54 protein-coding genes, 1 pseudogene and 1 riboswitch (1 of these 56 running past the window's edge) are annotated in these 55,814 nt (G+C 61.9%); of the genes and pseudogenes, 17 read left to right on the forward strand and 38 right to left on the reverse strand.

The genetic code is table 11. From position 1 onward, the window contains the following. Positions 1–415: 415 nt before the first annotated feature. From lysS to pth, 12 genes are all read right to left on the reverse strand, one after another. Entirely contained in the window at positions 416–1,903 is a 1,488-nt protein-coding gene (gene lysS / locus ACYVRZ_RS08755; RefSeq protein WP_461226240.1) for a lysine--tRNA ligase, read from the reverse strand. A 53-nt stretch (positions 1,904–1,956) separates the two neighbouring features. Further along, positions 1,957–2,961: a tRNA dihydrouridine synthase DusB gene (gene dusB, locus ACYVRZ_RS08760; RefSeq protein ID WP_461226241.1), complete on the reverse strand. Its 1,005-nt coding sequence runs from the start codon at positions 2,959–2,961 to the stop codon at positions 1,957–1,959. Further along, entirely contained in the window at positions 2,954–3,847 is an 894-nt protein-coding gene (gene hslO / locus ACYVRZ_RS08765; protein ID WP_461226242.1) for an Hsp33 family molecular chaperone HslO, read from the reverse strand. The genes dusB and hslO overlap by 8 nt, the downstream gene beginning before the upstream one ends. A 289-nt stretch (positions 3,848–4,136) precedes the next feature. Next, positions 4,137–6,272 carry an ATP-dependent zinc metalloprotease FtsH gene (ftsH, locus tag ACYVRZ_RS08770; protein WP_461226243.1) on the reverse strand — a complete coding sequence of 712 codons (2,136 nt, stop codon included), beginning with the start codon at positions 6,270–6,272 and terminating at the stop codon, positions 4,137–4,139. 90 nt (positions 6,273–6,362) lie between these two features. Continuing rightward, a complete protein-coding gene (gene hpt, locus ACYVRZ_RS08775; RefSeq protein ID WP_461226244.1) occupies positions 6,363–6,905 on the reverse strand; it encodes a hypoxanthine phosphoribosyltransferase in 543 nt (180 codons plus the stop codon). Then, entirely contained in the window at positions 6,898–8,226 is a 1,329-nt protein-coding gene (gene tilS, locus ACYVRZ_RS08780) for a tRNA lysidine(34) synthetase TilS (RefSeq protein WP_461226245.1), read from the reverse strand. Before tilS ends, hpt begins: the two co-directional genes overlap by 8 nt. 269 nt (positions 8,227–8,495) lie before the next feature. Continuing rightward, positions 8,496–9,017 carry a S1 domain-containing RNA-binding protein gene (locus ACYVRZ_RS08785; RefSeq protein ID WP_461226246.1) on the reverse strand — a complete coding sequence of 174 codons (522 nt, stop codon included), beginning with the start codon at positions 9,015–9,017 and terminating at the stop codon, positions 8,496–8,498. Between the two features lie 94 nt (positions 9,018–9,111). Further along, positions 9,112–9,453 carry an FtsB family cell division protein gene (locus tag ACYVRZ_RS08790; RefSeq protein ID WP_461226247.1) on the reverse strand — a complete coding sequence of 114 codons (342 nt, stop codon included), beginning with the start codon at positions 9,451–9,453 and terminating at the stop codon, positions 9,112–9,114. Between the two features lie 70 nt (positions 9,454–9,523). Then, positions 9,524–9,784, reverse strand: coding sequence for an RNA-binding S4 domain-containing protein (locus ACYVRZ_RS08795; RefSeq protein WP_461226248.1), 261 nt, complete (start codon positions 9,782–9,784; stop codon positions 9,524–9,526). A gap of 1 nt (position 9,785) precedes the next feature. Continuing rightward, entirely contained in the window at positions 9,786–11,366 is a 1,581-nt protein-coding gene (locus ACYVRZ_RS08800) for a putative polysaccharide biosynthesis protein (protein WP_461226249.1), read from the reverse strand. Between the two features lie 190 nt (positions 11,367–11,556). Continuing rightward, positions 11,557–15,039: a transcription-repair coupling factor gene (gene mfd / locus ACYVRZ_RS08805; RefSeq protein ID WP_461226250.1), complete on the reverse strand. Its 3,483-nt coding sequence runs from the start codon at positions 15,037–15,039 to the stop codon at positions 11,557–11,559. A 47-nt stretch (positions 15,040–15,086) separates the two neighbouring features. Then, entirely contained in the window at positions 15,087–15,644 is a 558-nt protein-coding gene (gene pth / locus ACYVRZ_RS08810) for an aminoacyl-tRNA hydrolase (RefSeq protein WP_461226251.1), read from the reverse strand. Between the two features lie 410 nt (positions 15,645–16,054). Between pth and ACYVRZ_RS08815 the strand changes: the two genes are divergently transcribed. Beyond that, the gene (locus ACYVRZ_RS08815; protein WP_262316696.1) at positions 16,055–17,032 is read left to right on the forward strand and encodes an L-lactate dehydrogenase; all 978 of its coding nucleotides are present in this window, start codon (positions 16,055–16,057) and stop codon (positions 17,030–17,032) included. A 417-nt stretch (positions 17,033–17,449) separates the two neighbouring features. Then, complete coding sequence (gene cbpA / locus ACYVRZ_RS08820) at positions 17,450–18,118, forward strand: cyclic di-AMP binding protein CbpA (protein WP_262316697.1); 669 nt, start codon at positions 17,450–17,452, stop codon at positions 18,116–18,118. Between the two features lie 68 nt (positions 18,119–18,186). Here cbpA and ACYVRZ_RS08825 read toward each other — a convergent pair whose 3' ends face one another. After that, entirely contained in the window at positions 18,187–18,699 is a 513-nt protein-coding gene (locus tag ACYVRZ_RS08825; protein WP_461226252.1) for a QueT transporter family protein, read from the reverse strand. Between the two features lie 6 nt (positions 18,700–18,705). After that, positions 18,706–18,751: riboswitch (PreQ1 riboswitch) on the reverse strand. Between the two features lie 117 nt (positions 18,752–18,868). Here ACYVRZ_RS08825 and ACYVRZ_RS08830 point away from each other — a divergent pair. Beyond that, positions 18,869–21,352 (forward strand): helix-turn-helix domain-containing protein, encoded by a 2,484-nt coding sequence (locus ACYVRZ_RS08830; protein ID WP_461226253.1) that lies wholly within the window; start codon positions 18,869–18,871, stop codon positions 21,350–21,352. A 740-nt stretch (positions 21,353–22,092) separates the two neighbouring features. Here the strand turns inward: ACYVRZ_RS08830 and ACYVRZ_RS08835 are convergent. The 6 genes from ACYVRZ_RS08835 to ACYVRZ_RS08860 form a co-directional block, all read right to left on the reverse strand. Further along, a complete protein-coding gene (locus ACYVRZ_RS08835) occupies positions 22,093–22,449 on the reverse strand; it encodes a type II toxin-antitoxin system PemK/MazF family toxin (RefSeq protein ID WP_262316700.1) in 357 nt (118 codons plus the stop codon). A gap of 17 nt (positions 22,450–22,466) precedes the next feature. Next, entirely contained in the window at positions 22,467–22,709 is a 243-nt protein-coding gene (locus ACYVRZ_RS08840; RefSeq protein WP_338085562.1) for an antitoxin, read from the reverse strand. Positions 22,710–22,781: 72 nt separating this feature from the next. Then, entirely contained in the window at positions 22,782–23,909 is a 1,128-nt protein-coding gene (gene alr, locus ACYVRZ_RS08845) for an alanine racemase (protein ID WP_461226345.1), read from the reverse strand. A gap of 2 nt (positions 23,910–23,911) precedes the next feature. Continuing rightward, positions 23,912–24,268, reverse strand: coding sequence for a holo-ACP synthase (gene acpS, locus ACYVRZ_RS08850; protein ID WP_461226254.1), 357 nt, complete (start codon positions 24,266–24,268; stop codon positions 23,912–23,914). 226 nt (positions 24,269–24,494) lie between these two features. After that, on the reverse strand, positions 24,495–26,432 hold the full coding sequence (locus ACYVRZ_RS08855; RefSeq protein WP_461226255.1) for a GTP-binding protein: 1,938 nt from the start codon (positions 26,430–26,432) through the stop codon (positions 24,495–24,497). A 273-nt stretch (positions 26,433–26,705) separates the two neighbouring features. Further along, complete coding sequence (locus tag ACYVRZ_RS08860; protein ID WP_461226256.1) at positions 26,706–27,236, reverse strand: hypothetical protein; 531 nt, start codon at positions 27,234–27,236, stop codon at positions 26,706–26,708. Positions 27,237–27,380: 144 nt separating this feature from the next. Here ACYVRZ_RS08860 and ACYVRZ_RS08865 point away from each other — a divergent pair, with 144 nt between their 5' ends. After that, positions 27,381–28,514: a hypothetical protein gene (locus ACYVRZ_RS08865; protein ID WP_461226257.1), complete on the forward strand. Its 1,134-nt coding sequence runs from the start codon at positions 27,381–27,383 to the stop codon at positions 28,512–28,514. A gap of 86 nt (positions 28,515–28,600) precedes the next feature. Here the strand turns inward: ACYVRZ_RS08865 and ACYVRZ_RS08870 are convergent, their stop codons facing one another. Genes ACYVRZ_RS08870 through ACYVRZ_RS08885 form a run of 4 tightly spaced genes read right to left on the reverse strand, consistent with a single transcriptional unit; the run spans position 28,601 to position 30,812 of the window. Next, positions 28,601–29,038, reverse strand: coding sequence for a GNAT family N-acetyltransferase (locus ACYVRZ_RS08870; protein WP_461226258.1), 438 nt, complete (start codon positions 29,036–29,038; stop codon positions 28,601–28,603). Then, entirely contained in the window at positions 29,031–29,594 is a 564-nt protein-coding gene (locus ACYVRZ_RS08875; RefSeq protein ID WP_461226259.1) for a phosphotransferase-like protein, read from the reverse strand. Before ACYVRZ_RS08875 ends, ACYVRZ_RS08870 begins: the two co-directional genes overlap by 8 nt. After that, complete coding sequence (locus ACYVRZ_RS08880) at positions 29,591–30,529, reverse strand: GNAT family N-acetyltransferase (protein WP_461226260.1); 939 nt, start codon at positions 30,527–30,529, stop codon at positions 29,591–29,593. The genes ACYVRZ_RS08875 and ACYVRZ_RS08880 overlap by 4 nt, the downstream gene beginning before the upstream one ends. After that, the gene (locus ACYVRZ_RS08885; protein ID WP_461226261.1) at positions 30,516–30,812 is read right to left on the reverse strand and encodes a hypothetical protein; all 297 of its coding nucleotides are present in this window, start codon (positions 30,810–30,812) and stop codon (positions 30,516–30,518) included. Before ACYVRZ_RS08885 ends, ACYVRZ_RS08880 begins: the two co-directional genes overlap by 14 nt. Before the next feature lie 131 nt (positions 30,813–30,943). Between ACYVRZ_RS08885 and ACYVRZ_RS08890 the strand changes: the two genes are divergently transcribed. Together ACYVRZ_RS08890 and ACYVRZ_RS08895 are read left to right on the forward strand one after the other, a co-directional pair. Next, positions 30,944–31,348, forward strand: a complete 405-nt coding sequence (locus ACYVRZ_RS08890) for a glycerophosphoryl diester phosphodiesterase membrane domain-containing protein (RefSeq protein ID WP_461226262.1) — start codon at positions 30,944–30,946, stop codon at positions 31,346–31,348. Then, entirely contained in the window at positions 31,264–32,724 is a 1,461-nt protein-coding gene (locus tag ACYVRZ_RS08895; RefSeq protein WP_461226263.1) for a glycerophosphoryl diester phosphodiesterase membrane domain-containing protein, read from the forward strand. The genes ACYVRZ_RS08890 and ACYVRZ_RS08895 overlap by 85 nt, the downstream gene beginning before the upstream one ends. A gap of 192 nt (positions 32,725–32,916) precedes the next feature. Here the strand turns inward: ACYVRZ_RS08895 and ACYVRZ_RS08900 are convergent, their stop codons facing one another. Then, complete coding sequence (locus ACYVRZ_RS08900) at positions 32,917–33,309, reverse strand: cytidine deaminase family protein (protein WP_461226264.1); 393 nt, start codon at positions 33,307–33,309, stop codon at positions 32,917–32,919. Positions 33,310–33,752: 443 nt separating this feature from the next. Between ACYVRZ_RS08900 and glpK the strand changes: the two genes are divergently transcribed. The 3 genes from glpK to ACYVRZ_RS08915 all read left to right on the forward strand — a co-directional run bounded on the left by glpK (position 33,753) and on the right by ACYVRZ_RS08915 (position 37,953). Continuing rightward, positions 33,753–35,255: a glycerol kinase GlpK gene (gene glpK, locus ACYVRZ_RS08905; protein WP_461226265.1), complete on the forward strand. Its 1,503-nt coding sequence runs from the start codon at positions 33,753–33,755 to the stop codon at positions 35,253–35,255. A 114-nt stretch (positions 35,256–35,369) separates the two neighbouring features. Continuing rightward, positions 35,370–37,196 carry a type 1 glycerol-3-phosphate oxidase gene (gene glpO / locus ACYVRZ_RS08910; RefSeq protein WP_461226266.1) on the forward strand — a complete coding sequence of 609 codons (1,827 nt, stop codon included), beginning with the start codon at positions 35,370–35,372 and terminating at the stop codon, positions 37,194–37,196. A gap of 52 nt (positions 37,197–37,248) precedes the next feature. Next, positions 37,249–37,953, forward strand: a complete 705-nt coding sequence (locus tag ACYVRZ_RS08915) for an MIP/aquaporin family protein (RefSeq protein ID WP_461226346.1) — start codon at positions 37,249–37,251, stop codon at positions 37,951–37,953. On the opposite strand, the gene ACYVRZ_RS08920 is transcribed toward ACYVRZ_RS08915, so the two are convergent. From ACYVRZ_RS08920 to ACYVRZ_RS08935, 4 genes are all read right to left on the reverse strand, one after another. Next, positions 37,910–38,878 (reverse strand): glycosyltransferase family 8 protein, encoded by a 969-nt coding sequence (locus ACYVRZ_RS08920; protein ID WP_461226267.1) that lies wholly within the window; start codon positions 38,876–38,878, stop codon positions 37,910–37,912. The two genes, ACYVRZ_RS08915 and ACYVRZ_RS08920, sit on opposite strands and share 44 nt — an antisense overlap. A 48-nt stretch (positions 38,879–38,926) precedes the next feature. Beyond that, positions 38,927–39,325, reverse strand: coding sequence for a type II toxin-antitoxin system death-on-curing family toxin (locus tag ACYVRZ_RS08925; RefSeq protein WP_461226268.1), 399 nt, complete (start codon positions 39,323–39,325; stop codon positions 38,927–38,929). Continuing rightward, entirely contained in the window at positions 39,325–39,585 is a 261-nt protein-coding gene (locus tag ACYVRZ_RS08930) for an AbrB/MazE/SpoVT family DNA-binding domain-containing protein (protein ID WP_461226269.1), read from the reverse strand. Before ACYVRZ_RS08930 ends, ACYVRZ_RS08925 begins: the two co-directional genes overlap by 1 nt. 84 nt (positions 39,586–39,669) lie before the next feature. Then, positions 39,670–40,014 carry a type 2 periplasmic-binding domain-containing protein gene (locus tag ACYVRZ_RS08935; RefSeq protein WP_461226270.1) on the reverse strand — a complete coding sequence of 115 codons (345 nt, stop codon included), beginning with the start codon at positions 40,012–40,014 and terminating at the stop codon, positions 39,670–39,672. A gap of 1 nt (position 40,015) precedes the next feature. Here ACYVRZ_RS08935 and ACYVRZ_RS08940 point away from each other — a divergent pair, with 1 nt between their 5' ends. Then, entirely contained in the window at positions 40,016–40,171 is a 156-nt protein-coding gene (locus ACYVRZ_RS08940) for a hypothetical protein (protein ID WP_461226271.1), read from the forward strand. Positions 40,172–40,249: 78 nt separating this feature from the next. On the opposite strand, the gene ACYVRZ_RS08945 is transcribed toward ACYVRZ_RS08940, so the two are convergent. Beyond that, a complete protein-coding gene (locus ACYVRZ_RS08945; RefSeq protein WP_461226272.1) occupies positions 40,250–41,194 on the reverse strand; it encodes a Dyp-type peroxidase in 945 nt (314 codons plus the stop codon). A gap of 185 nt (positions 41,195–41,379) precedes the next feature. On the opposite strand from ACYVRZ_RS08945, the gene ACYVRZ_RS08950 reads away from it, so the two are divergent. Then, positions 41,380–42,255 carry a 5-bromo-4-chloroindolyl phosphate hydrolysis family protein gene (locus ACYVRZ_RS08950; RefSeq protein ID WP_461226273.1) on the forward strand — a complete coding sequence of 292 codons (876 nt, stop codon included), beginning with the start codon at positions 41,380–41,382 and terminating at the stop codon, positions 42,253–42,255. Beyond that, positions 42,248–43,072, forward strand: a complete 825-nt coding sequence (locus tag ACYVRZ_RS08955) for a hypothetical protein (RefSeq protein ID WP_461226274.1) — start codon at positions 42,248–42,250, stop codon at positions 43,070–43,072. Before ACYVRZ_RS08950 ends, ACYVRZ_RS08955 begins: the two co-directional genes overlap by 8 nt. Before the next feature lie 249 nt (positions 43,073–43,321). Here the strand turns inward: ACYVRZ_RS08955 and ACYVRZ_RS08960 are convergent, their stop codons facing one another. Next, positions 43,322–43,813: a GNAT family N-acetyltransferase gene (locus ACYVRZ_RS08960; RefSeq protein WP_461226275.1), complete on the reverse strand. Its 492-nt coding sequence runs from the start codon at positions 43,811–43,813 to the stop codon at positions 43,322–43,324. Positions 43,814–43,889: 76 nt separating this feature from the next. After that, the gene (locus ACYVRZ_RS08965) at positions 43,890–44,351 is read right to left on the reverse strand and encodes a GNAT family N-acetyltransferase (RefSeq protein ID WP_461226276.1); all 462 of its coding nucleotides are present in this window, start codon (positions 44,349–44,351) and stop codon (positions 43,890–43,892) included. A gap of 296 nt (positions 44,352–44,647) precedes the next feature. On the opposite strand from ACYVRZ_RS08965, the gene ACYVRZ_RS08970 reads away from it, so the two are divergent. Further along, positions 44,648–44,740 (forward strand): putative holin-like toxin, encoded by a 93-nt coding sequence (locus ACYVRZ_RS08970; RefSeq protein WP_461226347.1) that lies wholly within the window; start codon positions 44,648–44,650, stop codon positions 44,738–44,740. A gap of 218 nt (positions 44,741–44,958) precedes the next feature. Here the strand turns inward: ACYVRZ_RS08970 and ACYVRZ_RS08975 are convergent, their stop codons facing one another. Next, the gene (locus ACYVRZ_RS08975) at positions 44,959–46,428 is read right to left on the reverse strand and encodes an ATP-binding protein (RefSeq protein ID WP_461226277.1); all 1,470 of its coding nucleotides are present in this window, start codon (positions 46,426–46,428) and stop codon (positions 44,959–44,961) included. 271 nt (positions 46,429–46,699) lie between these two features. Between ACYVRZ_RS08975 and ACYVRZ_RS08980 the strand changes: the two genes are divergently transcribed. Continuing rightward, a complete protein-coding gene (locus tag ACYVRZ_RS08980) occupies positions 46,700–46,894 on the forward strand; it encodes a hypothetical protein (RefSeq protein WP_461226278.1) in 195 nt (64 codons plus the stop codon). Here the strand turns inward: ACYVRZ_RS08980 and ACYVRZ_RS08985 are convergent. Next, positions 46,864–47,289, reverse strand: a pseudogene (locus ACYVRZ_RS08985) (MFS transporter); the annotation flags it as partial. The gene ACYVRZ_RS08980 and the pseudogene ACYVRZ_RS08985 sit on opposite strands and share 31 nt — an antisense overlap. 711 nt (positions 47,290–48,000) lie before the next feature. Further along, complete coding sequence (locus ACYVRZ_RS08990) at positions 48,001–48,687, reverse strand: transmembrane-type terpene cyclase (RefSeq protein WP_461226279.1); 687 nt, start codon at positions 48,685–48,687, stop codon at positions 48,001–48,003. A 32-nt stretch (positions 48,688–48,719) separates the two neighbouring features. On the opposite strand from ACYVRZ_RS08990, the gene ACYVRZ_RS08995 reads away from it, so the two are divergent. Next, on the forward strand, positions 48,720–49,217 hold the full coding sequence (locus ACYVRZ_RS08995; RefSeq protein ID WP_461226280.1) for a TetR/AcrR family transcriptional regulator: 498 nt from the start codon (positions 48,720–48,722) through the stop codon (positions 49,215–49,217). Here ACYVRZ_RS08995 and ACYVRZ_RS09000 read toward each other — a convergent pair. The 3 genes from ACYVRZ_RS09000 to nagA all read right to left on the reverse strand — a co-directional run bounded on the left by ACYVRZ_RS09000 (position 49,192) and on the right by nagA (position 52,108). Next, entirely contained in the window at positions 49,192–50,169 is a 978-nt protein-coding gene (locus tag ACYVRZ_RS09000; RefSeq protein WP_461226281.1) for an alpha/beta hydrolase, read from the reverse strand. The two genes, ACYVRZ_RS08995 and ACYVRZ_RS09000, sit on opposite strands and share 26 nt — an antisense overlap. A gap of 220 nt (positions 50,170–50,389) precedes the next feature. Further along, complete coding sequence (gene rlmH, locus ACYVRZ_RS09005) at positions 50,390–50,869, reverse strand: 23S rRNA (pseudouridine(1915)-N(3))-methyltransferase RlmH (RefSeq protein WP_461226282.1); 480 nt, start codon at positions 50,867–50,869, stop codon at positions 50,390–50,392. A gap of 81 nt (positions 50,870–50,950) precedes the next feature. Beyond that, positions 50,951–52,108 (reverse strand): N-acetylglucosamine-6-phosphate deacetylase, encoded by a 1,158-nt coding sequence (gene nagA, locus ACYVRZ_RS09010; RefSeq protein WP_461226283.1) that lies wholly within the window; start codon positions 52,106–52,108, stop codon positions 50,951–50,953. A gap of 760 nt (positions 52,109–52,868) precedes the next feature. Between nagA and ACYVRZ_RS09015 the strand changes: the two genes are divergently transcribed. Continuing rightward, positions 52,869–53,696 carry a Cof-type HAD-IIB family hydrolase gene (locus ACYVRZ_RS09015; RefSeq protein ID WP_461226284.1) on the forward strand — a complete coding sequence of 276 codons (828 nt, stop codon included), beginning with the start codon at positions 52,869–52,871 and terminating at the stop codon, positions 53,694–53,696. 354 nt (positions 53,697–54,050) lie between these two features. On the opposite strand, the gene ACYVRZ_RS09020 is transcribed toward ACYVRZ_RS09015, so the two are convergent. Continuing rightward, on the reverse strand, positions 54,051–54,758 hold the full coding sequence (locus ACYVRZ_RS09020; RefSeq protein ID WP_461226285.1) for an alpha/beta hydrolase: 708 nt from the start codon (positions 54,756–54,758) through the stop codon (positions 54,051–54,053). A gap of 76 nt (positions 54,759–54,834) precedes the next feature. Here ACYVRZ_RS09020 and ACYVRZ_RS09025 point away from each other — a divergent pair, with 76 nt between their 5' ends. Continuing rightward, a protein-coding gene (locus ACYVRZ_RS09025) for a C69 family dipeptidase (protein WP_461226286.1) crosses the window boundary here: on the forward strand, positions 54,835–55,814 show its 5' portion. Its footprint extends 430 nt past the window's final position; 980 of the gene's 1,410 nt are visible here — the first part of the coding sequence; its start codon is at positions 54,835–54,837; its stop codon lies off the right edge, out of view.

The raw sequence follows: 55,814 nt of genomic DNA on the forward strand, positions 1-55,814 counted from the left end.
AATATGAGCTGCTTGAATAGCTCGATTTGTTGTTACTAGCGAATTGACTTCGCAATGTTTAATTCTTTTCAATTAAGAAAAGCCCTATCACATTTACGAAACTTTGTTCAGTTTTCAAAGGACTACCGTGTCCATAAGACAACTTAGATATCTTAGCATTTTGTCAGGCGACTGTCAACAACAACTTGTTGCGAATCACCGGCCGGCCAAGCTCGCATTGCCTCAACGACGCTATTTATCATATCAGCGAAACCGCGACCCGTCAACATTTTTCGCGACTTTTTCAGGTTCCCGAACCAGTGCTTCAGGCGTTCGATTCAATGTTTGGATTTTCAGCGATAGTTAACGCCTTTTCATGAGCAATTTTCGTTTTTTTCACAAACAAAAAAGTGAGCTCAGTGAGCTCACTTTTAGCTTACGGACGCAGCGTCGGGAAAAGCAGGACGTCGCGAATCGATGGAGCATCCGTCAAAAGCATGACCAGGCGATCGACGCCGATGCCCAGGCCACCGGTTGGCGGCATACCGTACTCGAGGGCCTCGATGTAGTCCTCATCGATGCCTTGAGCCTCGTCGTTGCCGGCACTCTTCTCGGCGGCCTGCGCCTCGAAGCGCTGGCGCTGGTCGATCGGGTCGTTCAGCTCGGTGAAGGCGTTGGCATACTCGTTGCCATGCATGAACAGCTCGAAGCGATCCACGAAGCGCGGATCCTTCTCGCTCTTTTTGGCCAGCGGCGAAATCTCAATCGGATGGCCGTACAGGAAGGTCGGCTGGATCAAGGTCGGCTCCACGAATTCCTCGAAGAAGGCATTGATGATGTGGCCGACCGTCCAGTAAGACTCAACATGGACGTTGTGTTCGGCCGCGAGCTTACGCGCGTCTTCGACGGACATCGGCTGCCAAAAGTCGATACCGGTCCGGTCCTTAATCGCGTCAACCATGTGAACCCGGGCGAACGGCGCGTCCAGGTCGATGTCTTGCCCCTGGTAGTTGATCTTGCCGGTGCCCAGCACCTTGTTGGCGGCGAAGCGGAAAATGCCTTCGGTCTCGTCCATCACATCGGTCAGGTCCCAGTAAGCCGCGTAAGTCTCAAGCATCGTGAACTCCGGGTTGTGCTTGGTGTCGATGCCTTCGTTACGGAACACGCGACCGATCTCGTAGACCCGCTCCATGCCGCCGACAATCAGGCGCTTAAGGTGCAGCTCCAGGGCGATGCGCAGGTACAAGTCGATGTTCAACGCATTGTGGTGCGTGATGAACGGCCGCGCCGAGGCACCACCGGCCTGGTTGTGCAAAACCGGGGTCTCAACTTCCAAAAAGGCGTTGGAATCCAGGTACTCACGCACGGCGCTGACAATCTTGCTGCGCCGAACGAAGCGCTCGAAGCTGTCGTCGTTGGCGATCAGGTCCAAGTAGCGCTGACGGTAAATCTGCTCCACGTTGGTCAGACCGTGGTACTTGTCCGGCAGCGGCCGCAGTGCCTTGCTCAGGTGGGTCAGGTGGGTGGCGCGAACCGTCAGCTCCCCGGCGTCGGTTTTCATCACGTCACCGGCGATACCGAGGAAGTCACCGAGGTCAGCCTTCTTGAAGATCTGGTAGTTCTCCTCGCCGACCATGTCCTTGCGAACGTAAATCTGGATGCGGCCGGAGCGGTCGCGCAGGTCGGCGAAGCCGACCTTGCCCTTGCCACGCTTGGACATCATGCGCCCGGCGATGGTGACCGTCGGCGTGTTGTCCAACAGCTGCTCCTTGTCCTCTTGGTCGTACTTGTCGTGCAGCCCCTGGGCGGTGTCGGTGCGGTCGAACCGCTTGCCGAACGGGTCGATGCCGGCCTCGCGCAGCGCGTCCATCTTCTGGCGCCGCGCCTTCATCTGGTCGTTCAATTCATTTTGCTGTTCTGCCATGTTTTCCTCCGATCTTTCTCGTCTCATTCTGCCATACTGTTGGCAAAAAGCAACTACCGCCCGACCGGCCGCTGCTCGTTCTCCTCGACGAACGCGTCGAAGATATCGTCAACCGCCTGCTCGGTTTCGGCACTCATCGCCGCCGCCTTGGTGCGAGCGGCGCGGGGAATGCCCTTCAGGTAATACGCGGCCTGGGAGCGGAACTCCCGCACGGCCAGGTCCTCGCCCTTGAGGTCAACCAGGCGGTGCAGCTGCAGCTTGGCCGTCGCGATTTTCTCCCGCGGGGTCGGCTCCGGCACTAAGACGCCGGAACGCAGGTATTCCTCGACCGACTTGAGCAGCCAGGGGTTGCCCAAAACCGCGCGGCCGATCATCACGGCATCGGCCCCGACCTCGTCCAGCATGCGCTTGGCATCCTGCGGGGTCCGAACGTCGCCGTTGCCCATGAACGGAATGTGCAGCTGGGCCTTCACCTGTTTCAAAATCTCCCAGTCTGCCTTCCCGGAGTATAGTTGCTTGCGGGTGCGGCCGTGCATCGCCAGGGCCGAGGCGCCGGCGCGTTCGGCGGCCAGGGCGTTGTCGACCGCGTAGATGTGGTCCTCGTCCCAGCCGGTTCGCATCTTAACCGTCACCGGCTTGTGAACCGCGTCGACCACCGCGGCCACCATTTCGTAGACCTTGTTGGGATCCAGCAGCCAATGCGCCCCGGCGTCGGTCTTGGTCACCTTGGGCACCGGGCAGCCCATGTTGATGTCGATGATGTCGGCCTCAGTGTTTTGATCCACGAACTTGGCGGCGTTGACCAAGGTCTCCTTGGTGCCACCGAAAATCTGGATGGAAATCGGGTGTTCGCGGGGATCCACGAACAGCATGCTCAGGGTTTTTTGGTTGTGGTACATGATGCCGCGGTCGGAGATCATCTCGCAGACCACCAGGCCGGCGCCGAACTCCTTGGCCGTGACGCGAAACGCCGCGTTGGTGATGCCCGCCATCGGGGCCACCACCACGCGGTTGGGGATCGTCACGTTGCCGATCTGCCAGGACAGTGTGTCAGTCATGCGCTTCCGCCTTTCTCGAAAACTCGCTTAGTTCCGCTTCCGTGTAGGAATAGGTGCTGCCGCAAAACTTGCAGGTCACCGTAGCGCCGTGGTCTTTTTCAATCATCTCGCGCAGGTCGCTGGGCGCAAGCGTCGCCATGATATCGGCGAAGTGTCCCTTGCTGCAGGTGCAGGCAAAACGCAGCGGCGTCTCGCTCAGCACGTCCAGCGCATTATCGCCGGTGGCGCGAGCGGCAATCTGCCGCGGGGTCAGGCCCTGGCGCAACATTTCGGAGACCAGCGGCAGCGTTTTGACATTGGTTTCAAGCGCCGTCAGGGCCGCGTCGGTGGCGCCGGGCAGCGCCTGAATCATGAACCCGCCGGCCACTTGCACCGTGTTATCCGCGTTAACGAACACCGACAGGCCGACCGCCGCGGGAATCTGCTCGGACTTGGCCAGGTAGTAGGTGAAGTCCTCGCCCAGCTCACCGGACACCAACGGCACCTGCCCGGTGAAGGGCTTGCCGACACCGACGTACTTGGTGACGGCCAAAATGCCTTGGTGGCCGACCGCCCGAGCGACGTCGATTTTCCCCACCTGGTTCAGCGGCAGGTTGACATGCGGGTGCTGCACGTAGCCTCGCACCGTGCCGTTGGCGGTGCCGTCTGCGACCAAGGCGCCAACCGGGCCGTCGCCTTGGACCCGCACCGTCAGCAGGTCGTTTTCGTTTTTCAGGCCGGCGGCGGCCAGCAGGCTGGTGCCGACCAAGGTGCGACCCAAGGCGGCCGTGGCCGCCGGGTACGTGTCGTGGCGGCGCTGCGCCTCTTGCACCGTCGCCGTGGCGTCAACGGCAAAGACGCGGAAAAAACCGTCTGCCGTGACCGCCGTAATCATTGTATCTGCCATTTTCTCTCTCCTTGTTAACCGTCAATATGATAACAGATTGTGGCCGCGGGGCCAAATGAACCAGGGCGTAGGTCGGCGCAGTTAGCGAACCGAGTAGCGTGGCGCTGGCGCTTGAAGCGGTCCTTGCTTCGAGTGCCAGTGCTAGCTAGTCGCGTTCGCGTTGCCGACCAAAGCCCGACGAACCAGGGCGGAAGGCCGCGCAGTCAGCATGACGGGTAGCCCAGCTGCGGCCCTTGCTGCCGCACTTGCCCCAAGCAAAAGACCCTGCCGCGTGGCAGGGTCTTGGCAATCACTGGTTATCGTGGTCGTCGCTTGAATCCGGTGTTTCCTGGTCCGTTGGCGCATCCGCGTCGCCGCTTGGGGCGTCTTGGGTGGTCGGGTCGGCCGGCGTCAGCGTCTTATCGGCTGGCTGCGCGGTGTCGCCTTCCTCGGCTTGCTTTTGGGCATCCTTTTGCTCCAGGGCCTTCTTGGCCTCCTCGAAGGTGGCCGCCTTTTCGCTTGGGAACTCGTCTTGGCTCTTCTCCGGCATCTTGCCCGTGTTGAAAATCTCGAGGATTTCCTTCTCGTTCAAGGTCTCGTACTTCAGCAGAGCCTCGGCGATCGCCTTGTGCTGCTCGCGGTGGCTTTCGATGATCTCACGCGCCTGTTCATGGGCGTCGGCGATGATCTTGCGAATCTCGTCATCGATGGCCGCGGCGGTTTCCTGCGAGTAGGCCGGCATCTGGCCGTAGCTGGCACCGACGAACGGCTGGCCGTCGGATTCCAGGCTGACGGTGCCGAGGCGGTCGGTCATCCCGTACTGGGTGACCATGCCCCGGGCAAGCTGGGTCGCTTGCTCAAAGTCGTTGGAGGCCCCGGTGGATTCGACGCCGAAGATGATTTCCTCGGCGGTGCGACCACCCATCAGGCCGACAATCTGCTCGGTCATGTCCTTTTTGGTCAGCAGGAATTGGTCTTCCTTAGGCAGCGTGATGGCGTAACCGCCGGCGCGGCCGCGCGGAATGATCGTGACCTTGCGAACCACGCGGGAGTCGGACAGCACCAGGCCGATCAAGGCGTGGCCGGCCTCGTGGTAGGCCACCATGTTGCGTTCCTTCTCCGAAATCACGCGGTCCTTCTTGGCCGGGCCTGCGACCACGCGGTCTTCGGCCTCGTCAATGTCGGACGCATCGATTTCCTTCTTGCTGCGCCGGGCCGCCACCAGGGCCGCCTCGTTCAGCAGGTTCTCCAGATCCGCCCCGACGAAGCCTGGGGTGGTGCGGGCGATTTCCTTGAGGTCGACGTCGGCCGCAAGCGGCTTGTTCTTGGCGTGGACCTTCAGAATCGCCTCGCGGCCCTTGACGTCCGGCCGACCGACCAGAATCTTCCGGTCAAAACGGCCCGGCCGCAGCAGCGCGGGATCCAGCACGTCGGAACGGTTGGTCGCCGCCATGACGATCACACCTTCGTTGCCGGTGAACCCGTCCATCTCAACCAGCAGCTGGTTCAAGGTCTGCTCGCGTTCGTCGTGGCCGCCGCCCATGCCGGCGCCACGCTGGCGACCGACGGCATCGATTTCATCGATGAAGATGATCGACGGGGCGTTCTTTTTGGCCTGATCGAACAGGTCACGGACACGCGACGCGCCGACCCCGACGAACATCTCGACGAAATCCGAACCGGAAATCGAGAAGAATGGGACGCCGGCCTCGCCGGCGACCGCCTTGGCCAGCAGCGTTTTACCGGTACCAGGAGGGCCCTCCAAGAGGACCCCGGCCGGGATGCGAGCCCCCAAACCGGAGAACTTGTGCGGATCCTTCAGGAACTCGACGACTTCGACCAGCTCCTGCTTCTCTTCCTCGGCGCCGGCGACGTCGGAGAAGCGAACCTTGTTGGCCTTCTTGTCGGCCTGCTTGGCCTTGGACTTGCCGAAGTTCATCACCCGGCCGTTACCGCCGCCACCTTGGCCGGCGTTGTTCATCATCATGTAGAAGAACACCATGAAGAGAACCAGCGGCACGACGGTGATGAGCAGGCTGAGCCAGACGCCGGACTGCGACTCGGTCAGGGTGTCGCTTTTGACGTCGTTGGCCTCCGCCGCCTTTTGCACCGTCGCCATCGTCGAATCGTTGGTCGGCAGGTAGGCGGAAAAGCGCTTGGTCGTGGTGCTGGTCGCGCCAAGCAGGCTCAGGCCACCGGTGGCACCCTTGATCTTCTGCTCGGTGCGGTACTCACCGGAGACCTTGTAGACGCCGCCGCTTGGCTGCACCTCGAAGGATTTGATTTTATTGTCCTTCAGTTGTGAGATGAACTCACTGGACTGCAGCTCTTGGGTCTGACTGCCGCCGCTTCCCCGCAGGTAAAGCGCAAAGCTGGTCACCAGGATCACGAACAACACGACGTAAAACAGCGTGCTCCCGAATAACCCATTTTGTTTTTTATTCATGCATAACCTCCAGCAACATTTAGCGAAAAAAGTGGTCCGTGGTGCTTCAACGCAAGTTCAATCATACACCACCGGCCGGTGAAATAAAGGTCAATCGTGATTATAGATTTCGGGTTTCAAGACCCCGATGTACGGGAGGTTGCGGTAACGCTCCGCGTAATCCAGCCCGTAGCCGACGACGAATTCATTGGGGACCATGGTGCCGACGTAATCCGCGTGGACGTCCTTGACGCGCCGCTCGGGCTTGTCCATCAACGTGCAGATCTTCACGGAGGCCGCGTCGCGGGTCTCAAAGAGCTTCATCAGGTAGCTCAGCGTCCGGCCAGTGTCGACAATGTCTTCGACGATCAGCACATCGCGGCCGGCCACCGAGGTGTCCAGGTCCTTGATGATCTTGACCTCGCCGGAGCTTTCCGTCGCCGTGCCGTAACTGGACACGTCCATGAAGTCGACCTCGAGGTAATCGTCCACCGCGCGAACCAGGTCCGTCATGAACATGATGGCGCCCTTGAGGATGCAGACGACCAGCGGGTTGCGCCCCGCGTAATCGCGCTTGATCTCGGCGGCCAGCCGCGTGGTGATTGCGGCGATGTCGGCCTTGGAATACAGCACTTTCAGGATATCATCATTCATCGTCATCCGTCCTTTGGCATGGGGATTGAAATGCTAGTACAGCTTGAATTATATCAGTTCGGGGAACCTGAAACAATTCAGCGAAGGCTTTTCCCTGCACCCACACCACCCCGTCCGGCGTGGCCGCGACCAGCCTCGCGTGGCGCTCTGGCCGCGGCACCTTGGCGTCGATGAACAGCCGCCGCAGCGGCTTGGTGTGGCCGCTGGGCAAAAGCACGACGTCGCCGGGCTGGCCGGTTCGCACCACCAGTGGCCCCGCCGGCACCAGACCCCAGGCGATGGCGGCTGGCGGCCGCTCGCTGAAGCGGCCGACGCGGCCGGCTGCCATGGGGTACCACTGCTCGGCTTCTTCCAGCGTCACGCTGGGCTGGACCACGGGCTTGGGCAGCGCCTGACAAAGCGTGGCGTAGCTGACCCAGACGCGGCCACCGGTGAGATCGAAGGCCTTGGTGCCGGCCGCTTCGGCCAGTGCGGCCAACATCGCGGTCACGATTGCCTGATCGGCGTGGCGCTGCCAGGCGGCCAGCTGCCGCTCGAGCACCACGCGCTGCACCGCCGCTGGCTCTTCGGCCAGCCGGCGCCAGTCGACGCCGGTTGGCCCGGTCGCCTGAAGCAGCAGCGCATCCGCCTGGCGGTTGGCGAGTTCAAGCACCCCCGCCTGCTCCACGCTCAGCCGACTGGCGTGAGCCAGCAGCTGGGGGCTGCGTTCCTTGAGCCTAGGCACGATGGTGTGGCGCAACCAGTTGCGGGTGAAGCGCAGGTCGGTGTTGCTGGCATCTTCCGCGTATGGCACCGCTTGGGCGGCGGCGTAATCGCGCAGCACCTTTTTCGGCACGGCGAGCAGCGGCCGCAACAGCGTGACGGTGCCTTGTGGCTGCACCGGGCGCATCCCGGCCGCGCCTTGGGCCGAGCCGCTTCGCAGCAGGCGAAACAGCAGGGTCTCCAGCTGATCATCGGCGTGGTGAGCCAAGACGATGGCCTTGGCGCCGGCTTCGGCCGCCGCGCGGGTCAAAAACGCGTATCGCGCCGCTCGCGCCGCCGCCTCGGTCACCCGCTTGGGGTGTGCGGCTTGCGGCCACGTGCCGCAAACGGTCGCCAGCCCCAGCGCCTTGGCGTAGCTGACCACCTGGCGCTGCTCGGCGGCACTGGTCGGCCGCAGCTGGTGGTCGAACTGGGCGACCGTCACTCGAAGCTGGTTGCCGTGGAGCGGCGCCAGCAGCGTCATCAAAACCATGGAATCCACGCCGCCGGACACGGCCAGCAGCACCGGCGTCTGGGCCGGTAGTCCGAACGGCGCCATCAGCGCCTCACCGTCTAGCATCTCACACCTCCGATATGACAGGATGTCATCCACCATAGCATACGCACCCGAATGAACCATCCGCCTTAGGTCCCATTCTGCCAAGCCGTCGCCCAGGTGACAAGCCCCGAGGCGCCGCCCGAAAATCCGGGCCCGGCCCCAACGGCGGTCAAGTCAACAGGCAGCGGTGACCCCGAGGCGCCGCCCGGGTGGGTCAGCCCAACCACGCGCCGCGGCGTAAAAAAGCGCCCCCTCGCAACGGCGAGGAGGCGCCCAGTTTGGTCTGTCAATCAGCTGCGACGACCGCCGCGGCCGCCGCGCTTGCCTTCGGTGTTGCGGCGAAGGCTGCTCAGGCGGTCCTCGCTTTCCTTAAGAAAGCCGGACATCATGCCGTCAAAATCGTCCTTCGGGGCCTGCGGCTTGCCGAAGCCGCCGCGGCCGTTGTCGCGGTGCGGCTTTGGGCCGTGCCCGAAGTTCGAGCCGCCGTTGCCGTGTGGGGCGCCACCCTGGTGCGGGGCGCTGCCGTGAGGGCCGCCGGTGTGGCCGCCGCGCGGGGCGCCGCCGTGGGCGCCGGCCGGGGCATCGACCGCCTTGCGAATGGACAGCCCGATCTTGCCGTCCTTGATCGACATCACCTTGACCGTCACGGTGTCACCCACCGTCAGGACGTCGTGAATGTCTTTGACGTAGGCATCCGAGACCTCGCTGATGTGAACCAGCCCCGTTTTGCCTTCTCCCAAGTCAACAAAAGCGCCAAAATTCGTGATCCCAGTGACCTTGCCAGAAACTTTTGCGCCGACTTCAACTGCCATATAAAAAGTTGCCCTCCTAGTGAATTGTGTCTATTAGTATACCATGCAAAAGCCGACACGCAAGCAAGCTGTCGCAAATCGGCTCACGTGTCGGCTATTCACCCGGTAATGTAAAAATGGTTTCGCCCTTCTTGGACATCGCGTACTTCTGACGCACCAGCTTCTCCAGGTAATCCGCGTTCTTCAGCTGATCGATCTGGACGTTGAGCGCCTTTTTCTGCGACTTGACCCGGGCCAGGTCGCGCTTGGCGCGGCTGACCGCCACGCTGCGGGTGGCGATGGCCTGGTGGGTCGAAAACAGCTGGTAGCCGCCGACGCCGCAGATCACCAGCAGCGCGAGCAAAAGCGACACCAGCCGGCGCCGGTGAACCCGCGTGTGACCGGCCGTCTTGACCTGCTTTGGTGCCTTGAACTGGACGTGTCGAATCGCCTGCATCGCGGACCCCACCTAACCTCGTTAATTAAACTCAGTATAGCAAAGAATCCCGCGCGACGCACACGATTGGCTAATTTTCTTTGTAAGTTTCGCCTACCACCGTGTACATGTCGGCGGCCAGCTCTTTTTTGGTGGTTTCGACCAAGGCGGTGACCTTGACCGTCAGCGTCTTGTTGCCAAAGGCGATGACCAAAACGTCGCCGATACCGACCTCGCTGGAGGACTTGGCGACCTTGTCGTTGATGGTGATGCGGCCCTTGTCCGCGATCTCCTTGGCCACGGTGCGGCGCTTGATGATGCGGGAGACCTTCAGGTATTTATCTAATCGCATGTCATTTTTCCTTCCTATTTCTGAGACGGTGCAAGAATTTGAGGAAGCGCCGGCCCATCGGAAAGGCCAGCACCTCGCGAATCGAGTACAGGTTGACCAAGGCGGCTAGGCCGACGTAGAGGATCACGCCGACCGACACGGTGGCCAAAACCAGCGAGAACATGTCCGTGCGGGACTGGTACGGCAGCCGTACCGCCAGCGCATGGACCGGCAGGCTCATGCCGGCGATCACCAACAGCAGCCGCAGCTCGAACTGGTGCGGATCCGGCCGCCGAATCACATCCGGCAGCTGGATGTACAGCGCCACCAGGATCACCGCGAGGCTGACCACCGTCGCAATCGCCGCGCCTTCCGTGCCGTATACCGCCACCAGCGGCAGGTTCAACAGCAGCTTGACGACGAAGCCGAAAAACAGCGCGTAGGTCGTGACCCGAAAGCGGTTGAGGCTTTGCAAAATCGCGTTGTAGGCGTTGATCATCGCGACCAAGGCGATGCTCAGCGCGTAAATCCGAAGCGTCGTCGTGCCTTGCCGATCGCCGAACAAAAGCCAGTTGATCAACGGCATCAAGGCGATCAGCCCCGAAGTCGCCGCCATGGACAGCGACAGGTTGAAGTGAATCAGCTGCCGGGCCGTGGCCAAGAAGCGTCCCATGTGGCCGCTGGCCGCGCTGCGCGTCAGGCTGGGCAACAGCGTCGCCGATAACGACGTCGCGACCACCAGCCCCAGCTGCACCAGCGGCTGGCCGCGGTCGTACACCCCCTTGAGCGCCTTGGCCGCCGCCGGGGCGACGCCGGCGGTCGCCAGGCCGCGGGTCACGGTGAAGGAATCCACCAGCTGCAGCACGATGAGCATCGTGGCGAACAGCGCGATGGAGCCGCCCTCCTTGAGAAAGCGCCGCAACAGCGCCAGGTAGGTGGAAAAGCCGGCAAAGGCGAAGTGCTTGTGGGCAAACACCTTGGCGTAGGCCCACCACACGGTCAACAAGGCGGCCAGGCCGCCGAAAAAGGCGCCGCTCATCGCCCAGGTCCCCATGCGGTACGGGTCCCAGTGCTGCTTGTAGGCCACCCAGGCGGCGACCAGGATCACGGCCACCCGCACAATCTGCTCGACCACCTGCGACAGCGCCGTTTTGGTCATGTCGAAGGTGCCTTGGAAGTACCCCCGGGCCGTCGACAGCACCGGCATGGTCAAAAACATCAGCCCGACGCTTCTGATGATCGGCGTCAGCGAAACGTCGGCCATCAACCGGGCGATCCAAGTCGCACCGAGCTCCAGCGCCAGAAACATCGCCAGGCCAAGCCAGGTCATCAAAACCAACGCCCGGTGCGTGATTTCCGCTTGCGTCTCGGGCTCACGCGCCTCGGCGATCAGCTTGGAGATGAACACGGGAAAGCCGGACAAGGCAAAGGTCATGCCGATGCCGTACAGCGGGTAGACCTGCTGGTAGACGTAAAAGCCGGTATCGCCGACCAGGTTCTGGAACGGCACCCGGTAGACGGCGCTCAAGACCTTGGCGACCAAGGCGGCGAGGCTTAGGATCCACGCGCCGCGCATCAGGGATTTCATCTGGTCATTTTGCATCGCTTTCCTCACTCACTGCAGTTTCTGGGGGTGCGGTCTCCGCCGCCCCCGGTGCAAGGCCAGCGGTGACCACGCACGAGTCGTTCAGTCGCCGCCCCACGCCTTGACGGCGGTCCCGGCGACCGGCCGTCCCGCTGCAAAGCCCGAGTCTTCAGCTCCGGTTGCGCCGCCACGCCCCACCTAGTATACGTCAGGCCGCCAGCGTTTGACAAAACGCGGTCAGCTCGCGCAGCCAATCGGGGTGGCCGGACAACAGGAAGGTGACGACCAGCTCGCCGCCGTCTTCGGCCACTCGGGCCTTGAGCTTGGTGGTGTCGAGCTTCTTGAACAGGGCCGGGCCGCCCAGCTTCGCGCTGGCCTGCTTGCTCAGCCGCAGCGTCAGCTGGTTGCCACTTTGGGTGATTTTTTGGACCCGGGCGGCGTCGGCGAAGCGCTTCAGGCGCGTGATCGCCAGCAGGTTGGTGACCGGCTGCGGGTAATCGCCGAAGCGGTCGATCAAGTCGTCGGCCACCTCGTCCTCTTGGGCCTCGGTGGTGCTTTCGCGCAGCCGCTTGTACAGCTCGATTTTTTGCCTCGAGTCGGCGACGTAATCCTCGGGCAGGTAGGCCTCAAGCGCAAGCTCAATCTGTGAATCAAAGCGCGGCTTGGCCTTGTGGCCCAGCTTGCGGGCGACCGCCTCATTGAGCATCTGGGTGTAAAGGTCGTAGCCGACCGCGTCGATGAAGCCGTGCTGCTGGCTGCCCAGCAGGTTGCCGGCGCCGCGAATCGATAGGTCGCGCATCGCGATCTTGAAGCCGGCGCCAAGCTCCGTGAAGTCCTTGATCGCCTGCAGCCGCTTTTCCGCCTCCTCGCTCAGGACCGAATCGGGCTTGTACATGAAGTAGGCGTAAGCGACGCGGCTGGAGCGGCCGATGCGACCGCGCAGCTGGTAGAGCTGAGACAGGCCGTAGTGGTCAGCGTCTTCGATGATCAGCGTATTGACGTTGGGCATGTCGACGCCGGTTTCGATGATGGTGGTCGTGACCAAGACGTCGTAGGCCCCGTGGAGAAAGTCGTAGATCACGTTCTCCAGCTGGGTCTCGGTCATCTGGCCATGCGCGTAGGCCACCGTCGCGTTGGGCACGAGTTCCTCGACCTCCGCCACCGTTTTTTCGATGTCGTGAACCCGGTTGTGCAGGTAAAACACCTGGCCGCCGCGTTCCAGCTCGCGTTCGATCGCGTCGCGCATCGCGCCGCGGTTTTGCTCCATCACGAAGGTCTGAATCGGGTAGCGGTTGGTCGGCGGCGTCTCGATCACCGACAGGTCCCGGACGCCGAGCATCGACATGTTCAGCGTTCGCGGAATCGGCGTGGCGGTCAAAGTCAGCACATCAACGTTGTGGCGCAGCTCCTTGAGCTTCTCCTTGTGCTTGACGCCGAAGCGCTGCTCCTCGTCGACGATCAAAAGCCCGAGGTCCTTGTACTGCACGTCCTTGGACAACAGCCGGTGGGTGCCGACCACGATGTCAACCGTGCCTTCCTTCAGGCCGACCAGCGTCTCCTTGATCTGCCCGGGGGTGCGAAACCGCGACAGCATGCCGACGGTCACCGGGAAATCGGCGAAGCGTTCGCTCATCGTGTCGAAGTGCTGCTGGGCCAAAATCGTGGTCGGCACCAGCAAGGCGACTTGCTTGCCGTTTTCGATCGCCTTGAAGGCCGCCCGAAGCGCAACTTCGGTCTTGCCGAAGCCGACGTCGCCGACCAACAGCCGGTCCATCGGCCGCGGCTTCTCCATGTCCTGCTTGATCTCGGCCACCGACCGCAGCTGGTCTTGGGTCTCCGGGTACGGGAACTCGGCCTCAAACTGGCGCTGCAGGTCGTCGTCCGGGGCAAAGGCGAAGCCGGGCTCCGCCTCACGCGCCGCGTAGAGCTTGATCAGGTCGTCGGCGATGTCTTCAATCTTGCCGGCGACCTTCTTTTTGGTCTTTTGCCACTCCGAGCCGCCCAGCTTGTTGATCCTTGGGGTCTTGCCATCGGCGGCCACGTATTTTTGGACCAAGTGAAGCTGATCGACCGGGATGAACAGCTTGTCGCCTTGCTGGTAGACGATCGTGATGTAGTCGCGGTGAACCCCGTCGACCTCAAGCGTCTGCAGGCCGACGTACTGGCCGATCCCGTGGTTGACGTGAACGACGTAATCGCCCGGGGTCAGCTCGGTGTATGACCGCAGCCGCTCGGCGTTGGCCAGCGTCTGGTGTCGCGCCTTGCGATGCATCTTGGCGTTGAACAGCTCGTGGTCGGTCACCACCACTAGGTGCAGGCTGGGCAGCTCGAAGCCGTTTTGGAGGTTGCCGACGGTCAGCTGCAGCGTGTTCTCCAACAAATCGTCAGCCGGGCTGATCACCGTGTCGACCTCAAAATCGCGCAGCGTCTGGTTCAGCTTGGTCAGCCGGGCTTCCTCCTGAACCAGGAAGACCACGGTTTGCTTTTGCTTGCGCCAGCGGTCCGCCTCGGTTTTGAGCAGCGGCATCTGGCTGAAGAACTGCTGCACGTTGCGGCTGGCCACGTTGGTCAAAGACTGCAGGCGCAAGTTCCCCATGCCCTTTTGAAACAGGCTGAGGTACAGGTGGGTGCGGCGGTCGGTGCGGTCGATGTCTTGAAGCGACTGGGGCGTCGGCAGCGTGGCCAGGCGGCCGCCTTCCTGCAAGCTGGCCGCCCAGTCCGTGGTTTCCTGAAGCAAGGTGACGTCGGTGTCAGCCAGCTTGGTGAAGTCGTCCCACACCACCAGCGCGTCTTCTTGCAGGTAATCCAAAAGCGTCGCGGCCTGCGGGTACAGCGCGGCCATGTAAAGCGCCAGCTCCTCCGGCCGCTCGCCCAGCGCCAGCTGTTCCGCGACCGCCAGCACCCCGTCGGTCAAAGCCTGCTTGGCGACCTTGGTCTTGGCCTTCGCCTTGGCGGCCAGGCCTTGCGTCCGCAGACGTTCGCCGGCCGCCTTCAGGACCTCGGGCGTTGCAATCAGGTCGGTCGCCGGGGCGAGGTCCAGGTGGTCGATGCTTTGGATACTGCGCTGGGTCCCCATGTCGAATTCGCGCAGGCTGTCGACGGCCGTGTCGAACAGCTCGATGCGAACCGGGTTGTCAGCGTTGAGCGGGTAGATGTCGATGATGCCGCCGCGAATAGCGAACTGCCCCGGCGTCCCCACCAGGCTGTCGCGGCGGTAACCCATCGCAACCAGCGTCGCCGCGAGCTCGGCCGGCTCGATCTCGGAATCCAGGTCCAGGTGCAGCGCGGCCTCCTGCCAGGTCGCCTTGGGCACCAGCTGGCGACGCAACCCGGCGAGGCTGGTCACCACCACGCCGGGGCGAGCGGTCGCCAAAAAGCTCAGCGTGTTGATGCGTTCGTTGAGCGTGTCCGGCGACGAAACGGCGACCTCGGCGGCCATCACGTCTTCGACCGGGAACGACCATACCGCCTCAGCGCCGAGCAGGCCGGTCAAGTCGGCAACCAGTTCGTCTGCGTGGTAGCGGTTGTTTTCCACCACCACCAGCTGGCGGTTCAGGGTCTTGGCCGCCGCCGCCAGAAAAAGGGTTTTGGCCGAGCCGTTCAGGCCGGTCAACAGGTGGCGACCGGCCTTCAACTGCGGCCAAAGTGGCGCAAGCTCAGGCGCTTGCGCCATTAATGTGATCAGATCCATGTTTCCTCCATGTTAACGTCGCCGCTTGCCGAACCGGCCGGGTGGTGTCAGTTGTACTTGTTCATCAAGGCGGCGAAGTCGGCGCCGCCCAGCCAATCAGCCACCGCCAGTTGCAGCTTGTCGATGCCGCTGAGGATGTCCACCTGCTGGTCCTTATCGAACGGCGTCAGCACCCAGTCGACGACCTTTTGGCGCGTCGGGTGCTGGATGCCAATCTTGGCGCGGTAGAAGTCCTGGGTGCCCAGCACGTTGATGATGGACTTGATGCCGTTGTGGCCACCGGCCGAGCCCTTTTGCCGCAGCCGCAGCCGGCCCATCGTCATGTCCATGTCGTCTTGGATGATCAAAATCTCCGATTGTGCGAATTGGTAGAAGGCCTTGAGCTGCCCCACCGCCCGGCCGGAGTCGTTCATGAAGGTCTGCGGCTTGACCAGCAGGACCTTTTGGCCGTTGACAAAGGCGCTGCCGGTCAGCGCGTTCATCTCCTGCTTGGCGATGGTCACCCCGTACTCGGCGGCCAGCCGGTCGACGGCCATGAAGCCGACATTGTGCTTGGTTCTCGCGTATTGAGAGCCTGGATTGCCCAGGCCAACGATCATTTTCAAAGTCTATTTCCTCCGTTCACGCAAAAAAGCCGGAAAGTACCCCTTCCAGGTCGCCTCTAGTATACCAGAACGGCGGGGCTTGCACGAGCCGCTGCGTGTGTTAGTTTGCCCAGCCAAAATAAGTACAGTTCTCCGAACGGTGTATTGGTGCATTTATTACAGTCGAAACCGGTCAACGGCGGCCATGGAAGCGGTGTGCAAGTTTCAGGTGGTGTTATTGTAAACGATTGCAAGTACAGTCGCGACACAGTGAACAATTTCACAGAAATCCCCACAAACCGGGATTTTGTCAAATGTAACGCTTTTCAAAAGGTCGCGATTTTTTTCTGCAAAACGTGCGCACCTCTGAGCAAATGTGTTATACTTCAAGATGAATTGCACAAAGGCAAATACGAAAGGATGATATCACCGTGGCAAACGCAAACAAAGATCACCAAAAAGTAATTCTTGTTGGTGACGGCGCCGTTGGTTCAAGTTACGCATACGCAATGGTTCTGCAGGGCATCGCCCAGGAAATCGGGATTGTTGATATTTTCAAGGACAAGACGAAGGGTGACGCGATTGACTTGAGCAACGCGCTTCCATTCACCTCGCCAAAGACCATCTACTCCGCTGAGTACAGCGACGCTAAGGATGCTGACCTGGTTGTCATCACCGCCGGCGCCCCTCAGAAGCCTGGCGAAACCCGTCTTGACCTGGTTAACAAGAACCTGAAGATCTTGAAGTCCATCGTTGACCCGATCGTTGAGTCCGGCTTCAACGGCATCTTCTTGGTTGCGGCTAACCCGGTTGACATCCTGACCTACGCGACCTGGAAGCTGTCCGGCTTCCCTAAGAACCGCGTCGTTGGTTCCGGTACTTCTCTGGACACCGCGCGTTTCCGTCAGTCCATCGCCGAGATGGTAGGCGTCGATGCCCGTTCCGTCCACGCCTACATCATGGGTGAACACGGCGACACCGAATTCCCTGTTTGGTCCCACGCCAACATCGGCGGCATCAAGATTTCCGAATGGGTTAAGTCCCACCCAGAAATTGATGAATCCAAGCTGGTTGACATGTTCGAAAACGTGCGTGACGCCGCTTACGAAATCATCAAGCTGAAGGGTGCCACCTTCTACGGGATCGCAACGGCCCTGGCCCGCATCAGTAAGGCCATCCTGAACGACGAAAACGCCGTTCTCCCACTGTCCGTTTACATGGACGGTCAGTACGGCCAGCACGACATCTACATCGGTTCCCCAGCCGTGATTAACGCCAACGGGATCCAGAACATTCTGGAAATCCCGCTGACCGACCACGAACAGGAATCCATGGACAAGTCCGCGGCTCAGCTGAAGAAGATTATCGACGACGCCTTTGCCAAGAACGACATCGAGACCCGTCAGTAATCCAATCAGACCTAACTGAAAACTCCCCCATCGAAAAAGGTGGGGGAGTTTTTTTGGCCCCAGGGCAAAAGCCGTCGCATTTATCGGGACGGCTAGCCTAGCCGCGTCACTCGGGGCCCGGGCTTGGCCCCGAGTGACGCGGCGTAGCTAGCCGCTCCCGCGTTGCCGGACGCAGCCCGACGATCCAGGGCAAAAACCGGCGCCGCGTCACGCAGGTTGCGCGAAGGTGTCCCCGCCCCTGAAAGACCGGGGCAAAGCGCGGCGGCTATCACTATATTCATTCCTAGTAATTGATTCTCTCATATTCCTCCAATCGCGAGCCAGTGCAGTCATAGCGGGGTTGTGCATCGCTCAGATTATGGTAAAATGGATTAAAATGAGAGAGATTTAATAATCGTTGCACCGATGGAGGGCATCATGTTAACCAAATCACTGGTACTGAAAAAGGAGCTCCTGACCACCGTCAAGGAATCCGTGACGCTGGCCGAGGCACTGCAGGTACTCGAGGACTCCGGGTTCCGGTGCGTCCCGATCGTGGACGAAAGCGGCCAGATTTTCCGCGGCAACATCTACAAGATGCACCTGTACCGCCACAAGTCGCAGGGCGGCGACATGTCCCTGCCCGTCACCTACCTGCTGAAGAACGCGACCAAGACGATTCCGGTCAACGCGCCGTTTTTCAAGGTGTTCTTCAACATCAAGGACCTGCCGTACATCGCCGTGTTGGACGAGAACGCCAACTTCTACGGCATCCTGACCCACTCGCGGCTGCTCGCGATGCTGTCGGATTCCTGGAACATCGACGTCAGCTCGTACGTCATGACCGTGATGTCGACCGGCAAGCGCGGCGACCTGGCCGCGATGTCCAAGATTCTGGCGCGTTACGTCTCGATCTCCGGCTGCCTGACGCTTGACGGCAAGCGCGGCGAGGTCGTGCGTCGCACCCTGTTCACCCTGCCGGCCGGCATTGACGAGGCCACGCTGAACCTCTGCGTCAAAAAGCTCGAGCGCAAGCATTTTCGCGTGGTAGAAATCGACGACCTGCAAAGCGGCCAGCCGCTGCGGCTCGAATCCGAGCAGGCCTGAAGTCGCCGCGTTTGACATCAGCCAATGAAAAAAGCCGCCAGCAGGCGACTTTTTGTTTTGGGTTTGAATTAGGCCTCGACGCGCTTGGCGAAGTGAACGGCGCGGTCGATGGCGAGCATCACCGGCGCGGAGATCAAAAGCATCACCAGCTCGGACGGCAAAAGCGTCCCAAACATCGGCAACAGCTTGTCCCAGCCCATGTGGCCGGTCCACACGATTTCCCAGGCGATGATAATCATGGTCAACGACATGCTGGCCGTGACCAGGGCCATGCGCTGCCAAAGCTTTGAGCACTTGGGGCCGAGCCAGTAAACCAGGCCCAGGCCGAGCAGCGTCTGGCCGCCGCCGAACACGACGTCGACCCAGCCCATCGGGGAGAACAGCGCGTTGTACAAGACCACGCCGAGCGTGACGCCGACGATGTACTTGCGGTTGAACGCGACCAGGTGGTTGAGCGATTCGGACAGCCGAAACTGAATGGGCCCGGCGGCGAGGCTGAACAGCCCCGACACCCACGACAGCACGACGTACAGCGCAATGACTAAGGCATTGACCGCAAGCGAGCGGGTTTTTTGATTCATAAATAAAGCCTCCTAGTTTTTTTACGTGGGCGGAATTTCGAACCACGACGGTTAAGTTTTGCATGAAATCGCGGCGCTGTCCAGAGATTTTCTGCAAATTAGGGCCGATTGGTGTACGCTAGAGGTAACTGAAAAAATCGCTGCAGATAGCAGGAAAGCAGGTAGTTGAATGACAGAAGCAATCGCGTACCGTCTCAAGCAAATCATGACGGCGGAGCACCTGAGCCTGACCCAGGCGGCCAAGCTGATCGGCATTTCGCCTTCGAGCATGCGCAAGGTGCTCAAGGACACGCCGATGAGCCGGCCGATCATGTTCAAGATCAACCGCTTCATCGAGGCGCATCCGGTGGCCCCGGCCGAACACACCTTCACCATTTTCGATTCGGAAGCGGCGGAGAAAAACGCGACCCCAGGCCAGCCGGACGCTAAGCCGGCGACCGCCGCTGCGCAAAACGCCGCACAGCCGGACGCCAAGCAGACGCCGGCCCAGCCAGCCGCGTCCCAGACCAAGCGTCAGACCGCGCAGCCCAAGCAGGCCAAGGCCGAGAGCAAGGACGCAAAGGCCCAGCCGAAGCAGGCCGCAAAGACCCAGGCTAAGGCTGAAAGCAAGGACACTAAGGCTCAGCCAAAACAGGCCGCCAAGACCCAGGCCAAGGCTGAAAGCAAGGACACTAAGGCTCAGCCAAAACAGGCCGCCAAGACCCAGACCAAGGCTGAAAGCAAGGACACTAAGGCTCAGCCAAAACAGGCCGCCAAGACCCAGGCCAAGGCCGAAAACAAGGACACCAAGGCTCAGGCCAAGCAGGCCGCCAAGACCCAGGCTAAGGGCGACCAAGCCAAGGCTGCCAAGGCGCAGTCCAAGCAGGCGAAGGGCGAAAGCAAGACGGCCACCCAGTCGAAGCAGGCCAAGACCCAGACCGCCAAGCCAAACGACCAACCAAAGGCCACCAAGGCGCAAAACCAGCAAACCAAGCAGGCCAAGGCCAGCCAGGCAAAACAGGCCCAGACCACCGCAGCAGCGCCGAAGCAACAGGCCCAGGCCGAGCAGCCAAAGGCCAACCGCAACGCACCGCAACAGGCCGCCAAGAACCCGGTCGGCAGCCTGGAACCCGGCGCCCAGCAGGCCAACTTCGAGGCCACCCGCAAGGCCCAACTCGCCGACCAGACCCCGGCCAAAACCGCACCGGCCGCGGCCGAGCAAGCCACCGCTCAGCCGACGCCAGCCGCCGACACCAAGCGCAAGCCGGGCCGGCCGAAGTCAACCAAGACGGGAAAAACCGGCGACCAGGCCAAGCACCAGGGCGGCAAACAAAACGAACAGCCTAAGCAACAGCAGGCTGCAAAGCAAAACGAACAGCCTAAGCAACAGCAGGCTGCAAAGCAAAACGATCAGCCTAAGCAGCAGCAGGCCGCTAAGCAAAACGAACAGCCTAAGCAGCAGCAGGCCGCAAAGCAAAACGAACAGCCTAAGCAGCAACAGGCCGTAAAGCAGAACGACCAGCCCAAGCAGCAGGCCGCTAAGCAGAACGACCAGCCCAAGCAGCAGGCCGCAAAGCAAAACGACCAGCCCAAGCAACAGGCAAGCCAGCCAAACACCCCGCAGCAGCCGGCCAAGCCGGCCGCAAAGCCGCGGCCGAGCAGCACCACGCTGCAGGTGTTCATGGACGAGTCCTTCGGCGGCGGCTCCGATTACCAGCGCAACATGTCCATTGGCGCCACGGTGATCGACCCCGCCGACGACCACGCGCTGGACAGCTTCACCAACACGCTTTACCCGTTCGGCTGGCAGCCGGGCGACGAGGTCAAGGCGCGGGGCAAGTCCAGCGCCCAGATTCAGGCGATGATGGCCCATGCGCTGGATCCGGCCGTGAAGGTCTACACCGTTTACTCCCCGCTTTCGGACGCCGGCAACTTCAGCATGAGCTTCGGCGTGATGTACCCATACGTCGCCGCCTTGCTTCGGATCATCGACGCCCAGCCCGTTTTGCCGCAAAAAGTGCGGGTCACCCTCGACCAGCGCAGCGAAATCGCCACGGAGCAGCTGGGCCTCGCCGCCCGGATGCTGCACGCCTACCTGAAGTCGCAAACCGGCCGCGAGATCTCGTTCTTCTTCCGCACCGCCGATTCCAAGAACACGATTGGCGTTCAGTACAGCGATTTTGCCAGCCACGCCGCCATGTTCTTCACCGCGGCGCAGATGCAAACCGCCGGCATGGTGCGGCTTGCCGACATCGGCGCCGAGCTGGGCGATCAGCTCACGCTTTACGCGATGGTCGGGCTGCAAAAGTACCTGCTGGATGAGCGGCCGACCGCGGTGGTCCCGACCAGCGGCTTCAAGAGCCCGATTCTGAACATCGCGATGCGCCTGTTCAACCTCGCCTCCAAGGCCGCGACCATGACCCAGGTGCCGGAAGACGCCTTCGTTCAGGCGAAGCTCGTGATCAACCAGCTGTTGACCATCACCCCGTCTTCGGTCAACGGCGCGATCAACAAGATGCCGTTCCAAAACTGGTACGACATGGCGGCTCGCGCAAGCTCGCTGCTTCACTACACCGACGCGACCCTGCCGCAGTTCAGCATCGATCCGGACGCCTTGAAGGTGGCCGAAGACGCGCTGAACAACGTCGCCACCCTGCTGGCCGGTGGCCGCTAACCCGACGAATACCTGTAACAGCGCCGCCCAGGCTCAACCCGGGCGGCGCTGTTTTGTATCGGCAAGCGTTATTTTATTTACACAACATTTACCAAACATTTACACGATTGCGAGTCGAATTGCTTGGCAAAAGTGACGGCTCGGTGTTATTCTATCAGCGTAGAATTCCGCAGCGCCTCTCGGCTGGCACGGCCGAAGCGCAGCTCAAGGCAGTCTACGGTGACTATCATTCTCATCTGATGAACGTCGACCTATGTCGACCACGTCCGCGGCGTGAGCGTCTAGCGCTGGAGAAATTCGCGCAAAAGAAAACAGCCCTGGTTTGACTCCAATGATCCGCAACTGCCGGCTCCACCACAGTGCGTAACACCAACTGAATCGGTATTACCGGCCGGCGGGGGCAGTCTGCCCTGTCGGTGGGGCGGTTCATCAATTCAATCGCAATCGGGGTACTGCGGGGCAACCCGCGGTACCCTTTGTGTGTCGCCAACCCCGAGCGCCGCTTGCGCCGGCCGCGGCCACGCCCCGCTGCGTGATGGCCGCCAGCGGCCGCGAGCCAGCCGCGCCATCGCCCTGGACCCGACCCGTCTGGCACAGCAACGGCGGCCTGCAGAATTAACCTGCAGGCCGCCGTTTGCGTCCGTCTCGTTGGGTCGCGTCAGTTGGAACCGAAGTCCAAGGGCCGTCTTGCAATCGGGTCCCGCCGGTTGGTGCCAGGTCCCGCGGGTCGCGCCGCGGCGCTACAGCGGCCGCAGCCCCACCGACACCGCCAGGGCCGCGTCGACTTCCGCCATTCGCGCCGCCGACAGCGCGGTCACTTTATCCATCAGCCGCTGCTTGTCGATCGTGCGAATCTGCTCGAGCAGCACCACCGAGTCGCGCTCGATGCCGTCTTGGTCGCCGCGCAACCCGACGTGCGTCTTCATTTTCGGCTTGGTGATGCGCGACGTGATTGCCGCGACGATGACCGTCGGGGAGAAGCGGTTCCCCACGTTGTTTTGAATCACCAGCACCGGCCGCAAGCCGCCTTGCTCCGAACCCACCACCGGTGACAGATCCGCGAAAAACACGTCCCCGCGCTTGACCGATTCCTCCATGACCCCTCCGTTGCTCACTACGCCAAGTGGGCGTAGGCCTCGCTTTCACACGCCGTGAACTCGTGGCAGATCTCCGTGTTCAAGGCGCCCATGTCCAAGTACCCGCTAATCATCTGGGCCAAGGCCTCGTTGCCGCGAGCCAAAAACGTTCGCAGCGCCACCTCGGCCACCGCCTCCGGGGCCACGTGATGCCCGGCACAATATGTCGCCAGCTGTGCCGCCAGCTGCGGATCCAACTGCATATCAATCGCATTCGCCATCGTTTTTCCCCCTGCACCTGTTTGGCTCAATGCTATCACAAGGGGGCCAAAACGCAACGGCGAACACCCGTTCTAGATGCGGTCGACCGATTCGCGCGGCAGCCGTTCGCTCAGGCTGCAGGCGATTTCGTAGTGGATGGTGTCGCTGTAATCCGCCACGTCCTGCAGCGTGATCGCCTGACTGCCGCTGCGGCCGACCAGCACCACCGGGGTCCCCGGGGCGTAATCGTGCGGCAGGCGAATCATGAACTGGTCCATGCAGATGCGGCCGACGATCTCGCAAAACTGGCCGTCGACCAGCACGTGAAAGCCCTGCAGCCGGCGCAGCCAGCCGTCGGCGTAGCCCATCGGCACCGTGCCGATCCACTCGGCCGTCTGGGCGCGGTAGGTCGCCCCGTAAGACACCGCCGCGCCGGCCTCCAGCCGCTTGGTGAAGGTCAAAGCCGACACCACGGACAGGGCCGGCTCCAGCTCGTAAGGCGTGGTCGGAATCTCGCGGCCCGAGGGGTTAAGGCCGTACATCGCGACGCCGAAGCGAATCGCGTTGCAGGCGCAGGCCGCATGCCACAGGCTGGTGGCCGAGTTGGCGACGTGGACGTAGCGCGGCCGCGTCGGCAGCGCCGCAAGCATCGCCTTGAACCGCGCGACCTGGGTCGTGAAGTAGGTGGTATCCGCCGCATCGGCGGTGGCAAAATGCGTGAACAGCCCCTCGATGTCAAACACCGACCGTGCGGCGGCAAACGCCGCGGCCGCCTTCAGCGCCGCCGGGTCGCGAAAGCCGATGCGGCCCATCCCCGAATCGACCGCCAGGTGAACCCGCAGCGGCTTCACCTTGGCCGCCTCAAGCACCGGCAGGGCGGCCGCCAACCAATCCTGGCTCCCCACCGGCAGCGCGATGTCTTGGGCCGCGGCCAGGTCGGCGTAGCGCGGAGCCACAATGCCCAGCACCAAAATCGGCTGAGTGAAGCCGGCCTGACGCAGCGCCAGCGCCTCGTCCAGCACCGCGACGCAAAAGCCGGTGGCGCCGCTGGCCGCGGCGACTCTGGCCACCCGCAGCAGGCCGTGGCCGTAACCGTCGGCCTTCACCACCGCCAGCAGGGCGGTGCCTTCGGGAAGCCGCCTCAGCGCGTGGTGGATGTTGTGTTGAATCGCCGCCTCCGAAACCAGGACCCGACTCTCGCGGTGTGTTGCCGTTACCATGCTCATGCTTTTTCCTCCAAAATCACTTCGGTCATGACCAGGTCTTGCGTGTGGCTGATCGACACATGGGCTCGGCCGGTGAAGGGCTGCGCGGTGATCACCGGCCGCCCGAGGGCTTCGCTCAGCGTCTCGACGTCTTGCAGCCCGACGCGACCGAGCCCGGTGCCGAACGCCTTGGCGTAGGCCTCCTTGACCGAAAAGCGCCCGGCCAAATACTCCAGCGCCCGGCGGCCGCTTCGCGCCTGGTACTGCGCAAGCTCGGCCGGCGTCAGCACCTTGGCCGCAAAGTGCGGGTTCTTGGCCTGCGCCTGCTCAATTCGCGCAATCTCTGTGAGGTCGATGCCCAGTCCCTTGATCATAACTACCTCCGTTGTGTTGGGTTCCATTATAGTCGCCTCGGGGCGGCCGCGGGAGGCGGCCGGGCCTGAAACTTGGTCACCTCAGCATGCGCCTAACTCAAGGCCCAGCCACACCGGCCGTGGCAGCGGTTGCGCCGTCGATGGTGGCAATCCGTAACGGTAGCCATCCGAGACGGTGGCAAATCGTGACGGCGGCGTCACCGCCCAAGCCGGCAAGGCGCCGGCCTCACGCCTCCCGCGGTGCCAACCGGTACGGACAATGCGCGGTTTGCGGCACCTTGTCCCAGGCCACCGGGTAGCCGGCCCCATGGGCGCAAAACACCGAGTCCGGCGTGTTGGGCAGGTCGGCCACCGGATCGTAGGCCGCCGCGTCAATCACCGCCGCCGCGTTGTGGCACGGCCGGTAGCCGGCGACGACGCAGTCCAGGGTCCCTTGCCCGTGGGTGTAAGCGCGAAGCGTTGCTGGGTAATCCTGCATCCCCGCCACCGGCGCGAAGCCGGTCAAAACCGCGTAGTCGCCTTGCTGCGCCGGCGTCTCGAAGGTGCCACCCATCTGCTGAACGTCGCTCATCGCGCGACCCACCTGGGTCGTGGCGACCTGCAGGCGAAACTGGTACCAAGGCTCCAGCAGCTGGCAGTCGCCGGTGCGACGCGCCATCATCAGCCCCTGCCGCACCGCTCGCCAGGTCGCCTCGCGAAAGTCGCCGCCGACCGTGTGCTTGATGCTAAAGCCCCCGCCGACCAGCGTGAGCGACACGTCGGTCAAGGGGGCCCCGACCAAGACGCCCAGCTGCGTTTTGGCCTGGAGGTTGGCGATCACCTGGTGCTGCCAGTTGCGCGGCAGCACCTCAAGCGAGCAATCGGTGGCCAGGTGCAGCCCGGACCCGCGTTCGGCCGGTGCCATCAGCAAGTGTACTTCCGAGTAGTGGCGCAGCGGCTCGAAGTGGCCGACGCCTTCGACCGGCGCCGTCAGGGTCTCGCGGTACAGGATGCTGCCTTCCCCGAACGTCACGTCAAGCCCGAAGCGCTGGGCCAACAGCTGCGTCAGCACCTCCAGCTGCACGGCCCCCATCACCTGCACCCGGATCTCCTGCAGCCGGCTGGACCAGGTCACCGCCAGCTGCGGGTCCTCCTCCTCCAGCCGCCCAAGCGCCGCCAGCACCTGCGGCAGCGCCTCAGTCGAGGGGCGAACCGCGTAGGTCAACACCGGCTGGATCAGCGGCGTCGGGGCCGGCGTCGCCGCCCCCCAGGCCTGACCCGGGGCGGTGTCGCTCAGCCCGGGAATCGCGCAAACCGTGCCGGCCGCCACCTCAGGCACCGCCTGGTAGCGCTGGCCGTTGTAGACGCGCAGCTGGTTGATTTTCTGCTCGCCGATGCTGGCCTTGGGTGCCAGGTGGCCGCCGGTCAGCCGCACCCAGGTCAGCCGCTCGTCGCGCTCATCGCGGGAGATTTTGAACACCTTGGCGCCAAACTCGGGCGCAAACTGCGGCGCCTGGCCGAACCGCGCAAGCCCCGCCAAGAGGTCCGGCACCCCGTCTAGCCGCAGCGCCGCGCCGAAGTAGCAGGGAAAAACGCGCCGCGTGGCGATCAGCCGCTGCACCGTCGCGTCGGCGAGGTTGCCGGTGTCCAGGTAGGCCTCAAGCACCGCGTCGTCACACACGGCGATTGCCTCTTGCGTCGCCGCGTCATCCGGTGCGGTGAAGTCGGTGATCGCCGGGTCCAGCTCGCGCTGAAGCGTCGCCAGCACCGCCTTGGCGTCTTGGGTCGCCACGTCCATCTTGTTGACGAACACCACCGTCGGCACCCCGTAATGCGCGAGCAGCTGCCACAAGGTGCGGGTGTAGCCTTGAATGCCGTCGGTGGCCGACACCACCAGGATCGCGACGTCCAAGACGCTGAGCACCTGCTCGGTTTGGCTGGCAAAATCGACGTGCCCCGGCGTGTCGAGCAACGTCAGCGTCAAGTCGCCGTAAGTCAGCCGCGCCTGGTGGGAGAAAATCGTGATGCCGCGCTGCTTCTCCAGCGCGTCGGAATCCAAAAACACGTCCCCGTTGTCGACGCGGCCGAGCTTTCGCACGGTGCCGGTGCGGTATAACAGCGCCTCCGACAGCGTGGTTTTCCCGGCGTCGACATGCGCGACGATGCCTGCGACCAATTCCTTCATGTGGTGACCTCCCGGGTGTTGTTTCCCCCATTCTACACTTATTGCCGCCAACCAAAAAGCGACCGGCCCGTCCGCAGACGCGACCGGTCGCAAGGCGGCCGTTGCGAGACGGCAGCCCAGGCCGATTGCAATACCGAGACCGCGACTCATCAAGCCGACAGCACGGCGACGGTCGGCGACAGTCGGTGACAGTGCCAGGCCACTCCCGCGGTGGCCGCCGACGCCTATTCTCAGGCGCTACCCGCGGTGACGGTCGGCACCGGTACCCAGCCGCTACCCGCAGTGGCAATCGGCGCTACGGCAGACCAGCTGGCTGCAGACAATCAGCAGGTCGGCCGCGGCCTGGTGAATCAAGAGCCCGGCGCGGCCCTCGTCTTGCAGCAGCCAGCCGGTGGCACCGGCAGCCGCGGCCGCGGTCACCAGCTCGCCCACCGCCGCGCCATTGGCCACCGCGTTGCTTGACTGGACGCCGGCGATGGCGCGGCCGCTGGTGGTGGCGCCAAACACCCGCGACCGCGCGGTACCGGGCGTCGCCGGGCCGCCAGCCGGTGCGGAACCGGACGTCGCCGGGGTCACGGCCGCCGATGCGTCTGAAGCCCCTGTCACGGCTACCGCCGGGCGAACCGTCAGCAGCGCGTCGGCTTCGCTGAAGGTTGCGCTCACCGCCGTGGTGGTTGGCATCCCGATGCCAATCGCGGTCCAGTACGTTGCAAGCTGCGCCGCCTGGACCGGCCGCACCAGGTTGACCGGGCCGCCCAGCTGGGCCAGGCGCTTTTGCGCGACGGCCTCATTCAATGCTTCCATCTCACACACCTCCCGCCACCAGTATACCGCGTCTTACAAGCGGTTACACCGGTGGCCACTCACGTCGAATTGTGTCGGCGGTCGCCAGGCGACCGGCGCCTGGTTGCGTAATCTCCTTACGACAGCCACCAAGGAGGCGATGATATGTTCAAGCTCCCGCTTGCCGTTCTCATCACGCAGTTTCAACCCGAGCTTTTGGCCCTGATGACCCGCGGCCAGCTCCAGGCCTTTTTGACCTGGGCGAGGCGGCCGGCCGGCCCCACTGCCAGGCGCAAGCAGCTAGTGACCGCGGCCGAATCCCTGCTGGCCGCGGCGCCCGGTCGCCTGACCGACTACTTTCTGGCCCATCCCGCCGCCGAGCCGCTGCTGGCGCCGGGCAACCTGCCCTTCACCCTCGGCTACGCACAACGCAAGCTGCTCACCGCGTATGGCTACCTGACCGTCGGCGCCAGCCAGTCCGTGCGGTTGTACGGCCACCAGGTCGACGTCCCGGCCTACACCGCCTTGTCCGTGTTCAACCTGCAGGCGTTAGGCGAACCCGGCCGCGCCGCCTTGATTGCGCAGCTGCACGATCGGCAGCACCACGACCCCGCCTGGCAGGCCGAACGCCGCTCCGCCCTGGCCCTTAAGGCCAGCCAAAAAGCGTGGCTGCAGGCCCAAGCGGCCGCCTACTGGGCCGACTGGGCGACCTTGCAAACCCGACTGGCACCTCTGCCCGAGGCCCAGCGGCAGCTCGGAGCCTTGGCCTACTGGCTGGGGGAGATTGGGCGGCTCGGCCGGTACTGGTCGCGCCACACGACGCCGCACCACAGCGGCCTGCACGATTACGACGCGCTGCAGGCCCGGGGGCTGGCCGTTTTGATTGCGACCGCAGACGGCGCGGTCAGCCACGGCCTGTACCGACCGCCGCACCCCGACCGCATTCAGGTGACGCTGTGTCCGACCCACTGGGAGCAGTACCGTGCGTCGGGTCTGACCACCCGCCTCGCCTTTTACCAAGGCCACCGGCTGGCGGTCGCCACCTGTCCGGACTGCCGAGTGACCCGCACCAAGGACGCCAACGCGGTGTTGGTGACCACCGTGGTCGCCGGGCCCGACCGCTTCGTGATCACCCTACCCTACCTGGAAGGCACCGCGCTGTACCGCAACCACGAGCTACCTTCGGTGGGGCGGCCAGCCGAACCCCCGGCGCCGCCGGAACGGCCGCTGCTTGCGGCCATCGGCGAGGCGGCGATCGCCGAGCAATTCCTGGCGGTGCTCGACGCTTTCGACAGCTGACGCCCGGCCGAATGGGATTGCAAAGACCCGGCACCGATGTTTGGAATGAACATCGACGTCGGGCCCTTTTGGCAACCAGGTCGCGACTACGGCCGCACCCAGGTCATCTCAAGCTCCTCTTGGTCCGGCACATCGGCCGCCGCCTGCGCCTGGGTGACCGTGAAGCCCTCGCGGCGGTAGAACCGCACGGCGCCGAGATTTTGGGCAAAAGCGCTCAGCCAAAGCCGCGGGTAGGCGGCCTGAAGCGCCGCCATCAACTGGTGGCCGACGCCGCGGTCACGCGCTTGGGCCGCGACGAACAGGCCGGCCAGGTAGTCGCCTTGCACCCCGGCAAAGCCGATAATCGTGCCGGCATCCGAAGCCACGTACAACGTCGCCGCCGGCAGCGCCTGCCGCACCGCCGCCGCGTTGTCTCGCCAGTAGCTGGCCGGCACGAAGGCATGCGCCTCCAAGTTGCTGCTCAGCCAAATCGCCATCAAGGCGTCCAGCTGGGCCGGGGTCGGATCGTTCAAGCGTTCAATCATTCGCAATTCCTCCTTGCAGGTATGAGCGGATCAAGGCCGCGCAGCCGGTCGCCCCGAGCTCACCGGAATCGACCGTCAGATCCACCGGCGTCGCCGCCACGGCGGTCGCCCAGCGTTCCAGCACCGCGGCCGGTGGCAGCTTTTGCCAGGTCGCCAGGCGCCGGACCGCGATCACCTCAGGCGCCGCGGTCACGCCGACCACCACCAGCGGTAGCCCGGCCAGCTGCCGATGAAGCAGCGGCACGAGCCTCAGCGGCCGGCTGTAGCCATCGTGGAGGCCGACATCCGCCACCACGTTGAAGCCCTGGCGGCTGTAGGCGGCCAGGGTCGCGAACAGCCCAGCGTAAAGCCTGCGGATGACCGGCTCAAGCGCCGGTCGCTCGCCGCCGGGCCGCAACCCGATGCCGGGCTGCAGGTGGTCAGGCAGCGCCTGCATCTGCGCGTCGACGCCCGTGATCAGCCAGTCGCCGGGGAACGTCGCCTGAATCACCCGGGCGATGCGCGACTTGCCGGCCCGAGGCTGGCCGCTCAGCACAATGATTTGACCATTTTTCACCGCGCCTCACCCTCCCGTAGCGCGGCCCACAGCCGCCGGTCCTTGGGCTTGCCGGCTCGCCAGGCGTCTTGCACCGCCGCCTTGTACACGGTGGCCAGCTGCGCCTGCGTCGGCAGGTGCAGGGTCGATTCGCCGGCCGTCACCCGCGTGAAGCCGCGGTAGTCGACGCCGGCGTATGGAGCAAGCGTCTCCACGTCGCCGAACCCCACCAGCCACGGACCGCACCTGAAGGCTCGCTCGTGCGGGTCACACAGGCGGTAGCCGGCCCCGACCATCACGCCGGTCACCCGCCGCCAGTCGCGCAGGTTGGCGGTGCGAAGCTGCCAGTCGATGTCGTGCGGCGCAAAATCGCGCCCGAGCAGCCGCCCGGCGGCCAGGCTGCCCAGCAGGTAGGGCCGGATGCCGACGCGGTTGAGGCCCTTGGCCAGCCGCAGGGCCTCGGCCCAGGCATCGCCGCTTGACCGGCGGCGCAGGAACAACACCGGGTAGGGGCCGCCCTGCTCATCGGTGGCGCTTGTGCCGGTCACCGCAAACCCCATGTGCCGGTAAAAGCCCAGCGCAGCCGGATTCTGCGCGTTGACGGTGACGGCCACCACCCCGAAGCGCTCCACCGCCGCCGTCACCAACCGCCGCCCGAGGCCGCGGCCGAAAGCCGCCGGCGCCAAAAACAGCATCTCAAGCTTCGCCGCCGCGATGCCGGCAAAGCCCAGCGGCCGCCCCGCGGCGTCTTGGGCCACGAGCAGCACCGGCACCGTCGCCAGCGCCGCTGGCACTACCGGGGCAATGGCGGCGATGGCCGCCGCGTCGAGGAAGTGGTGAGTCGCTTCGACGGACTGACGCCACACCGCCACCAGCGCGGCGGTCAGCGCCGCGGTGCGAGCGGCAACGGGTACTGGCACCAACGTCACCGGGGCGTGGCGGCTACTTGCTGCCATTTTTCGCCACCCGGTCGGGATGCGCTCGCTTGAAGTCGCGCCAGGCGGCCATCGGGACGGTCTCCGTAATCTGCGTCGTCAGGTCGCGGACCGGCACGGTGGTCATCAACAGGCTGTAGCCACCCCAAAAGGCGACGATGGCGGCGACACCTAGCAACCACCACCAGCCGCGCCAAGCGGTCAGACCGAAAAAGACAACCGTCAGTAAACTCGTCCCCACAAACAGCCCCTGCGTCAGCCGGGTGGCCTGTTGGGCATAGCGATGCGTTGGGTTCAAAACCATTAAAAGTGCCTCCTTTTAGTTGCTCTCTGTATTTTACCCCACCCCTGCCACCTTGTCGCCTCACTGTCGTGCCCCGGCCCGAGGCGCCGAAGCGTTCCGCGCGTTATAATCGTCTTCATGGAGGACGAACAATGAAATCATTACGTTACACAAGGTCACTGCTGCGGGAGTTCGCGTCGCGCTGGGGCAGCTACCTGCTCTTGGTCGAGCTGGTCGCCGCCGTTACCGCCGGCGTCGCGGTGCCGCTGATGCGCTGGGCCACCGCCGGCATTTTGCGCCGGGCCGGCATTCCCTACCTCGGGGTGGATAACTTCACGGCCGTGGTGCTGCGCCACCCCGGGGCGGCGGCGCTTTTGGCGGCGCTGCTCGTGTTGTTGCTGGTGCTGGTTTACCTGCAGTTTGCGGTGCTGCTCGGCGGCATCGTCAGCATCCAGCAGCTCGAGGGCCGCAGGTGGCGCAGGTCGGCGAGGGGCTCGCCGACCTGCGCCACCTGCGGCCCTCGAGCTTCGGCTTCTTCGTCGTCTACCTGCTGCTGATCGTGCCGTTCGCCGGCGTGGTGGTGCAGTCGGCCCTACTCAACAAGGTGCAGATCCCGACCTTCGTGCTCGAGTGGCTGACGGCCCAGCCGGTGTTTGCGGTTTTGGTCGCCGCGTTTTACCTCGGGGCGGCCTACCTCGGGCTGCGGTGGGTACGGGTGTTGCCCAACACCATCCTGCGCGACCAGCCGCTCGGCGCGGCGGCCCGGCAGTCCTGGCGGCAAACCCGCGGCCAGTTTTGGCGCTACGCCTGGCGCCTGGCGCTGTTGACCTTGGTGTCGACCTTGGTCGGCTGGGCCTGGTCCAGCGGTCTGATCGCCTTGCAGACCCAGCTGGATCGCACCGCCTTCGCGCTGCCGGCGGCGGTGGTGCTGTTGACGCTGATGCTGGCCGGCCAGACGCTTTTGGGCGGGGCGACCAGCGTGTTGTACCTGCTGTTTCTGGTGGCGCCGGACGGCCTGGTCAAGGCGAGCCGGCCGATTCCGGCCAAGCACCACTGGCTGCGGCGAATCGTCGTTTTGACCTCCGGCGGGGCGGTGGTGGTGATCATGGCGGCGTTCGGCGCCTTTTACATGACCGGCGCCTTGGCCGAGCATCCCCTGACCATCTCCCACCGCGGCGTCGATGCCGGCAACGGGGTGCAAAACACCATCCCGGCGCTGCGTAAAACCGCGGCGCTGCACCCAGATTTTGTCGAGATGGACCTGCACGAGACCAAGGACGGCCAGTTCATCGTGCTGCACGACGAGAACCTCAAGGCGCTAGCCGGCGTCGCTCGCACCCCGCGGCAGCTGACGCTCGCCCAGCTCAAGCGCATCACGGTCCGGGAAAACGGCCACCACGCCAAGCTCGCGAGCTTCGACGACTACCTGGCAGCGGCGGAAAAACTGGACCAGCGGCTGATCGTCGAGCTCAAGCCGGCACCGGGTGACAGCCCCGAGATGCTCACGCACTTCATCGCGCGTTACGCCCAGCGCCTGCAGCACGACGGCGACCGCATCCACTCGCTGAGCTACCGGCTGATGACCCGGCTGCACCAACGGGTTCCCAAGCTCTACGCCGGCTTCATCATGCCCTTCAGCCTGGTCGCGCCGCAGACGGACCTGTCCGGCTACACGGTCGAAGAAACCACGCTGGACTCGGAGCTGGTCGACACGGTTCACGCTCGGCACCAAAGCGTCTGGGCCTGGACGGTCAACGATCGCGACACGATGGCACAGATGCTGTTTGAAGACGTCGACGGCATCATCACCGACAACCTGAGCGACCTCAAGCAAGTGATTGCCGAGCAAAGCGACCACCCCAGCTACGCCCAGCGGCTGCGCCTGTTCGCCACCACCCTGGAAGACTTCGGTGACCCGGTGATCGGCAACTAGGGCAGAACCATCAGCGTCGCATACCGCGGTCCATCAACAGCGAACCAAAGGCCGAACCGCGAACCAAACAGGCCGGCTCTCCGCAAGTTGCGAAGGGTCGGCCCTTTGATTGGCCGCGTCAGCGGCCATTATTCTCCCAGCAATGTTTTACACCGGGCTCGCCGCATCGTGCCAGTCTCCCTGGCGTCGGCCTCACAGCCACCAGTCGGGCGTCAACGTCGCCAGCGTCGCCACGCGACCGCTTGCGCAATCCAGCATCACCTGCACGTCCTTGGCCGCCCCTGGCATCAGCTGGGCCATCAGCTCCCGACACGCACCGCACGGCGCCATCGCCTGGCCATCCGCGCCAATCGCCAGGACCCGCGTGACACGCGCCTCGCCATGGGTCAGCGCGTTGAAAATGGCGTTGCGTTCCGCACAGACGCCTAACGTACACGCGGTGTCGACGCAAACCCCGACGTAAATCCGACCGCTTGGGGCCTCAACGGCGGCCGCCACCCCGCCGGCCTCGACGTATGCCGATACATTGCGCGGTGCCAGCACCGCCTTGGCCGCCCGATACAGGCGCTGCCACTGCTCGTCCATCACAATTCCTCCGTGCCGATCATGGGACCGGTTTCTCTGACTTCATGTTCAGTATAGCCGGCACGGCGCGTTGCCACAAGCGGCCGCCCTAGGCTCCCAAGTCCCGTCCAAAGGTTCACCCGACCCGAGCACCGATGGCCAGGCGCGGTCGCGCAACCGACCCACGCGGATTGCCGGCACCGCGCCGCTTGGCCGAAGCCCCGCTGTGGGACTGACTATGGAGCCGGCTGCGGGATTCGCTGTGGAGCCGGCTGCGCGGCGGTTGGCTCCTGTTGGCTGTGCCGCGACGGTTTTGTTACCGTTTTCACCCAGTGCGTGGTAAAGTTAGGAAGACCGTCAACCGGGTTAACGACAACGGGCTTTGAGTTGTCCCGCCGGGGCTCGGTTCGTTATCATGTTAATGTAAGCGATGTCACAAATATTTTGATACAGGGGGAAACGACATGACCACAAAAGGCGACTACATCCTCGCCATCGACGAAGGCACCACCTCGACTCGGGCCTTGATCATCGACCACGCCGGCAACAAGGTGGCCGACGCGCAGCGCGAGTTCACGCAGTACTTCCCGCAGCCCGGCTGGGTCGAACACGACGCCAACGAGATCTGGAACGCGGTGCTGTCGACCATCGCCACGGCGTTCATCGACTCGGGCATCCAGCCCAAGCAGGTCGCCGGCGTCGGCATCACCAACCAGCGTGAGACCACGGTGATCTGGGACAAGCAGACCGGGCTGCCGATCTACCACGCGATTGTGTGGCAGTCGCGCCAGACCAACGCCATTGCCAACCAGCTCAAGGAAGCCGGCCACGGCGACCTGATTCACGACAAAACCGGGCTGCTCATCGACGCCTACTTCTCCGCGACCAAGATTCGCTGGATCCTCGACCACGTCGAAGGCGCCCAGGAACGCGCGGAAAAAGGCGAGCTGCTGTTCGGCACCATCGACACCTGGATTTCATGGAAGCTCTCCGGCGGCGCCTTTCACGTCACCGACTACACCAATGCCTCCCGCACCATGCTGTTCAACATCCACACGCTTACTTGGGACGACGACATCCTCGCGCTGTTGAACATCCCCAAGGCCATTTTGCCCGAGGTTCGCAGCAACTCCGAGGTTTACGGCCAAACCGCCGATTACCACTTCTACGGCTCCGGGGTGCCGATCGCCGGGATGGCCGGCGACCAGCAGGCGGCCCTGTTCGGCCAGCTGGCGCTTGAGCCCGGCATGGTCAAAAACACTTACGGCACCGGCGCCTTCATCGTGATGAACACCGGCCTTGAGCCGACCATGTCGGCCAACAACCTGCTGACGACCATCGGCTACGGCATCGGCGGCGAGGTTCATTACGCCTTGGAAGGGTCGATTTTCGTTGCCGGCTCGGCGATTCAGTGGCTGCGCGACGCGATGAAGCTGGTCGCCACCGCCCCGGACTCCGAGGAGGCGGCCTTGGCCTCTAAGTCCCAAGACGAGGTCTACGTGGTGCCGGCCTTCACCGGGCTTGGGGCCCCGTACTGGGACGCCGACGCCCGTGGCGCCGTGTTCGGCATCACCCGCGGCACCACCCGCGAGGACTTCATCAAGGCGACGTTGCAAAGCCTGGCCTACCAGACCCGCGACGTGGTCGACACCATGTACAAGGATACCGGTATCGCCATTCCCACCCTGCGCGTCGACGGCGGGGCGGCCAACAACGACTACCTGATGCAGTTTCAGGCCGACATTCTCAACACCCCGATCGAACGCGCCGCCAACCTCGAAACCACGGCGATGGGTGCCGCCTTCCTGGCCGGGCTGGCCGTCGGCTTTTGGGCCAACACGGACGAGCTGCAAAGCATTGCCAAAATCGGCAAGCGCTTCGAGCCGCAGATGAAAGACGCCCGTCGCGCCGACCTCTACACCGGCTGGCAGGCCGCCGTTCAGGCCACCATGGCCTTCAAGCACTAGCGCAAGGCGGCGCCCGACCTGGAGGCGCCTCCCCCACCCCGGAGGCGGCGCCCCAACGCAACCGTCCCGTCTGCTCGCCGCTGCCGGTGCAGCGGTTCAAAGGAGGCTCACCCGATGGCTTTTTCCGCTCACACCCGTGCCGCCACCGTTCAACAGCTGACGGCCGCCCCGCTCGACTTGTTGATCATCGGCGGCGGCATCACCGGCGCCGGCGTCGCCTTGCAGGCGGCCGCAAGCAACCTGCGCGTCGGCCTGCTCGAGATGCAGGACTTCGGTGCCGGCACCTCGTCTCGCTCCACCAAGCTGGTTCACGGCGGCATTCGCTACCTCAAGACCTTCGACGTGCAGGTGGTCGCCGACACGGTGCGAGAACGCGCCGTGATTCAAGGTATCGCCCCGCACATCCCCCGCCCGACGCCGATGCTTTTGCCGCTGTTCCAAGAACCCGGCGCGACCTTCGATGACTTTTCCGTCAAGGTCGCCATGGACCTTTACGACCGGCTGGCCGGCATCACCGGGCCCCCCTACGCCAACACCACGCTGGATGCGGCGGCCGTGGCTAAAACGGTGCCGGCCTTGGCCACGACCAACCTGACCGGCGGCGGGGTCTACCTCGATTACGTCAACAACGACGCGCGGCTGGTGATCGAAAACCTCAAGGCCGCCGTCGCTCGCGGCGCCTTAGCGGTCAGCCACGCCGAGGTGCTGGAAATCTTGCACGACGATCAGGGCCAAGCCACCGGGGTGCGGGTTCACGACCACCTCAACGGCGGCGAGTTCACCGTGTCTGCGAAGGTTTTGCTCAACGCGACCGGGCCGTGGTCGGATCAGCTGCGCGAGGCCGATAGCCAGCTCGCTCACACGCCGACGCTGCGGCCGACCAAGGGCGTTCACCTAGTGGTCGACGCCAGCGTGTTGCAAGTGCCACAGCCCCTGTATTTTGACTCCGGGCTCGGCGATGGCCGCATGATTTTCGTGGTGCCGCGGGAGGGCAAAACGTACTTCGGCACCACCGACACCGACTACCGCGGCGACTACCGCCACCCCCGCGTCGAGCAACCCGACGTCGACTACCTGCTGCGGGTGATCAACCGGCGCTTCCCACAGGCCAGCGTTCGCCTGGCCGACATCGAGGCCGCCTGGGCGGGGCTGCGGCCGCTGATTGCCGGCGGCGACGACTACAACGGCGGCGCCTCACACCACCTGAGCGCCGCCGGGCTGGCCAAGCTGGTCGCAACGGTGCAGGATTTTGCCGCCGGGGCAACCGACCAGACCGCAGTCGAGCGGGTGGTGGCCGCGCTGCGGCCGACCCAGGCCGCGGCGGCCCCGTCGACCGTGTCGCGCGGCTCGGCCCTGACCGTTGAGCAAGACGGGCTGCTGACGCTGGCCGGGGGCAAGCTGACCGACTACCGCAAAATGGCCGAAGGCGCGATGGCGCTGATCCGTCATCGGCTGGCCGAGCGCTTCGGCGTGGCCGCCGCGGTGATCGACTCGACCAAGCTGCCGGTGTCTGGCGGGGACTTCGCGGCAGACGACGTCGCGGCGGCGATGCAAGGCTTCACCCAGCTGGGCGTGGCCGCCGGGCTGCCCGAGGCCGACGCCAGAACGCTGGCTGAACGCTTCGGCAGCAACACTGACCAAGTCCTGACCCACCTCAAGGGCGGGGCGGCGCCGGGCCTGTCGCTGGCCGAATCCGCCAGCCTGCGCTACTGCGTGGCAGAAGAGGCGGCCCTGACGCCGGTTGACTACCTGCTGCGGCGAACCACCGCGATGCTTTTTCACGCCGACGAACGCCACCACCTGGCGGAACCGGTAACCAACGAGATGGCGCGACTCTTGGGCTGGCGACCGGACGAGACGCGCGGTCAGCTGCAGCGGCTGGCCGCCGCCTACGACGAAACTAGCCTGCGCGAGCTCAAACGCGCCGGCCACCAGAGCTGAGGCAATCACAAGCGGGGCAACCCCCCAAAGGAGAAAAACTATGTCTGCTACCATCATGACCCAGGCCTTGGGCGAGTTCATCGGCACCCTAATCCTGGTGCTGCTCGGCGACGGGGTCGTCGCCGGCGTCAGCCTCAACAAGTTTAAGGCCCAAGGCGCCGGCTGGATTGCCATCACCCTCGGGTGGGGCCTGGCCGTGACGCTTGGCGTCTACTGCGCCGGCTTCCTCGGCCCCGCTCACCTCAACCCCGCCGTCACCCTGGCGTTCGCCGCCATCGGTCGGTTCGGCTGGGCCGGCGTGGTGCCGTTCATCATCGCCCAGATGCTCGGTGCGTTCGTCGGCGCCGCCTTGGTGTGGCTGCAGTACCTGCCGCACTGGGAGGCGACCAAGGATGAGGCCGCGATTCTCGGCACTTTTGCCACCGGTCCCGCCATTCGCCGGCCGCTGGCCAACCTGTTCAGCGAAATCCTCGGCACCGCGGTGCTGGTCTTCGGACTGCTCGCCTTCACCAAGGGCCAGTGGACCGATGGCCTCAACCCGATTGGCGTCGGCATCCTGATCACCGGTATCGGCCTGAGCTTGGGCGGCACCACCGGTTACGCGATCAACCCGGCGCGTGACCTCGGCCCCCGCCTGGCTCACGCGGTGCTGCCAATCGCCAACAAGGGCGACTCCGACTGGGGTTACGCTTGGGTGCCGGTGGTCGGCCCGATCATCGGCGGCGTCGTGGCGGCGCTGCTGTTCGCACTGATCTGAACCAACCGGTGGCGCAATCGCCGTCCCGCCGCTTGCACTGAGCTGAGCCTAAAAAATGGTTCCCCATCGCCTCACGTGAGGCCGCTGGGGAACCATTTTGGCTGTCAGTCGGCTGTCGCCGAGTTCGCCGCCAGCTTCTGATACGCCAGGTACAGCGCGGTGAAGCGGTTGTGTGCTTAGCCGACCAAGGCTTGGGTTGACCATCGAAGTGGAGGATCGCCGTGTGGGCCATCACCCAGTGGATGTCGTACACGCCCTTGCTGCGCAGGAAGTACTTGGCGTAGCCCCGCGCGTCGTAGTTCCAAAGCTCGTCCGGGACCTCCTGGATGTATTTGCCGTACAGATGGTTGAGAATGTCTTGGTCCGGCAGCATCAAAAAATCGCCCTGGGTCTCGATCACGCGCCGGATGTCGGCCCAGCGGATTCGGGCCCGGGCCTGGTCGAGGTCGATCAACAGCACCCCGGAGTTGAAGTAGGCGTGATCGGTGTTCAGCCGCAGATTGTTGAACGGCGTGGTGACATCGACCAGGCCGGTGTGCGTCGCCGCCGCGAGCATTTGGCCCTGCAGGTCAAGCCGCCACAGCGGTGAAAGCGAGTTGAGGACCAGAATGTCCGGGTCGAGGTACAGCACCCGGTGCAAGTCGGCCGGCAAAATATCCCCGGCCAGCAGGCGAAAATACATCTCCTTGGGGTAGCGGTCCTGCGTCGGCGCGGCGGCCCAGCGGCTGGCGTCGACGGCGACGGGGCGAAAAGACCAGCCAAAGGCCGTGGTGAGCCGGGCGACCGCCTCGAGCTCGGCGGCCGGAATGTCCGAATGAATCAGCCACACCGTGATGGCCGCTTCCGGGTCGTTGGCGTGAAGCGAGGTCAAGGCGACCTTCAGCGGTTCCAGGTAGCCGGCGTCTAACGTGAATAACAGATCCAAATGTGTTCCTCCCTTCAACCGAGTCGACAAGTCCGGTCGCCAGACAATCTACGCCAGCAGCTTCCGCACCGCGGCCCGCACTTCCGGCCACAGCTCCTGGGGCTCCCCGTCGACCTGCGCCGCGTGGCTGGCCAGGTCTGCCAGCTCGCGCCGTTGCGCCGCAATTGGGTGGAACACAACGCCGTTTTGCCCCAGGCAGTCAAGTAGGGCCAAGTAAGCCGTTCGCTTGTTGCAGTCGTTGAAAACGTGCTTCTTAATCAACTTCACAAAGTAAAACACGGCCAGGTCGGGCACCGTCGCGTACAACCGGCGGCCGAAGACCTCCTGATGCGCCGAACGCACAATGTCCTCCAGGGCCGCGGCGTCGCGAATCGCAGCCACCTGGTCGTAATGTTTTTGCACACAGACGTTGAGCGCCACAATCTCGGTTTCGCTCAAGCATTTCATCAGCGGTCCGCCAGGTAATCCATGGCGTCTTGGTTCTCAGCAATCAACCGGTCGATGCGTGCGACGGTGGCCAGTGCCTCATCGCGCTGATGCACCGGCACAATCACCGCCTGCCCGTCGCGCTCGCCGATGGTCACGTGGTCGCCCTTGTGAATCCCGAGCGCCGCAGCAATCGCCGGCGGAATCGTGACGTACAGGCTGCTGTTGCTCTGGCCGACTTTCCGGTCCTCCCGGTTCGCCAGCTTGGTTGGGTCAATCATGCTATCACCTCGTATCCTCAGTATATACAGGCAATACTCGGGTGGCAAGTGAGCCCTCCTCATTCCTTCATCCCCGCACCGCTGTCACCCCTGACGTGCCGCAAACGTCCGGTAGGCGATGCGGTAGCGGTGCCGCGGCCGCGCGTTCACCAGACCGTGGGCTGCGGCGAGGTACGTCGGCAACAGCGCCACCCCACGGCCGCTGGCCACCGTCGCGATGATGCTGTCCCAATCGTCCAGCGTCACGATTCGGGCCAGCTCGCTTTTGCAATCGCGCAGCGTCCGGGCCCGAAACGGGCACAGTCGATCGGCGTTGACCAGAATTGGCAGCCGCGACCAGTCTCGGCCCGGTGCCGCCAGGAAGGCAGCCGGCAGGTGGTCCAGAGCGGTCTGCTCAAAACCGGCCGGCCGCACGTCGGCGTAGGCCACGATGGCATCGGCCGCGGCCGGCGCCTTCGCCGTGCGGCTGACGCCAGAGGATATCGCCTACCTTGAGGAAGACTACCTGCCGCACAAGGTCGTCGGGGCGATCGACCACAACCCGGCAGCCGGCGTCGTACTGCTGGACGCAGACAAGAAGGCGTAACGCACCACCCACCGCAAACAGGGACTGGCCCTCACTCGGCTAGCCCCTGTTTGCATGTGAAGCTCACGGTTTTGCGCTTTAGAACCCTTCCCCGTCGGCGATTTTGGCCAAGAGGCTGCGGGACGGGATGAAGAACAGCTCGCCGCTGACCGGCGTCGAGAAGTCCAGCAGGCGGTCGGACTTTTCGAACATCCCCTGCAGCATCCGCTTGGTCACCGTCCAGTGCCGGGCGTAGCCGATGAAGTAGGTGCCGTGCAGGCCCTCCGCGGGGTTGCTGAACGGCACGTTCATCCGCACGATCTTGTGCTCGACGCCGCCCTCGTTGTCCTGGGACACGACGTTGTGGGCGTTGTGGGCCTTCTCGTCATCCTCGAGCTCGACGTCCGTGAACTTCTTGCGGCCGATGGCGGCCTCCTGCTGCTCCGTTTTGAGCTTATTCCACGCGTCCATGTCGTGGTGGTACTGCTGCGCAAAGGCGTAGGAGCCGTTGATGAAGCGTTCGTCCTCCGACCCGATCACCGCGTAGTCCGGCGTATCCAGCGCCGTCGGGTTCTCGGTGCCGTCGACGAAGCCGATGATCGCGCGACCCTCGAAGTAGCGGAAGCCGTGGGTCTCATCCAACACGGTCACCTGGTCCTTGATGCGGTCCATCACCTGGCTCATCAGCTCGAACGGCACGGCCGAGTTCTTCGCGCGGATGTGGAAAAAGAGATCCGCAGGGGTGGCCGGCGCGGTGTACTTGGGCCCGACCACCGGCGCGAATTCCTCAAGCTCCGCCGGCCGCGGCCCGGCCGAAAACAGGTAGTCCCAGGCTTTGCGCGACAGCCCGAAGGCGACGGCGAGGCCGGCTTCCGGGTAGCGGACGTTCAAGGACGACTCGAACGCGGGCAGGCGCTCTGCGAGGTCTTGGATCATCGCCAAGTCGGCGTCGTGGTCCTGGCGCAACAGGTCCATGGTGGCGAAAATAATGTTGTCCCCGGCGTCCTTGTAAACGTCTTGGACATCTCTCAGGTCAATTGGCATTCGACACTCCTCCTTATTGATACCGATTCCATTATAGCGAATGCCAAACAGCGGCGCAAAGATTTTGGCCGATTGAATGGCAGCCCACCGACTCGGCTGCCGCGGTGCGAACTCAGTTTCCAAAAGTTGACGGTTTTGGGCCGCTACCCCGTGCGATAATGGGTTGATTCTCACAGGAGGCCCCCATGTCCAATCCCCACAATCCCGATTACGGTGTGAGCAGGCGCTACGCCCTTCGCGCCTATTTTACCAACGCCCTGAACTTCAACGGCCGCAGCTCCCGCAGCGAGTACTGGTGGCTGCTGCCGTGGTGGCTGTTGTTCGAGCTGGCGTCCGGCCTGCTCATCGGCAACCGCATCCTGCCCCAGCTGACCCTTCGCGCCTTGCTGGTGATTCCCACCGCCGCCCTTTGCGCCCGACGCTACCGCGACGCCGGCATCGCCCCGGGCGTCGGCGTCGCCCAGACCATCTTCGCCTACTGCACCTGGTGGCTGCTTTACGCCGACGCCTCCGGCAGGCTCGCCGACCGCCTGGTTTGGGCGTGGCTGGCGGCCTGGGCGGTATCCGCAATCGCGCTACTGGTGATCACACTGCTGCCGACCCAGCAGGCAACCGCGGTCGTCGGCCACTCCCAGGCGATCGCCGCCTACCGCTCGCAGCACCACCTGAGCGGCGACGAGCTGCACCTTTTTCAAGGCGTCATGTCTACGGCCAAAATGCAGATTCTAAAGCTCGGCACCTGCGCGACCCGCTCGCCCGAGCTGGCCAAGATCCTGCAGGCAACCGGCGGCCTTCACGCCGCCCAGGAGCTGTTCCGCGAGCTGATGGCGCATCCCCACGAGATGACCGAACACGCCGACTTTCTGTACAAAATGCTGCCGGAGTTGGTCACGTCGTGCGAGCAGTTCATCACGGCGACGCAGGCTGCGGTCGCAAGCCCCGCGGTCAGCGCGGCCATCGCCGACATGGCCGCCGGCATCCGCACCCGGGCCCAGGCGATCACCGCCGACTACGCCCGGGTGGTCCAAGAAGACGCGACGGAGGTGACGGCGCATGGTTAAGCGCAAGCCGCAAAAACCGGCGTGGTATGCCGAGTACGACCGCCTATTCGTCAAGCCGCGGCCGCAAAAGCGCCGCCCGATCAACCGCGCGACGCTTGCCATTCTCCTGCTGGTGGCGCTGTCCCCGCTGGCCTACCACTACTGGCCGCGTCTGACCCTCAACGTCGAGCTCGCTCGCCACCGCCTGGCCGCCAAGTCCGCTTCGACGGCCGTCACCTACCGGAACAATTACGCCCTCAAGGCGGCCGGGCTGCGCCGCACGGCCGCCATCGACCAGTCGCGCAACCTGGTGGCCAAGCGCAGCGGCCACACCGTCGCTTTTTCCACCGGCGACCAGCTGACCGTCAACCCCAGCTTCAACATTGAGGAGTACTCACGCGACCACGTCGTCACGCCGACTCGAACCCCCGACAGCCCGGACATCACCGTCGCCGGCTGTTCCGGCCGACGCGACCAAACTTACGTACAGGCTGACCTGCGCCTCTACGCCAACCTGATTGGCGACTTCAACGCTTACGCCGACGCCGCCACCCCCAACCTCGTCAAGGTGTTCAAGACCCAGACCATCGGGCGCGTCCAGACCGGCTACGTCTTCGACGTCCCCGGCCCCAAGGACGATCAGGACTACGCGCGACTGACCCGCTACTTCCTCTTTCCGGACGGCACCGGCGCGGTCCTCAAGACCCTGCCGGACATGACCAAGCGAATGAAAAAGCTGACCAAGGCCAGCAGCCTGAAGCAGTTCGCAACGGCCTGTGGTGCGAGCTTCACGTCGCTGGCCGAAGATTACGCGTTCGAGGCGGCGCCCGAGCCGTAAACCGAGTAGGCCGACTGCACCGCCTGACCGCACCACCTGACCGCACCGCCTGACCGCACCGCCTGACCGCACCGCCTGACCGCACCGCCTGACCGCACCGCCTGACCGCACCGCCTGACCGCACCGCCTGACCGCACCGCCTGACCGCACAAATAACGCGCGACCCGGACTGCTCCGTGCCGCGCGTTATTTGGGTTGGATCACTATTTGTGCCGGCCAGCTCGGTGGCCGACCGCTGCGGAACCGAGGCTACTTCAGCCGCAGCTCGTAATACCGCGAGTCGCGGTCCGGAAAGGCATAGGCCACCCCGAGCTGGTCGCGGTCGATGCGCGTGAAGCCCTGCCGCTCGTAGAAGCTGTGCGAGCGGTGCTCGTTTTCCGGCGTGTCTAAGACCAACCGCGTGAGGCCGCGGTCCTTCGCGGCCTTCAGCGGCGTCTCGTACAGCGCCAACCCCAGGTGGTGCGGCCGGCCCCGAAAATCGGGATAGGTGAAAAACTTCTTCAAAACCGCGGTGTCTCCGTCCAGCGGCAATAGCCCGATGCAGCCGACCAGCCGGCCGTCGTCAGTGAGGGCACCCCAGAACTCGCCGCCGGGGCGGCGGTAGTAGTCGTCAAGCTGGAAAATGTCGTCTTGCTCCGCCATCTTGATGGCCAGCTTGGCCTCGATGTTTTGGCAGTAGTTGACCAGATCCACCAGTTCGGCGGTGTGGTGCGGGGTTTGGGTCAACGGTGCGATGATCATTTTGGACCTCCAAGTCGATGTGCAAAAACAGACAGACACGCGAGCGGAACCGCAAGTCATTCAACAACGCCACAGGCTACCCGCCAAGATACTTGACTAAGATAAGGCACGGGTTCCACTCATCCCACAAGCTCGGGAACACCTCCAGCCGCGTGAAACCCATGGCCTCGTAGAACCGAATCGTGTCGTCGTACTGGCTGTAATGCCCTTCAGCGACCGTTTTAACCTGCAGGAACCGGTAGCGGCTCTCGGCGAACCGCGTGAGCTCACGCACCAGCTGTGAGCCAACGCCCAGGTGCTGATACGGTTTCAAAACGCCCATGCAACTGATTTCGGCGGCATCAGGGCTGGTCTCGTTCAGATCAATAAAGCCGATGGCCGTGCCTTGAACCTTCGCCACCCAAAGCGGTAGGTCTGCCGATTCATCAACGTACGACTGGGTTGATTCCGGCAAGCCGAACCACTCAGGCAGCTCGGCCAAAATCCTCTGAACAATCTGCGGCCGCGTTTGCGGATCGTTCACTCGTTCAATTGTCACCTCTAAGTTCACCACGTCGCCCTTACAATCTCTAAGCGTGTCACCGCAACGGAGGTCGTTGACCACCCCACATCACCATTGCCACCCGCTCTTTAGACAACCATCATAGCACTACAATGTTCAATTCATCCTGTCATGATACAGTAATCGGGCAGAAAGTTGAAAACGGTTGGCAAATCCAATTTCTTGTGAGGTGGTGCCTACGCACAACCACCAAACTATACAGGAACGGAGGTGCCTTCTTGTCCGTTGCTTCCGCTCGGCACGCCTCACTCCGCAGAAAACATGCTGAAGCGCTGATGCTCACTTTTGGCGGGTTTATTCTAACACTCGTCAAGCTCGTCATCACCGTTATCCAAGCAATCGTTGGCAATCAAAAAGACCGCTAGTAAACTTCGTGGCTGAGGTTTAGCGGTCTTCCGACTGTTCTAGGCTTAATGCCAACCGCCTTTAACGGTCTGCGGGGCTGACAAGTTGGCGCATATCGGCCTTTTTCTATGACTTCATCGTACCATGCGCGTTTCCAAATGAAACGGATTGCCTCGCGTCAGCTTCACATGAGGCTGAGACGCACCCACATTACTTGTCTTTACCATCGAAACGACGGCTAATCTGCCCCAGTCAACCGATAATACTGATTGGGTGACGTCGGTGACGTCGCAACTTTTTCTAAAATAGCAAGTTCAGTCAGGTGACGTAATGCATTACGTGCAGAGCTCAAACTGTAATGTTGGTTAATTGACTCAAACAACTCTCGCGTGCGAACACTACCACGTTCATACGCCATCTCAACGGCAACTCGCTCGATTTCCGTTAGTTGCGCCCAACGGCGACCGATCCTCGCTTGAATCGCGTCCTCTCGTCTGAACGACCGCATAACGATATTATTTTTCAGAATTAAGTTAACGCTGTTAGTGTCAACATCGTACTCTGGATCTTCGAGGAAGAATGCATTCATATCGCGATAAATTCGTTCAACACCTTCCCCAAACTCACGAACCCATCCAAAATCCGTGAGTGCCCTAGCAATGTAGGGATTGCGTGAATAATGCGTTTTTCTAATATTCTCAGGGGTGACGACGGCTGGCAGACCGCCTGGGCTATGAATTTCAATGTGATCATCAAACATCAACACACGAATATCATCGCCGGTATAATTGTACCCCCGATGCGTGACTGCATTAACGATACCTTCTAACCAAGCACCTTTGGGATACTCCGGCACCTCCGTGAATTTTCCTGAAGCAACATCCAGACTTGAGAAAGTGCGCAGCTGACTTTCAATCAAGTCGGATGTCTGTGTCAACATTGAAGTTAGCGGGCCTTCAATTCGTGTTTGCTTCACGACGTTCATCTGGGTCCCCGTTTGAGCCGTTTTACCTTCATAGCGCACAAATCGAATACGTGCGCCTGGAATAAAGGCCGTTGGTTCACTGGCCAATAAAAGAACACCAGCTACTGTCAATCGATAAGTCGCATTCCCCGAGGCGGTCCGAATGCGTTTTGCTAGTCCTTTGGGAAACAACAAATCCCATAAGGTGTCACCATCGAATTGATATAGCCGCTTGTATTCAGCGACGGTTTTATCATCTAAGTCAGATAGTAGGGCATCCTCAATGATTTGACTTTCGTAAGCACGAATACCACGATCGTATTCCAAGTTTTTGCGTTCTTCAAAAGTTGCCTTGTGAGTCTCATCACCAATGCGCAAGAACACCTCGTCCCGCTTATTGGCATAGATTATTCCCTCTGCCGGTTCAACCGTTAACAATAAGATCCGATTTTTCTTCCCCCGATAATCATCAACCGTCATGAACTGATCACTAACAGGCAAAGTTGGCACCACCAGTTGATTCCCAATCTGTAACATATCATTGATTTTCTGGTTTGAGAGCTGATCAATGCCTTCAAACGTTTTGTTTTTGATACCGACAGCGACGGTCCCGCCATCAGCATTCGCAAAAGCAATCAAAATGTTAGCAAGCTTAATCAAGTCGTAGGCACTGCTCTTGCGGTCAAACGACTTACCTTCGGGCCGACTCAATAATTGCTTGGTTTGACTTTCAGAGTTAGTCACAGGTATTCGTCCTCCACAGATAAAATTGGCTCAATAAGCCGCAACATTCAGCTCATCAAAGCTATGCTAAGCTCATTAAAAACTTTACAGAGCTCATCAACGCCGCCAGTCCACATGAATTGCAACATTTTGATGTCGCTGTTCCTATCAGCTCATTAAAGCTCGTCACAGCTCATTAATTCTCGCCAATACTCATTAAAACATGCATCTCTCACTAATGCTACTTTCGGTTCGGCTATCCTTTGTTTGTACTTGGATCATCAACGAGTATATGTCAATTCGGTGGCACGGTATTCCCGCGGAGCTCAAGGGCTTCTTCGACAAGGTGATGCTGAAGAACTTCGCGTATGTGAAAGACCCCGACTGGCGCGACCTGCTGACGAACATCACCAAGGCGACGGTCATCACGACGGCCACCATCACGAAGGACTACCTTGTGCCGACCCCCATCATCATGCCGGTTTGACTCGGCGGCACTTGCTCCAGGATGATGTTAAACATCAAGGGTAACGCGATGCCGGTCCCCAAGCCTTGCACCCCGCGCCCCAACAACAGCACCCAAAACGCCGGGGCGGCGCCGTCCAAGAGCACGCCGGTGATAAACAGACTGATGGCCACCAAGAACAGACTGCGCGTCTTGAACCGCCGCTTCAACGTCGCCGAGAGCGGCACCATCGCCGCCACCACCAGCAGATACAGCGTCGTCATCCACTGCACCGTGTTGGTCGCAATCTTGAACTCGTGCATCAAGGTGGGAAAGGTGATGTTCATCGCGGTTTCGACCATCACCCCGCAAAACGACATTAACCCTGTGGCGACAATTGCCCCAACGACTTTGGGCGTGATTTTCTTTTCGTACACCGTTGCCTCCTGAAATTTGATAGATTGCGAACAAATTCCAACCTAGCACAAAGTTTGGCTTCGCGTAAGCACAACCTATTTCCAGACCACGGCATTCAAAAAACCGACTGTCCGTTGTCTGACAGTCGGTGTACCAGCGAGGATTGCATCTGTACAGCAGCCCGAACCAGCCAAACGAAGCGGCTCCCCAAGACTGCCATCACTTGTGGTACGGGCTTGCGTATCATTCATCCCTGCGGTTAATCGTCTTCAGATTAACCTAATTGATGTTAGCCTTCAACAAACCATTCAATGACGCAATGGTTGATATTGTTCACTTTGATTTAAGAAATCACTTCATAAATAGATGAGTCCGTCTGCTTTGTATGCCCTGACCATATTTCGCAATCAATCGGACCTGGTTTATTCAAATTCGGATTGATTACTTCTTCACGATTGTATCAGTGTACAGGTGATCTGAGCTGAACGCCTGTGTAGTTGTCCCACAATACTAGCAACAAAGTCTTAGAAAGAACATTCGTAGATAAGAAAGTTTCCTTAATTTTTCCCGTTCAATATAATTTTCATCGCCTCCATAAAAATAGCCCAGCAACCATCAGGCTACTGGGCATCATTGAGTATCAAATTGATAATATATGCATGGGTTTGACGATGGCAGTGAAGTTTCAAATTGGCCGAACTTGCATCCGAAGCCTTTTAGTCGCAAACTAATTACAAACGTTGCCATGGCGAAATGCCATTGGCCTTTAATTCCTTATAAATCAAGCCCATGTACCAGCTATCGCAGATAAAGATCAAGCCTACGATAATTGCCATGAAGCCAGTTGAATCTCCAAGTACAGATACTAATCCCACAGTAACTGCAGTGCCTAACCACTTACTCCAAGCTACTGTGAATGATTGGCCGTTAATTGGATTGCCATCTCGCTTGCGACTATAAAACTGACTGACAAACAACATACTCATGGCGCAATTTTGTAACAAAGCAATAAACTTGGCAACTTCAAAGGAATCATGATGGAATGATGGTAGACCTCCGAAGAATGATGGCGCCAGCAACATAATCCCAAAAGAGGCCACCATGCCAAGAACAAAGGCAACGTAAAAGGCTTGCTTTGGCACACCAGAGCGGCGTTCATAATCGGCTGGTCCAAACTTGAAGGTGCCGATCACGATCATGAGGTCTAACGCCATCCAAACCACGTTGATAATGGTTTCCATTAATGATGATTGTGGTGGATAGATATAGGAATACGTGGTTTCCCACGCGAAGTTTAAGCATAACGCAGCCAGTGGCATACCAGGCGTTTTATCACGCCAAGTGCGATTGACCACGCCGGCATAAGTGATTGTCCATGCAATCCCGCTAATCAGCGGAGCGATTGTTGCTAAAGTCATAATTTACCTACTTTCATAATGTTGGAGAGTTCATGAGTCAAAACAAAAACACGATGCTATTTCACAGCTTAGCGAAGCTACATGCCAATACCCCTTTAAATGAGATCACGATTGCTGAGTTAACTGCCAACGCCGGCGTATCGCGAATGTATTTCTATCGCAACTTTAATACCTATACGGATATCATTGATCGTCATATTGAGGACTTGGTCACAGGCTTCATACGCGCAGTACGCAAGCGAACGGATTCTGTTGAACACACGGCGACTTTATTTTTCAAAACGTTACTTCCAGATGCCACCGCATTCGGCATTTTTTTAGCGCATGATGAAAGCAACCACATCCAACACGACTTTGAGTTAGGTCTGCAACGCCTATTAGACCAGCAATTGATCCAAGGCCATAATGACCCCTACTGGCAAGCTTTCACTGCTGGTGGGCTGAGCCGTGTTATCACCGTGTGGTTGAGCAAATCTGAACCAGAAACCCCAATGCAAATGGGTACTAAGATTGCAGCGATTGTTCGGTAAAGTTGTGTTCAGTTGCATACTTGTATGCTTGCATTAAAGCAGTAGTGGCTGCCAATGCTGAGCTCGAGGTCGGATCTAAGACATCAAATCCGTGATAAGCGCCAGGGAATACGCGACATTCAGCCTCAACTCCAGCATGTTTTAATTTTTGAAAATATTGCTGCGTTTCATTATAAAAAGGTTCGATATCACCAACAAACGTAAATGCTGGTGGCAGGTTTGAAAAATCTGTTAATCGACCTGGTGCCGCATATGGAGAAACATGTTCAGTTTGAAAGTCTGTGCCTAAATACTGCTTCCATGCAGCCACGTTGCTTTTAGTGTTCCATACTGGTGCATCATTATCCTTGGAGCTCTCAGAGCGCATGCGATCGTCAAGCATCGGATAAAGCGGGATTTGAAACGCCACCTTCACCTTACCCAAGTCCCGTGCGTATGCGGCCACGCCACAAGCTAAGCCACCACCGGCACTTTCACCGCCGACGAACAACTGGTTAGCTCTGATATTCAATTCTGTGCAATGAGCTTGCATCCATAGCAACGTATCATACGCGTCGTGTAAAGCGGCAGGATAAGGTGCTGTATCAGAAAGACGATAATCGGGTGATACGACGACGCTGTCTGCAGTTTGAATGAAACGTTCGATCGTCCCATTTTCGATTTCTGGCAAGCCAAACGCATAACCGCCACCGTGTAGCCACAATAACCCAGTAGCCGGGGCGTTGCTGTTAGTCCGTCGGTAAATACGCAAGCGAATGGCTTGACCATCGCGTCTGGGAATTTCGGCTGTCGAAACATCGATATGCGGATCTTGTGGAAGTTCGTCTTTGCATTTGACGGTAATCAGTTTTTGCAGAAACTTGAATTTCCATGATGTATCAAGTTGCACATGGCGAAGCTTTGCCCCAGAGGCTCGAAGATCCTCAGCTAACATATTATCGGTAATGTGCATTGCATGACCTGCTTTCATTATGATTTTGCCCATGTGCCTAGATTATCGACTCCATCGCATTGACTCAATGTGCTTGTGACAAAAGGACCTGAATGTGTCACAAAAATTTGGCCAAGAAAAAAAAGGCATCTTGCTACAGATGCCTTGATTGAACGATTCTATTGACTTGATAATGGTGGTAACAAATAATACTTTCACTATCTGTTTGCTATTAACCGCATCACTTATGATACGGGCTCCCGATATTGATCATGAACGCCCGGTAGATCTGCTCGGTCAGCACCAGCCGCATCAGCTGGTGGGGCATCGTCAGCTTACCGAAGCTCAGCGTGTTGTTGGCGCGGTGCATCACCTCAGGCGACAGGCCGAGCGACCCGCCGATGACGAAGGTGATGTCCGAGTGGCCGTACGTCGTGAGGTCCGCGATTTCCTTGGCGAAGGCCTCGGAGCTGCGCTGCTTGCCCTCGATAGCCAAGGCGATCACCCACTCCTTGTCTTGGATCTTGCCCAGGATGCGCTCGCCTTCGACCTGCTTGACCTGGGCCATCTCGGCTTCGGACAGCGACTCCGGTGCCTTTTCGTCCGGCACCTCGACCAGCCTGAACTTGGCGAACTTGCTCAGGCGCTTGGCGTATTCGGCGATGCCGTCCTTGAAGTACCTCTCCTTGAGCTTGCCGACCGCCACGATTTTGATGTTCAACAGACCACTCCCTTTGACCCTGATTATAGCAAAAAAGGGCCCGCCGCTTTTCACAAAAAGCAGCGGGTCCCCATTGTCTGGTTAGGCCTGGTAGCGGGAAACGCCGTCCAGGTAGGTTTCGGCCAGGCTCATGTCCTTGTTCAGGACCAGGAAGTCGGCGTCGCGGCCCGGCAGGATGCTGCCGCACTTGTCGTCGATCTTCGAGGACTTGGCCGGGACGTAAGAGCCCATCATGATGGCCTCTTCCGGCGTGTTGTTGTTCCAGTCCACGACGTTCTTGATCGCGTCGTTGAGCTTCAGGATGGAGCCGGCGAGGTTGCCGCCGTTCTTGAGGCGGGCGGTGCCGTCCTTGACGATGACCGGGAATTCGCCGAGCATGTAGTCGCCTTCTGGCATCAGGCCGGCGGACATGCAGTCGGTGATCAAGGCGATGTGCTCCGGGGTCTTCTCGCGGATCAGGGAGGCCGCGACTTCAGGCCGCACGTGGTGGCCGTCGCAGATCAGCTCGTCGTCGACGATGTTCAAAAACATTGCGGCGCCGACCATGCCGGGCTCGCGGTGGGAGAGGCCGGACATGCCGTTGAAGGTGTGGCAGAACACGGTGGCCCCGGCTTCGATGCAGGCCTTGGCCTGTTCGAAGGTCGCGCTACTGTGGCCCAGGGCAACGGCCTTGCCGTCCTGGCTCATGTGCTTGGTGAATTCAACGGCGCCGTCGCGTTCCGGTGCCAGGGCCATTTTCTGCAGCAGGCCCTTGGCGCTCTTTTGCCACTCGTCGTATTCTTCGATCGATGGGTCGCGGAAGTACTTCGGGTTCTGGGCGCCCTTGTGCTCCTCGGTGAAGTACGGGCCTTCGAAGTAAATGCCCTGGATTTTCGCGCCGGTTTCCTCACCGGCGTGGTCGCCGATGGTCTTGCAGACGGCGTTGAGCTGGTCGAACGGGCCGGTCAGCGTGGTCGGCAGCCAGCTGGTGACACCGGTCTTGAGCAGGCCCTCGGACATCGCGTTGATGCCTTCCCAGTCGTTGTCCATGACATCGTGGCCAAGCGAGCCGTGAATGTGCGTGTCAACCAGGCCCGGGGCGATCCACTGGTTGCCGTAATCCTTGATCTCCCCCTCCGGCTTCTGCCCGTAAGACGGGATGAAGTCGCCGAACTTGCCCTCATCGGTGACCTCAAGCCAGCCGTCGTTTTCGGTGGTGTTCTTCAGGAAAAACTTCGCAGCATGAATGTAGTAGCTCATCACATGATCTCCTTATCATCGTTGTTATCCGTTGCCAACACCAGTGTAGCACAACCCCGGGTATTGGTCTAGGCCAACGCCCGGTTAATTCAAAATCGACCGCCTCGCAGCAAGGCCATTCGTCTCGCGTGTGGGTTCACGGTTCCCGCGTGGCCGCGAGCATCCGGTCGAGGCCGCGAGCGTCGGGCTGCCAGGGGCGGGCTGCCAGGGGCGGGCTGCCAGGGGCGGAGCCAGGCTGCCGCCGCAAGCAATTAAAAACCGCCGCGGTGGCGGCGGCCGCGCCGAAGCCACCGGACTGTGTGAAGCCGGTGGCCTTGGCTTATTCGGTTACGTTCCTGGCTTCTGCTTACCCTTGTGGTGACATTGTGCCCACCGGTTCCGGTCATCGCGCGGCTAACTCGGCTGGCAGTGGCGGTGGCCGGCCTGCAGCCGGTGGGGTGGTGCGAATCCGGGTCCCTGGTTTCCCCTCGTTTGATTCCGGGGTTGCACTAAAACTCTCGAGCTAAAAGCCGTGTGGCAATACACTGCGGCTTGTCATGGGTGGGGGCTGCGGTGCGAGCCGCAGGATGTGCCCCGCGCGGTGGATAACAAAGCAGCTGTGGCCTTTTGCTGCCTCCCCGTGCAAGAATAATCATTCGGGCATATCTTAACACCGGACCAATCATCCGTCAAGCAATGTGACTCGCGCCAGCGGCCGATGTTTTTGCGAAGGCCGCGGCCCTTCTGTGGTATGCTGAAGGCACAATCAAGGAGGCAACCCATGTACAAAATGATCGTGAGCGACCTGGACGAAAGCCTGTTGCAAGACGACGGCCAAGTCTCCCAGCAAGACATCACCACCATTCACCGGCTGGGGCAGGCCGGCGTCAAGTTCGTGCCCAACACCGGCCGCGGCTTCGCGTCGGTGCAGCCGCTGCTGCAAACCCTTGGCCTGGCCGGCGTGGCCGGGCAGTACGTGATCTCGTACAACGGCGGGGCGATCGTCGACAACGCCGACAACCGAATTCTGATCGCCCATGCGCTGGACAGCGCGGTGGCCGACGCCATCTACCGCCTGGCGATGGCCAGCGGCGCGTTTTGCGCCCACATCTACACCATGCACCACGTCTACGTGGTCAACGCCAACCCGGACGAACGCGCCTACCTGAAAAACCGCGGCGTCGCCTACACCGAGCTGGCCGCCGCCGACCTCGGCGCGTTTGCCAACCGCCGCATCGCCAAGGTGATTTTTGAAAACCGCGACCTCACCCGCCGCGCCGCCTTGAAGGACGCGGTGGCCAAGGCGATTGCGACGCCGCTGACGGTCACCTACTCCTCCAACCGCTACGTCGAGTTCAACCCCGCCGGCATCGACAAGGGCGACGCGGCGCTGGCGCTGGGTCAGCGCATCGGCATCGCCAAAGACGAGATCATCGCGCTGGGCGACAACTCCAACGACCTGAGCATGCTGGCCAAGGTCGGCCTGGGCGTCGCGGTGCAAAACGCAATCCCCGCGGCCAAACAGGCGGCCGGCCTGGTGCTTGACGCGACCAACAACGAATCGCCGGTCACCGAGATTGCGGCCCGGCTGTTCCCGGATTTGGCGTAGGTCAAACTGGGGGCGGCGACCCGGACGGACCACTGTGACGGCGCCAGACGGGGGCGGCGACCCGGACGGACCACCGCTTCCGAGCAGGGCGAGTCGGCGGGATAGTGGGGCTCGCGTAGCCCGTTGCGGCCGCAAGACCCGCCTCGCCGCAACCGGCCAGCTTGGCCGCGGCCGTTACCAAAAGTTAAGCAAGCCAAGTTTTTCTTGAGGAAATCCTCACGCTTTGGTCACAGATGGCGGGTAATCTATTAGACATAGAGATGCAACAACCTCTCTCCTCCAAAGCAAACCCCAAGCGTCCCCCCCGGCGCCACGAAGGCCCGATGCGCAGCTGCGCATCGGGCCTTCGTGCGTCTACTTCAGCGTACCCAGCCACGCCACCAGCTGCTTGGCAACCCAGCGCTGCTGCGCCGAATTGCTGACCGTCGCCGCCTTGTCGCCGGCCTGCTTGCCGTAAGCGCCGAACCCGGCGTGGTTGCCGCCGGCCAGCTGGCGGTAGGTGGTCGCCTTGGGCAGGTCGGCTCGGGCCTTCTTGTAGGCCGCCCAGTCCAGCACCCCGTCGCGGCTTGCGGTCAAAGACAGGACCGGCACTGCCTTCAAGGCCCCCTTGGCGTCGGGGTAGCTGGCTAGGAAAAACACCCCGGCCAACCCGCGCGAATGCGCCTTCGCGTAGCGGCTAGCCATCACGCCGCCCAGCGAGTGGCCGCCGATCACGTAGCGGGTGCCGGGTCGCACCACCCGGTCGGCCCGGTTGGCGCCAAGCACCGCCAGGTCGTAGGGAAAGCTGACGATGGCGACGCGGTAGCCGGCCTTCGCGACCCGCTTGGCCCAGATGCTGTAGGCGCCGGGGTCAACGAAGGCACCGGGATACACCACCACCGTCAGCTTGGCCGTTTTGGGACCGAAGAACAGCGTCTTGGCGGTCGTGGTCGCCGCTTTTTGCGCGACTCGGGCCGCGGCGGTCGGGGCGTGTTCCTGGTGGGTCAACACCACGTGGCCGATGCCGGCCAAAAGCGCCAGCGCCACCACGAAGCTGAGTCCAAGCCGTTGCCATTTTCTCATCGAATCACCTCTTAGGTAGCATACCACGCGTGAACGGCTTACAATAGAAGCATCATTCAGAAAAGAGTTGAGCGAATTGACCAAACGCATCAAAGGTTCCTGCACCACTATTCTCGTCGGCAAGAAGGCCAGCCTCGACGGGTCGACCATCATCGCCCGTAACGAAGACGGCAACGCCCCGCTGCACCCGCAAAAGTTCGTGCTGGTGACCCCGGACAAGCAGCCGCGCCACTACCAAAGCGTCTTGAGCACCTTCAACCTCGACTTGCCGGACAACCCGCTGGCCTACACATCCACCCCGGAGGCCGTTGACGGCCACGGCTTGTGGGCCGCCGCCGGCATCAACAGCGAGAACGTCGCGATGACCTCGACGGAAACCATCACCACCAACAGCCGGATTCTGGGCATCGACCCGCTGGTTGAAGCAGGCCTGGGCGAAGAGGACATGCCGACCATCACGCTGCCTTACATCCACAGTGCTCGCGAAGGCGTGGAACGCCTCGGTGCCTTGTTGACGCAGTACGGCACCTACGAGACCAACGGCATCTGCTTTGCCGACAAGGACGAGGTCTGGTACTTCGAAAGCATCGCCGGCCACCACTGGGCCGCCGTTCGCATCCCCGACGACGCCTACGTGGTCGCCCCCAACCGCTTCAACATCACCGCCTTCGACTTCGATTCCGCAGACACCCTCTGCTCGGCCGACCTGAAGGCCTTGGTCGACGACAACCAGCTGAACCCGGATCCGGCAGGCTACAACCTCCGCCACATTTTCGGCTCGGCCTCCTTCAAGGACACCCGCTACAACAACCCTCGGGCCTGGTACGGCCAAAAGTACTTCAACCCCGAGTTCGATACCACGCCGATCGACCAAGACCTGCCGTTCATCTGCCGGACCAACCACAAGATCTCGATTGAAGACGTCAAGCTGGTGCTGTCCTCCCACTACCAAAACACGCCTTACGACGTCTACGGCGGCCAGGGCACGGCCGAGGAGAAAAAGCGGTTCCGCCCGATCGGCATCAACCGCAACCAGGAGCTGCACATCCTGCAGAT

Source organism: Lacticaseibacillus suihuaensis (genome assembly GCF_054785075.1).

Excerpts from the sequence above, each read along its gene's own strand:
- mfd (WP_461226250.1), bottom strand. The coding sequence starts at position 15,039 with ATGGATCTGATCACATTAATGGCGCAAGCGCCTGAGCTTGCGCCACTT.
- ACYVRZ_RS08840 (WP_338085562.1), bottom strand. The coding sequence starts at position 22,709 with ATGGCGAATGCGATTGATATGCAGTTGGATCCGCAGCTGGCGGCACAG.
- ACYVRZ_RS08825 (WP_461226252.1), bottom strand. The coding sequence starts at position 18,699 with ATGAATCAAAAAACCCGCTCGCTTGCGGTCAATGCCTTAGTCATTGCG.
- ACYVRZ_RS08945 (WP_461226272.1), bottom strand. The coding sequence starts at position 41,194 with ATGCCAATTGACCTGAGAGATGTCCAAGACGTTTACAAGGACGCCGGG.
- ACYVRZ_RS08885 (WP_461226261.1), bottom strand. The coding sequence starts at position 30,812 with ATGGTTTTGAACCCAACGCATCGCTATGCCCAACAGGCCACCCGGCTG.
- cbpA (WP_262316697.1), top strand. The coding sequence starts at position 17,450 with ATGTTAACCAAATCACTGGTACTGAAAAAGGAGCTCCTGACCACCGTC.
- glpO (WP_461226266.1), top strand. The coding sequence starts at position 35,370 with ATGGCTTTTTCCGCTCACACCCGTGCCGCCACCGTTCAACAGCTGACG.
- ACYVRZ_RS09015 (WP_461226284.1), top strand. The coding sequence starts at position 52,869 with ATGTACAAAATGATCGTGAGCGACCTGGACGAAAGCCTGTTGCAAGAC.
- ACYVRZ_RS08835 (WP_262316700.1), bottom strand. The coding sequence starts at position 22,449 with ATGGAGGAATCGGTCAAGCGCGGGGACGTGTTTTTCGCGGATCTGTCA.
- ACYVRZ_RS08860 (WP_461226256.1), bottom strand. The coding sequence starts at position 27,236 with ATGGAAGCATTGAATGAGGCCGTCGCGCAAAAGCGCCTGGCCCAGCTG.
- ACYVRZ_RS08880 (WP_461226260.1), bottom strand. The coding sequence starts at position 30,529 with ATGGCAGCAAGTAGCCGCCACGCCCCGGTGACGTTGGTGCCAGTACCC.
- ACYVRZ_RS08865 (WP_461226257.1), top strand. The coding sequence starts at position 27,381 with ATGTTCAAGCTCCCGCTTGCCGTTCTCATCACGCAGTTTCAACCCGAG.
- ACYVRZ_RS09020 (WP_461226285.1), bottom strand. The coding sequence starts at position 54,758 with ATGAGAAAATGGCAACGGCTTGGACTCAGCTTCGTGGTGGCGCTGGCG.
- ACYVRZ_RS08955 (WP_461226274.1), top strand. The coding sequence starts at position 42,248 with ATGGTTAAGCGCAAGCCGCAAAAACCGGCGTGGTATGCCGAGTACGAC.
- ACYVRZ_RS08795 (WP_461226248.1), bottom strand. The coding sequence starts at position 9,784 with ATGCGATTAGATAAATACCTGAAGGTCTCCCGCATCATCAAGCGCCGC.
- ACYVRZ_RS08960 (WP_461226275.1), bottom strand. The coding sequence starts at position 43,813 with ATGATCATCGCACCGTTGACCCAAACCCCGCACCACACCGCCGAACTG.
- ACYVRZ_RS08995 (WP_461226280.1), top strand. The coding sequence starts at position 48,720 with ATGAGTCAAAACAAAAACACGATGCTATTTCACAGCTTAGCGAAGCTA.
- ACYVRZ_RS08990 (WP_461226279.1), bottom strand. The coding sequence starts at position 48,687 with ATGACTTTAGCAACAATCGCTCCGCTGATTAGCGGGATTGCATGGACA.
- ACYVRZ_RS08900 (WP_461226264.1), bottom strand. The coding sequence starts at position 33,309 with ATGGACGAGCAGTGGCAGCGCCTGTATCGGGCGGCCAAGGCGGTGCTG.
- ACYVRZ_RS08785 (WP_461226246.1), bottom strand. The coding sequence starts at position 9,017 with ATGGCAGTTGAAGTCGGCGCAAAAGTTTCTGGCAAGGTCACTGGGATC.
- acpS (WP_461226254.1), bottom strand. The coding sequence starts at position 24,268 with ATGATCAAGGGACTGGGCATCGACCTCACAGAGATTGCGCGAATTGAG.
- dusB (WP_461226241.1), bottom strand. The coding sequence starts at position 2,961 with ATGACTGACACACTGTCCTGGCAGATCGGCAACGTGACGATCCCCAAC.
- ACYVRZ_RS08930 (WP_461226269.1), bottom strand. The coding sequence starts at position 39,585 with ATGATTGACCCAACCAAGCTGGCGAACCGGGAGGACCGGAAAGTCGGC.
- glpK (WP_461226265.1), top strand. The coding sequence starts at position 33,753 with ATGACCACAAAAGGCGACTACATCCTCGCCATCGACGAAGGCACCACC.
- lysS (WP_461226240.1), bottom strand. The coding sequence starts at position 1,903 with ATGGCAGAACAGCAAAATGAATTGAACGACCAGATGAAGGCGCGGCGC.
- alr (WP_461226345.1), bottom strand. The coding sequence starts at position 23,909 with ATGGTAACGGCAACACACCGCGAGAGTCGGGTCCTGGTTTCGGAGGCG.
- ACYVRZ_RS08855 (WP_461226255.1), bottom strand. The coding sequence starts at position 26,432 with ATGAAGGAATTGGTCGCAGGCATCGTCGCGCATGTCGACGCCGGGAAA.
- ftsH (WP_461226243.1), bottom strand. The coding sequence starts at position 6,272 with ATGAATAAAAAACAAAATGGGTTATTCGGGAGCACGCTGTTTTACGTC.
- ACYVRZ_RS08980 (WP_461226278.1), top strand. The coding sequence starts at position 46,700 with ATGTCAATTCGGTGGCACGGTATTCCCGCGGAGCTCAAGGGCTTCTTC.
- ACYVRZ_RS08830 (WP_461226253.1), top strand. The coding sequence starts at position 18,869 with ATGACAGAAGCAATCGCGTACCGTCTCAAGCAAATCATGACGGCGGAG.
- ACYVRZ_RS08925 (WP_461226268.1), bottom strand. The coding sequence starts at position 39,325 with ATGAAATGCTTGAGCGAAACCGAGATTGTGGCGCTCAACGTCTGTGTG.
- ACYVRZ_RS08870 (WP_461226258.1), bottom strand. The coding sequence starts at position 29,038 with ATGATTGAACGCTTGAACGATCCGACCCCGGCCCAGCTGGACGCCTTG.
- ACYVRZ_RS08800 (WP_461226249.1), bottom strand. The coding sequence starts at position 11,366 with ATGCAAAATGACCAGATGAAATCCCTGATGCGCGGCGCGTGGATCCTA.
- nagA (WP_461226283.1), bottom strand. The coding sequence starts at position 52,108 with ATGAGCTACTACATTCATGCTGCGAAGTTTTTCCTGAAGAACACCACC.
- ACYVRZ_RS09000 (WP_461226281.1), bottom strand. The coding sequence starts at position 50,169 with ATGCACATTACCGATAATATGTTAGCTGAGGATCTTCGAGCCTCTGGG.
- tilS (WP_461226245.1), bottom strand. The coding sequence starts at position 8,226 with ATGCTAGACGGTGAGGCGCTGATGGCGCCGTTCGGACTACCGGCCCAG.
- ACYVRZ_RS08950 (WP_461226273.1), top strand. The coding sequence starts at position 41,380 with ATGTCCAATCCCCACAATCCCGATTACGGTGTGAGCAGGCGCTACGCC.
- hslO (WP_461226242.1), bottom strand. The coding sequence starts at position 3,847 with ATGGCAGATACAATGATTACGGCGGTCACGGCAGACGGTTTTTTCCGC.
- hpt (WP_461226244.1), bottom strand. The coding sequence starts at position 6,905 with ATGAATGATGATATCCTGAAAGTGCTGTATTCCAAGGCCGACATCGCC.
- ACYVRZ_RS08940 (WP_461226271.1), top strand. The coding sequence starts at position 40,016 with ATGGCATCGGCCGCGGCCGGCGCCTTCGCCGTGCGGCTGACGCCAGAG.
- ACYVRZ_RS08790 (WP_461226247.1), bottom strand. The coding sequence starts at position 9,453 with ATGCAGGCGATTCGACACGTCCAGTTCAAGGCACCAAAGCAGGTCAAG.
- ACYVRZ_RS08890 (WP_461226262.1), top strand. The coding sequence starts at position 30,944 with ATGAAATCATTACGTTACACAAGGTCACTGCTGCGGGAGTTCGCGTCG.